At 45.9% G+C, this 40,426-nt stretch carries 36 protein-coding genes; 23 read left to right on the forward strand and 13 right to left on the reverse strand.

Annotated features, from left to right (window positions below):
* The 4 genes from tnpA to A3IK_RS19065 form a co-directional block, all read right to left on the reverse strand.
* Nucleotides 1-186: IS200/IS605 family transposase (gene tnpA, locus A3IK_RS0109550; RefSeq protein ID WP_020559763.1), on the reverse strand; the 186-nt coding region annotated here is incomplete at its 3' end.
* A 923-nt stretch (nucleotides 187-1,109) separates the two neighbouring features.
* Nucleotides 1,110-3,083 (reverse strand): peptidase U32 family protein, encoded by a 1,974-nt coding sequence (locus A3IK_RS0109555; RefSeq protein ID WP_020559764.1) that lies wholly within the window; start codon nucleotides 3,081-3,083, stop codon nucleotides 1,110-1,112.
* 32 nt (nucleotides 3,084-3,115) lie between these two features.
* Nucleotides 3,116-5,401, reverse strand: coding sequence for a coiled-coil domain-containing protein (locus A3IK_RS0109560; RefSeq protein WP_020559765.1), 2,286 nt, complete (start codon nucleotides 5,399-5,401; stop codon nucleotides 3,116-3,118).
* Nucleotides 5,402-5,480: 79 nt separating this feature from the next.
* A complete protein-coding gene (locus A3IK_RS19065; protein WP_162596635.1) occupies nucleotides 5,481-6,026 on the reverse strand; it encodes a GNAT family N-acetyltransferase in 546 nt (181 codons plus the stop codon).
* A 108-nt stretch (nucleotides 6,027-6,134) separates the two neighbouring features.
* On the opposite strand from A3IK_RS19065, the gene A3IK_RS0109570 reads away from it, so the two are divergent.
* The 7 genes from A3IK_RS0109570 (at nucleotide 6,135) to nhaD (ending at nucleotide 14,438) form a co-directional block, all read left to right on the forward strand.
* Nucleotides 6,135-6,908: a FadR/GntR family transcriptional regulator gene (locus A3IK_RS0109570; RefSeq protein WP_020559767.1), complete on the forward strand. Its 774-nt coding sequence runs from the start codon at nucleotides 6,135-6,137 to the stop codon at nucleotides 6,906-6,908.
* A 288-nt stretch (nucleotides 6,909-7,196) separates the two neighbouring features.
* Nucleotides 7,197-8,300: an ABC transporter ATP-binding protein gene (locus tag A3IK_RS0109575; protein ID WP_020559768.1), complete on the forward strand. Its 1,104-nt coding sequence runs from the start codon at nucleotides 7,197-7,199 to the stop codon at nucleotides 8,298-8,300.
* 32 nt (nucleotides 8,301-8,332) lie between these two features.
* Nucleotides 8,333-9,391: an ABC transporter substrate-binding protein gene (locus A3IK_RS0109580; RefSeq protein ID WP_020559769.1), complete on the forward strand. Its 1,059-nt coding sequence runs from the start codon at nucleotides 8,333-8,335 to the stop codon at nucleotides 9,389-9,391.
* Nucleotides 9,392-9,403: 12 nt separating this feature from the next.
* Entirely contained in the window at nucleotides 9,404-10,651 is a 1,248-nt protein-coding gene (locus A3IK_RS0109585; RefSeq protein WP_020559770.1) for an ABC transporter permease, read from the forward strand.
* Between the two features lie 3 nt (nucleotides 10,652-10,654).
* On the forward strand, nucleotides 10,655-11,464 hold the full coding sequence (locus A3IK_RS0109590; RefSeq protein WP_020559771.1) for an ABC transporter permease: 810 nt from the start codon (nucleotides 10,655-10,657) through the stop codon (nucleotides 11,462-11,464).
* A gap of 205 nt (nucleotides 11,465-11,669) precedes the next feature.
* On the forward strand, nucleotides 11,670-12,941 hold the full coding sequence (gene gabT, locus A3IK_RS0109595) for a 4-aminobutyrate--2-oxoglutarate transaminase (RefSeq protein ID WP_020559772.1): 1,272 nt from the start codon (nucleotides 11,670-11,672) through the stop codon (nucleotides 12,939-12,941).
* Nucleotides 12,942-13,208: 267 nt separating this feature from the next.
* A complete protein-coding gene (gene nhaD, locus A3IK_RS0109600) occupies nucleotides 13,209-14,438 on the forward strand; it encodes a sodium:proton antiporter NhaD (protein WP_020559773.1) in 1,230 nt (409 codons plus the stop codon).
* A 63-nt stretch (nucleotides 14,439-14,501) separates the two neighbouring features.
* Here nhaD and A3IK_RS0109605 read toward each other — a convergent pair whose 3' ends face one another.
* The 5 genes from A3IK_RS0109605 to A3IK_RS0109625 all read right to left on the reverse strand — a co-directional run bounded on the left by A3IK_RS0109605 (nucleotide 14,502) and on the right by A3IK_RS0109625 (nucleotide 19,335).
* Nucleotides 14,502-15,404, reverse strand: coding sequence for a diacylglycerol/lipid kinase family protein (locus A3IK_RS0109605; protein WP_020559774.1), 903 nt, complete (start codon nucleotides 15,402-15,404; stop codon nucleotides 14,502-14,504).
* Nucleotides 15,405-15,465: 61 nt separating this feature from the next.
* Nucleotides 15,466-16,260 (reverse strand): metallophosphoesterase family protein, encoded by a 795-nt coding sequence (locus tag A3IK_RS0109610; protein WP_020559775.1) that lies wholly within the window; start codon nucleotides 16,258-16,260, stop codon nucleotides 15,466-15,468.
* Between the two features lie 83 nt (nucleotides 16,261-16,343).
* Entirely contained in the window at nucleotides 16,344-17,057 is a 714-nt protein-coding gene (locus tag A3IK_RS0109615; protein ID WP_020559776.1) for a GNAT family N-acetyltransferase, read from the reverse strand.
* Nucleotides 17,054-17,752 (reverse strand): SGNH/GDSL hydrolase family protein, encoded by a 699-nt coding sequence (locus tag A3IK_RS0109620; protein WP_020559777.1) that lies wholly within the window; start codon nucleotides 17,750-17,752, stop codon nucleotides 17,054-17,056. The genes A3IK_RS0109615 and A3IK_RS0109620 overlap by 4 nt, the downstream gene beginning before the upstream one ends.
* Nucleotides 17,753-17,955: 203 nt before the next feature.
* On the reverse strand, nucleotides 17,956-19,335 hold the full coding sequence (locus A3IK_RS0109625) for a leucyl aminopeptidase family protein (RefSeq protein WP_020559778.1): 1,380 nt from the start codon (nucleotides 19,333-19,335) through the stop codon (nucleotides 17,956-17,958).
* 154 nt (nucleotides 19,336-19,489) lie between these two features.
* Here A3IK_RS0109625 and A3IK_RS19070 point away from each other — a divergent pair, with 154 nt between their 5' ends.
* From A3IK_RS19070 to A3IK_RS0109655, 6 genes are read left to right on the forward strand one after another with little or no spacing between them, the layout of a single operon-like run.
* Nucleotides 19,490-20,200 (forward strand): RDD family protein, encoded by a 711-nt coding sequence (locus tag A3IK_RS19070; protein WP_020559779.1) that lies wholly within the window; start codon nucleotides 19,490-19,492, stop codon nucleotides 20,198-20,200.
* The gene (locus A3IK_RS0109635; RefSeq protein WP_020559780.1) at nucleotides 20,197-21,195 is read left to right on the forward strand and encodes a stage II sporulation protein M; all 999 of its coding nucleotides are present in this window, start codon (nucleotides 20,197-20,199) and stop codon (nucleotides 21,193-21,195) included. Before A3IK_RS19070 ends, A3IK_RS0109635 begins: the two co-directional genes overlap by 4 nt.
* Nucleotides 21,192-22,688, forward strand: a complete 1,497-nt coding sequence (locus A3IK_RS0109640) for a hypothetical protein (protein WP_020559781.1) — start codon at nucleotides 21,192-21,194, stop codon at nucleotides 22,686-22,688. The genes A3IK_RS0109635 and A3IK_RS0109640 overlap by 4 nt, the downstream gene beginning before the upstream one ends.
* A complete protein-coding gene (locus A3IK_RS0109645) occupies nucleotides 22,685-23,923 on the forward strand; it encodes a DUF4350 domain-containing protein (RefSeq protein ID WP_020559782.1) in 1,239 nt (412 codons plus the stop codon). Before A3IK_RS0109640 ends, A3IK_RS0109645 begins: the two co-directional genes overlap by 4 nt.
* Complete coding sequence (locus A3IK_RS0109650) at nucleotides 23,907-24,872, forward strand: AAA family ATPase (RefSeq protein ID WP_020559783.1); 966 nt, start codon at nucleotides 23,907-23,909, stop codon at nucleotides 24,870-24,872. Before A3IK_RS0109645 ends, A3IK_RS0109650 begins: the two co-directional genes overlap by 17 nt.
* The gene (locus tag A3IK_RS0109655; protein WP_020559784.1) at nucleotides 24,869-26,185 is read left to right on the forward strand and encodes a DUF58 domain-containing protein; all 1,317 of its coding nucleotides are present in this window, start codon (nucleotides 24,869-24,871) and stop codon (nucleotides 26,183-26,185) included. The genes A3IK_RS0109650 and A3IK_RS0109655 overlap by 4 nt, the downstream gene beginning before the upstream one ends.
* 13 nt (nucleotides 26,186-26,198) lie before the next feature.
* Here A3IK_RS0109655 and A3IK_RS0109660 read toward each other — a convergent pair whose 3' ends face one another.
* The gene (locus tag A3IK_RS0109660) at nucleotides 26,199-27,302 is read right to left on the reverse strand and encodes an RNA-guided endonuclease InsQ/TnpB family protein (RefSeq protein WP_020559785.1); all 1,104 of its coding nucleotides are present in this window, start codon (nucleotides 27,300-27,302) and stop codon (nucleotides 26,199-26,201) included.
* Nucleotides 27,303-27,424: 122 nt separating this feature from the next.
* On the opposite strand from A3IK_RS0109660, the gene A3IK_RS0109665 reads away from it, so the two are divergent.
* Nucleotides 27,425-27,643: a hypothetical protein gene (locus A3IK_RS0109665; protein ID WP_020559786.1), complete on the forward strand. Its 219-nt coding sequence runs from the start codon at nucleotides 27,425-27,427 to the stop codon at nucleotides 27,641-27,643.
* 197 nt (nucleotides 27,644-27,840) lie between these two features.
* Nucleotides 27,841-28,299 (forward strand): DMT family transporter, encoded by a 459-nt coding sequence (locus A3IK_RS0109670; RefSeq protein ID WP_020559787.1) that lies wholly within the window; start codon nucleotides 27,841-27,843, stop codon nucleotides 28,297-28,299.
* Between the two features lie 18 nt (nucleotides 28,300-28,317).
* Here the strand turns inward: A3IK_RS0109670 and A3IK_RS0109675 are convergent, their stop codons facing one another.
* Nucleotides 28,318-29,217: a helix-turn-helix transcriptional regulator gene (locus tag A3IK_RS0109675; protein ID WP_020559788.1), complete on the reverse strand. Its 900-nt coding sequence runs from the start codon at nucleotides 29,215-29,217 to the stop codon at nucleotides 28,318-28,320.
* The gene (locus A3IK_RS0109680) at nucleotides 29,214-30,062 is read right to left on the reverse strand and encodes a formate dehydrogenase accessory sulfurtransferase FdhD (protein WP_020559789.1); all 849 of its coding nucleotides are present in this window, start codon (nucleotides 30,060-30,062) and stop codon (nucleotides 29,214-29,216) included. The genes A3IK_RS0109675 and A3IK_RS0109680 overlap by 4 nt, the downstream gene beginning before the upstream one ends.
* A 240-nt stretch (nucleotides 30,063-30,302) precedes the next feature.
* Here A3IK_RS0109680 and A3IK_RS20305 point away from each other — a divergent pair, with 240 nt between their 5' ends.
* The 8 genes from A3IK_RS20305 to A3IK_RS21320 all read left to right on the forward strand — a co-directional run bounded on the left by A3IK_RS20305 (nucleotide 30,303) and on the right by A3IK_RS21320 (nucleotide 38,783).
* Nucleotides 30,303-30,779: a DUF3305 domain-containing protein gene (locus A3IK_RS20305; RefSeq protein WP_020559790.1), complete on the forward strand. Its 477-nt coding sequence runs from the start codon at nucleotides 30,303-30,305 to the stop codon at nucleotides 30,777-30,779.
* Nucleotides 30,780-30,782: 3 nt separating this feature from the next.
* Nucleotides 30,783-32,786: a DUF3306 domain-containing protein gene (locus A3IK_RS19080; RefSeq protein WP_020559791.1), complete on the forward strand. Its 2,004-nt coding sequence runs from the start codon at nucleotides 30,783-30,785 to the stop codon at nucleotides 32,784-32,786.
* 137 nt (nucleotides 32,787-32,923) lie between these two features.
* On the forward strand, nucleotides 32,924-33,523 hold the full coding sequence (locus tag A3IK_RS19085; protein ID WP_020559792.1) for a TorD/DmsD family molecular chaperone: 600 nt from the start codon (nucleotides 32,924-32,926) through the stop codon (nucleotides 33,521-33,523).
* Nucleotides 33,524-33,533: 10 nt separating this feature from the next.
* On the forward strand, nucleotides 33,534-33,749 hold the full coding sequence (locus A3IK_RS0109700; RefSeq protein WP_020559793.1) for a hypothetical protein: 216 nt from the start codon (nucleotides 33,534-33,536) through the stop codon (nucleotides 33,747-33,749).
* Between the two features lie 12 nt (nucleotides 33,750-33,761).
* Complete coding sequence (locus A3IK_RS0109705; protein ID WP_020559794.1) at nucleotides 33,762-36,662, forward strand: formate dehydrogenase subunit alpha; 2,901 nt, start codon at nucleotides 33,762-33,764, stop codon at nucleotides 36,660-36,662.
* A 10-nt stretch (nucleotides 36,663-36,672) separates the two neighbouring features.
* A complete protein-coding gene (fdh3B, locus tag A3IK_RS19090) occupies nucleotides 36,673-37,389 on the forward strand; it encodes a formate dehydrogenase FDH3 subunit beta (RefSeq protein ID WP_083915712.1) in 717 nt (238 codons plus the stop codon).
* A 10-nt stretch (nucleotides 37,390-37,399) separates the two neighbouring features.
* Nucleotides 37,400-38,341 carry a formate dehydrogenase subunit gamma gene (locus A3IK_RS19095; protein WP_020559796.1) on the forward strand — a complete coding sequence of 314 codons (942 nt, stop codon included), beginning with the start codon at nucleotides 37,400-37,402 and terminating at the stop codon, nucleotides 38,339-38,341.
* A 208-nt stretch (nucleotides 38,342-38,549) separates the two neighbouring features.
* Nucleotides 38,550-38,783 (forward strand): hypothetical protein, encoded by a 234-nt coding sequence (locus A3IK_RS21320; protein ID WP_162596636.1) that lies wholly within the window; start codon nucleotides 38,550-38,552, stop codon nucleotides 38,781-38,783.
* A 313-nt stretch (nucleotides 38,784-39,096) separates the two neighbouring features.
* Here the strand turns inward: A3IK_RS21320 and A3IK_RS0109720 are convergent, their stop codons facing one another.
* Nucleotides 39,097-39,969, reverse strand: a complete 873-nt coding sequence (locus tag A3IK_RS0109720; protein WP_020559797.1) for a hypothetical protein — start codon at nucleotides 39,967-39,969, stop codon at nucleotides 39,097-39,099.
* Nucleotides 39,970-40,426: the final 457 nt, after the last annotated feature.

The following is a 40,426-nucleotide window of genomic DNA, read 5'->3' on the forward strand; positions in this document are numbered from 1 at the left end:
ATGCACATGATCCTTACTCACCACCCCTTTCACAATCTCTATCTCAAAGGCTTGGCAGGTTTGACGGATCAGCTCCCGTACCCGCAAGCCCACATCGCCCTTTAGAATCGGATAACGATATTTCGTCACAAATACAAAGTGGTACTCGATTCGGTATACTGTATGACTGCCATACCGATACTCCATTTCTCCAGTCCTCTGCTTGACTTCTATTGGGTGAGTATCGCAGATAAATCTGACCGTCTAAAGACGGTGGTTTTAACCTTAGAAGACGGACTAATAAAGCCAAAACCAGCATTATTGTAATTACCTTAGTTTTCATGTTACTTCTGCCCTCATACTAGTATTATTCAAATCACTCATACCATCGTTATGGCTATATTAATAAGTGTTTTTCCTATTTATAATATTTAATTATAAGTAATAAACTATAAAATAATGATCAAGAAATGAAGTAACTCTAAGGAAGTTACCGTCACATTATTTATAACAGGTTCATAAGAAAGTTCACTTTTTTTTAAAAACCTTATAATCAATTACTTAGCCGAAGCTTAACAAGCAGCAGTATATTTCTAATATATACATAATTAACTAATAATTAAATACATTTATTTTTAATTACAATTACTCTTACCTTAATAAAGCCAGCTCATGCCTAATTAATCTAATATTCAGCTATATCGAGCCATCGCGTAGTTCTCAGTCACTTAACGTCACATGTAAAACTACTCATAGAAATTTAAAACCCGCGCGAACTCTTATAATTTACGACCAAGTGTTATGTAATTTTGATGAACGCAATGGCATCCTCACGATGCTCCATTAATCTAACCAGCCGCCCAAGGCCACTAGTAAAGTGTAGCCACACCTAGCGTATTTGATGCGAAGACACCTTTTCCATTATTCATAGACTCAACACTCCAGCTTGAGTTCTAGGATAGTGATTACAACGTCCGTCACCGATATTAGGCTACCGTTACAGGGCGTCACATTATTATAGTAGTATAGTCACTGATGGCCGTTATTATGATCGGCAGCGATACAATAAACTGGCCTATTGAGCGGGGCTACTCCCGTAGACCCACTCTCAAATAGGATGGAATAGACAGCTAAACAGGTCGTTGCTTAAAAAACTGTATTGGAGCGCTATAGGGTATTTCACTCGGTGGTGATGATTTTAAAATGTGTTTTTTCATCTTACCCATGACATGCATTTCACAGGGACGGCATTCAAATTTTAAAGTATAGGTCTCATGACCGGATTTTAATACCATAGGATCAGCGCGTACCTGCCCCATCACACCCTGCACCCCTTTCGCTTGCTTGGGGCATAGATTAAACGAGAAGCGTAGGCAGTGTTTGGTGATCATGAGACTCACCTCGCCGGCTTCCTCATGCGCCTCATACGCAGCCTCAATCACCTCTACCCCATGCTTATGGTAAAACTGCCAAGCTAATGAATTATAGACATTAGCCAGATAGTTTAAGGCTTTATCAGGATAAGGGGCGGGAGGCTCAAGCGCTGCCTTTCTAGTCGGGCGTATCCATGCTGCTAGCCGTGCCAGTTCTAATTTCTCTACCGCCTCACGGCGCAAAGCATTCAAACTAGAGGCCGCGATAAACCACGCTTGGGATACATCGAGACTAATCTCTTGCGGGGTGAACAGCGTATTACCGAATTTAGCTAACTGCTCGCGTAGCGCCCCCCACGCTTTATTGGCATCACGAGCTGGCTCTAGGGTTTGCTCTAGGAGAGCCGTTGCACTAATCCCCTCGGCATCCGTAAGGGTCAATGCTAGTCCGCTGGCAACTTCATGCAATCGCACCCAAATATCGATTTTACGCTCAGCAGAGGGCTTTAATAGTGCGAGTTCCCACGCATGATCGCGATTACGACTCACCTCTGTCCCTACTTTTAAGCCCTGTAAAACACTCAGCTCATTCGGCACCACCCGATAAACCGTTGCATCGGCTTGTTGTTTGAGCATCTGTACCGTATTAGCCTGTAGCCCCACCACTTCACGTTTACGCATAAAATTAAGGCCATCGCCATTGCTCATAGTCTCGGTGGTGGCAATATCTAAACTGTCTTTATTGACCGCAACTACGACCCCTAACGGTACACCGACAAACTTAGGCGAATCAAAGGCACCAATATCCTCTTGCCGTCCAGTTGCAAAATAATCGGTGCTGCCCCTATGAAAGGTCTTATCTGGATTAGGAGTAAAAAAGATCTCGCTTTTGCCTGCACTCGCGGGGGCTAAATCGGAGCGTTTAGCAAAGATTTCATCTAATAATTGACGATAATGAGCAGTGATATTTTTGACATAGGAGACTTCTTTATAACGCCCCTCGATCTTTAAGGAGCGCACGCCTGCATCCAACAATGCCGCCAAATTAGCACTTTGATTATTATCCTTCATGGACAATAAATGCTTTTCAAACGCTACCACCGCTCCGGTTTGATCGGTCAGGGTATAGGGTAAACGACAGGCTTGTGAACAATCGCCACGATTCGCACTGCGTCCCGTTTCAGCGTGGCTAATATAACATTGCCCCGAAAACGCTACACATAAAGCACCATGAATAAAATACTCAATGGTGGCACGATCACCTACTAATTCACTGATCTGCTGTATTTGCGGAATGGTTAATTCCCGTGCCAATACCACTTGAGAAAAACCACTATCCGCCAAAAAACGCGCTTTTTCCGGGGTACGAATATCGCACTGCGTCGAGGCATGTAATTCAATGGGGGGCAAATCTAGCTCTAAAATCCCCATATCCTGCACAATCAGCGCATCCACCCCCGCCTCATAGAGTTCATAGATGAGCTTACGCGCTGGCTCTAACTCGGATTCATGTAAAATGGTATTGAGTGTGGCAAAAATACGCGCATGGTAACGGTGGGCGAACTGAGTCAGTCCAGCAATATCGGCCACACTATTGCAGGCATTATGCCGCGCCCCAAAGCTAGGCCCACCAATATAGACCGCGTCGGCTCCATGCAAAATAGCTTCTCGCCCAATAGCAGCCGTTTTAGCAGGGGCTAGGAGTTCAACTTGATGGGGTAATAAGCTCATAACGATTTAATCACTAATAAAAAGGGTAATATTTAAATAATCTGCATCAGCTTAAGCCCTAAGGTAAAAATCGCTGTGGCAGCGCCTCCGGTAATGAGGCCAATGATTAAGCTATTTTTTTCACCAGAGGCTTGGCGGGTGGCTATCTTATTGACTTTATCTAATTGCCGATCGCGTTGGGTAATCACTAGATCGCGGGCGCGTAAGTGATCATCGCGTTGATTGATCTGACTAAAATAGTCCTGCATACGCCCTTCTTGCTGCTGTATCTGCACAGTAAGGCGCTGTATTTCACTATCTAAATGCCTAATATGGGCTTCTTTGCCCATAATGGTTTCATCGCGCTGCGTCAGCATTTGATCACGGGCTTGTAATTGTAAGGTTTGCTCTTTCAACTTTTGATCGCGCTCATTCAGCGACTCGTCCCGTTTTTGCAATTGACGCTCACGCTCGGCAACTACTAGATCACGCTCGGCAATGGTTTCCTCACGCCGTGCTAGGGTTTGATCGCGCTCTTGAATCACGCTGGTTAATTGGGCGATTTGCTGATTTAACGCTTTTACCGTGTTATCCCGCTCCGTGATCTGAACATCACGCGCCTGCAAAGCTATATCACGCTCTTGCAAGGTTTGCTCACGCTGGCTAAGTGTTGTATCACGCTCGCTTAAGGACTGATCACGTTGCTGGAGTTCAGTTTGTAAACGTTCTAGCTGCCGATCACGTTCTTGAATACTATTATCGCGCTCGGTAATACTGGTATCGCGCGTTATTACTTGGGCATTGACTTGTTGAATGGTGTGCTCGCGCTCAGAAAGCGTGTAGTCACGCATTTGAATGACTTTATCCCGCGCTAGAATATGCCGATCACGCTCGCCTAGTCCCTGCTCTAGACTATGGAGTGCTTGCTCCCGCAGCGTTAAAACCTGATCACGCTCACTTAAGGTCTGCTCGCGTTGTTGAAGCTGCTGATGGAGCTGCTCAATCTGTACATCACGTAGCTGTAACTGACTATCACGCTCAGTTAAGGATTGATCACGTTGCTGGAGCTGGTTATCGCGCTGCTGTACTTGGGTATCGCGCTCTGTCAGTTGTAATAGATGAGCACTAATACTTTGATCACGCGCTGTTAAAACCTCATCACGTTCCTTAAGCTGCTGATCACGCTCGCTAAGTTGTTGATCGCGCTTAGTCAGGGTTTGATCGCGTAGTTTTAAGACCTCATCACGCTCACGCACTTGCTCATCGGCATGCGCTATACGCTGATCACGCCATTGTAAATGCTCATCACGTTCGGAGAGCTGTTTATTACGTACTCCTAACTGCTCTTCTAAGGCCTTAATCGCTTGTAACTGATTAAAGCTTTGGCTATCGCGCTCGGCAATAGCACGCTCACGCTCGGTGAGGGTTTGATCGCGCTCTTTTAAGGTCTGATCCCGTTTCGCAATCTGTTGATCACGTTGTCCGACATTATCATCGCGCTCGGCGAGTTGTTTTTGTTGTGCGGAGAGTCTGGCGTCACGTTCGTTTAATAATTGTTCTTTGCGGGCGAGTATGTCTTCACGGGCTTGAATCTGCTTATCGCGCTCACTCAGGGTTTGATCCCGCACTTGTACCTGTGCTTGTGCTTCGGCTAAACGTCGATTGCGCTCGGCTAATTGCTCATCACGCTCAGCCACCGCTTGATCACGGGTAGATAATTGTAAATCACGCTCTTTTAAGAGCTTTTCTTGCTCTAACGTTTGGCGGGTACGCTCTTGTAGCTGTTGCTCGCGCTCAATGAGTTGCTGGTCTTTTTTCTTGAGTGACTCGTCACGCCCTTGGGTGATTTTATCTTTACTTTGTAGGGCTTGCTCCGAGCGTAATAGTGAGCGGTCTTTTTCATCTAAGGAGCGATCGCGTTGTTGAATGACTAACTCTTTTTCTTGTAAGAGCTTTTCAAAGTGCATTAAAGATTTCTCTAGCTCACGCAGGCGTACTTCGCGCTCATTAATAATGGCATCTTTACTCCCCGTATACTCCTCGCGGCTTTGTAAAGAGGCCAGATATTTATCCATACGAGTAGCAAGCGCTTGGAGGAGTTGCTCCTTCTCTGCTAAGCGCCCGGTGAGTTCTTTTAACGCTTGATCACGCTCATCAATGCGTAGATCACGGGTGCGAATATGCCCATCTTTTTCAGACAACATGCCCGATAGGGTTTGTAGACGCTGCTCTAGGGTACGTAGATTATCCTTCAGTGCAAGCCTGTCCTGTGCCGTTAAAGAGGTGTTGGAGTCTAATTTCTGAATCAAATCCAAGCCTTGCTCATCCAGCTTCAACATAAGTACGTCCTAGTGGGGATCAATCAAAGAGATAGAGGGATTTTGGCATATTTAGTGGAGCGACGCTATGGAGTAGAACTCACTCCTCTACCTGCCATAATTCGACTCGACTCAAGGCTGCACAACACTGTACTTGCCCTTTAATTGTGCCTAATACATTCGGTTGTAATGCCAGCACCTGCCAAGCCTCCGCATAAGGCGCGGGAATGGGATAAGGCGCAGTTAATTCCCAACGCGGTGCGGCTTGAAACCCAAAACGCTGATAATAAGCAGGATCACCAAACACAAACACTAAAGCCACCCCTTGCGCGGTTAATTGCTCCAAACCTGCCTTGATTAATTGGCTGCCAACCCCTTGCTTTTGATAACGTGGTAATACTCCTAAAGGCGCTAATGTCATGGCGGTCACGGCTTCATGCCCCGTCATTCTAGCCCTAGAAAAGACCACATTCCCCACCACTTGATTACCCTCTAGTGCGACTAAACTCATTAAGGGCTGAGCACTATTATCTTGTTGAAAATCAGCTAATAATTGCTGGATTGTTGCCGCCTCACTATTAAAGGCTTGCTGATGTAACAAGGTAATATCCGGCTGATGCTGGGCTAATGCGCTGGTAATTAACATAGGTTTATCCTCACTAGTCATTAGGTCAATACCTCAATTCCTATTATACTAACACCCTTTTTGACTATACTTGCGAGCACTCATGGCATTCGTACTAAAAGGGTATTCATGATCAAGGATCTAGCCGCCTTAGAATCACAGCGTCGGGTAAAACGCGCAGATCAAATTGTTGACGCAGTAAAGCGCTGGATTGTAGTGAAAGATATTCAGCCCGGCGAGCGCCTGCCTAATGAAAAAGCCTTAATGGAGTTATTTGAATGCTCCAAAGGTACTGTGCGTGAAGCCTTAAAATCCCTCGAAGTACAAGGACTCATTACCGTTAAAACCGGCCCTAATGGTGGTGCGGTATTAGCCCAAGTCCCCTATCCCCTTGCCTCTCAGATGCTGCGTAATTACTTACATTTTCAAGCCTTTGAAGGGACTGATATTTACCAATTACGCCGTTTAGTCGAGCCTGAAATTGCGCGTTTAGTCGTTCCCTTATTAACCGAGGCCGATTATGCAGAATTAGAGCGTTTAACAGAACTCTGTGCTATTCCGGCTGAAACCATAGAACAACGTTTAGCACAACGCATCGCTGAACTAGAGTTTCACAATCTCCTAGCAGAACGTTGTCAAAATCCGATCTTGGCTTTTATGGGGCGGTTTTTAAACGATTTACTTAAAGATCTGGTGATCTTTAAAAAAGTACAGTTACCTGAGCAACGAGAATTTTCTAACTCTAATTTGCATTATCATCGTGAATTGATTCAAGCGTTTAAAAGGCGAGATACTAAGGCTGTAGCAGCCTTAATGCATGAGCATATGCAATCGGCACACGATTTTAATTCCGAACTACAATCTCAGCTCTCACGTCAATTGTTGTCACCCGCATCTAATTAAGTAGGTATAGCAAAGTAATCGGGTAGTTCTGGAGCAGTCTTGGCAGCAGGGAAGCCGCCTTGTAGCGTACAGGGAGGTATTCACAGCGACTGCGGAAGAAATACTCGATTACTTTGGCTCAAGTAATTAATGGATTATGGGCAACGATTAATGCTTGCCCTCTCCTATGCTAGATCATTATTATTAATAATATTTATTAGTATAAACTTCCTTGCCAGTTATCCTGAGGTGTGCGATAAATAAAGCCCTTGGAGTCAAGTCCTTGGTTAATCACGGAGGAAGTCAGGCATGCAGTCTCACCCAGCAGACCCCTTGGTACGCTTTACAGGAGTACAAAAAACCTACGATGGTGAACATTTGGTGGTGCGTGACTTAAATCTGTCTATTGGGCGCGGTGAATTTGTCACCTTATTAGGCCCCTCAGGGTCAGGCAAAACCACTTGTTTAATGATGCTAGCGGGGTTTGAAGTTCCCACACAAGGCGATATCTATCTCGGTACACAACGCCTTAATACCTTACCACCCTATCAGCGCAATATTGGGATGGTATTTCAAAACTATGCGCTATTTCCCCATATGACTGTGGAAGAAAACCTGCTCTATCCACTCAAAACGCGCAAAATGCCTAAAGATCAGGCTAAGGCTAAAGTCGAGCGTATTCTGGATATGATACAGCTCACTAAATACGCTAAACGTCGCCCGCAGCAATTGTCGGGTGGGCAACAACAACGGGTTGCACTAGCACGAGCTTTAGTCTTTGAACCGCAATTAGTATTAATGGACGAACCCCTCGGTGCGTTGGATAAACAGTTGCGTGAACATATGCAAATGGAAATTAGACATTTGCATGAGCAACTAGGTTTGACGGTGGTTTTTGTGACTCATGACCAAGATGAAGCACTCACTATGTCGAATCGTGTCGCCGTATTCAACGATGGTGTCATCCAACAAATCGATAGCCCGCAAAATCTATATGAATACCCCGCTAATGCCTTTGTGGCACAATTTATAGGTGAAAACAATACCTTACCTGCTAAAGTAATCAGCCGTGATCAAACCATTTACCGTTTGGAGTTTGGGCAAAATCAAGTCTCTGGTGCATATAACGCGGATACCTTAGCGACCCAAGAGGCGGTCTTATTTTCTATTCGTCCCGAACGGGTACGTATAGGTAAGATGGCACAAACTTTGCCTAATCAATTTAGTACCGTCGTACAAGAGCTGGTTTATCTTGGCGATCATGTACGCCTGCGTTGTGAATTTGCAGGTAATACTAACTTCAATATTAAAGTGCCTGTGAGCGAACTCACTACCCCTATTCAACCACAGGATCACATTATGATGGGCTGGCATGATCAAGATGCTCGTGCCTTAAAGCAGTTACCGCAATAGCTAGCCGCTATCTAACCCTTGAGAGTTTCAATATGAATGCAGTTTTTCGCTCCAATCGCTCCTTAAAATATTTCGCTACCACCTGCTTAGTAGGTCTAGGTCTATTGATTAGCACTCAGGCACAAGCCCTGACGGTTATCTCCTTTGGTGGTGCATCGGGTGATGCGATGAAAAAGGCTTATTACGATCCCTTTATTGCCCAGACTAAAACAGAACTCACGCCGGGGGATTATAATGGTGAATTTGCCAAAATTCGCTCCATGGTGGAAACAGGTAATGTGAGTTGGGACTTGGTCGAAATGGAGTCTCCTGATCTGACCCGTGGCTGTTTTGAAGGGGTTTTTGAGCCGCTCGATTGGGATAAATTAGGCATTAAAGATCAGCTCATGGAAAGCGCTGTTAATAAATGCGGTGCGGGTGTTTTTGTCTGGTCAACGGTTCTGGCCTATGATGGAGAGAAACTCAAAGAAGCGCCTAGTAGTTGGAAAGATTTCTGGGATGTCCAAAAATTCCCCGGCAAGCGTGGGTTACGTAAGGGTGCCAAATATACCCTAGAATTTGCGCTACAAGCCGACGGTGTACCCGCAGAAGAAGTCTATACCGTACTCGCAACACCTGAAGGTGTGGATCGTGCCTTTAAAAAACTAGATGAACTTAAACCCCATATTCAATGGTGGGAAGCAGGTGCTCAACCCCCTCAATGGCTAGTAGCAGGTGATGTGGTCATGTCCTCAGCCTATAGTGGTCGAATTGCCGCTGCTCAAGCCGAGGGGCGTAAATTAGTTATTCTATGGCCGGGTAGTATTTACGATCTCGATTACTGGGCTATTCCCAAAGGTAGCAAAAACATCGAGGCGGCCTATGAGTTTATAAAATTTGCGAGCCAACCCGATACCCAAGCCGCCTACTCCAGCCAAATCCCCTATGGCCCCGTTAATCCAACCGCCATAGAAAAGCTCAGTCCAGAAAAAGCCAAAGAGATGCCGACCTATACAGACAATCTCAAAGGCGCTTTAGCCATGGGTACTGAGTTTTGGGTCGATAATAGCGAGGAATTAGAGCAACGTTTCAATGCATGGGCAGCGAAATAAAAGGAGTTAGCAATGGCGACGCAGACGATGGCACCTCCCCCTACTACGCAGACCTCTCTCAAGACGCAGTTACGCCGTGCAGAGCGGAGGCGTAAGTTGAATGCATTTCTACTCGTCGCCCCGCTGGCCTTATTTTTACTGGTGATCTTTGTTTTCCCTATTGGCAGTATGCTCTGGCGTAGTGTAGACAATAGTGAACTCTCTCAAGCGCTGCCACAAACGGCTCAATTATTAAGCGCATGGGATGGTCAACAGCCCCCCTCGGAGGCGTTTTATGCCTCCTTGGCTCAGGAACTAAAAAGCGCTTTAGCCAATGGTAACATTGGGTCATTAGGGCGGCGGCTCACCTATGAAGACCCCACCCTACGCACCTTAGTCACTCAAACCATACGCAAATTACCCGACACACCAGAAACCACTTGGCAACAAACCTTCAGCACACTGAATCCCCGTTGGGCAGAATTAAGCACTTGGCAAGCCTTAAAAAAGGCCGCTCCTACCACTACAGATCGTTACTTATTGGCCTCATTAGACTTAGAACGTAATGCCCAAGGCGAAATCACCGCTGTTGCCCCAGAAAAACAGGTTTATATTGATGTATTTTTACGTACCCTCGCGATTGCTGGAGCCGTTACCCTCATTTGTTTAATTATGGGTTTTCCGCTCGCCTATTTACTGGCTACTCTGCCCACGGGTACGAGCAATCTACTAATGATCTTCGTCTTACTGCCCTTTTGGACTTCGCTCTTGGTACGTACCGCCGCTTGGATTGTGTTATTGCAATCGGGCGGGATGGTCAACACGAGTTTGATGGGGTTAGGCTTTATTAGCCAACCCTTGGAGTTAGTATTTAATCGTGTCGGGGTATTGATCGCCATGGTGCATATTTTATTACCTTTCATGGTATTACCCTTATATAGCGTCATGAAGGGTATTTCACCGCATTATCAACGCGCGGCGATTTCATTAGGCGCACACCCCTTTAAAGCCTTTTGGCAAGTCTATGCCCCTCAAACGCTAGCGGGCGTGGGAGCAGGCACTATTTTGGTGTTTATTATGGCCTTGGGCTATTACATTACCCCGGCACTTTTGGGTGGCCCTTCGGATCAAATGGTGAGCTACTATGTCGCTTATTATACCAATACCACTAATAACTGGGGTATGGCAGCGGCCTTGGGTAGTCTACTACTCATTATCACTTTAGTGCTGTACATGCTCTATCAACGCCTCGTCAATCAACAAACCCCAAACCGGAGATAGGATATGATACAACCTTATACCTCGCGGCTAGAGCGCATTTGGTTTTGGGCATTTAGGCTTTTCTGCGGGCTGGTATTGATTTTTCTGATGCTGCCCGTATTAGTGATTATTCCTTTATCTTTTAATAGTAGTAGCTTTCTCACCTATCCCTTAAGTGGCTTTTCTTGGCAGTGGTATGAAACTATTTTTAGCCCAGGGCCTTGGCTGGAGTCATTAAAAAATAGCTTGATTGTTGCCCCTTTAGCGACCTTATTGGCAATGATTTTTGGAACCTTAGCGGCGGTGGGATTTAATCGTGCTGAGTTTCCGGGCAAAAATCTGCTCATGGCTTTAATCATTTCCCCCATGGTCGCGCCGTTAGTCATTGTCGCGGTGGGCATGTATTTCTTTTTTGCCCAAGTAGGCTTGCTTAACTCTTATCTTGGCCTTGTGCTAGCGCATGCGGTGCTGGGTGTACCCTTTGTGGTTATTACCGTCAATGCTACTTTACAAGGCTTTGATACCAATCAAATGCGTGCGGGTGCGAGTTTAGGTGCTAATCCGGTACAAGTATTTTTTGATATTGTCCTGCCGCAAATCTTGCCCGGTGTCATTTCGGGCGGACTCTTTGCCTTTGCCACTTCATTTGATGAGGTGGTAGTAGCCTTATTTATTGCCAGCCCCACCGAGCGTACTTTACCGATTCAAATGTTTTCTGGCATTCGGGAAAATATCAGCCCCGCTATTGCTGCTATGGCAACGATTATGATTCTTATGTCGGTCTTACTTTTATTAGTTGTTGAATTACTCCGCCGGCGCAGCGTTCGTATTTAGACATCTAAGCGGCAACCTTTAAGTAGGCATAAAAAGTAAGTGGGTATTTCTTCTGCTCCAGAAATACCCGCTTACTTTCGCCCAAGAATACAGCACACTAGACTGTTTTTATTCCCACCCTGACAATCATTCGCTCATACGAGTATTTATTTTTAACCGCATAACGATCACCATATGGGGTTTAAAATCCTTGGGAGAGCAGCAAATGACTAAAACTAATGCACAATTAATCGAACGTAAGGCTCAAGCCATCGCACGGGGCGTGGGTCTTGCGCATCCCTATTTTATCGAACATGCCGAAAATGCCACCGTACGTGATGTGGAGGGGCGAGAACTCATTGATTTTGGCGGCGGTATTGCCGTACTGAATACCGGACACCTGCATCCCAAAGTTAAACAAGCGGTCATCGATCAACTCAATCATGTCTCACATACGTGTTTTATGGTGTTAGGTTATGAGCCTTATGTTGAGTTATGCGAGCGCGTGAATGCCCTAGTACCTGGTAATTTTGCCAAAAAATCAGCGCTATTTACCACCGGCGCAGAAGCCGTTGAAAATGCAGTGAAAATCGCACGGGCTTATACCAAACGTACAGGGGTTATTGCTTTTGGTGGGGGCTATCACGGGCGCACTATGGCGACATTAGCTTTAACTGGCAAAGTAGCTCCGTATAGTTCGGGGATGGGGATTATGCCCGGCGAAGTATTCCGCGCTTTATATCCTAATGCATTACATGGTATTAGCACCGAGGATGCACTGGCCTCGATTGAGCGTATTTTTAAATTTGACGCTGAACCGCAAAATATTGCCGCTATTATTTTAGAGCCGGTACAAGGCGAAGGGGGCTTTTATGTAGCGCCTAAAGCCTTTATGCAAGCCCTACGTGAACTTTGCGATAAGCACGGTATTGTATTGATTGCGGATGAAGTACAAACCGGCGCAGGCCGCACGGGCACCTTCTTTGCGATGGAGCAAATGGGGGTTGCGGCTGATATTACCACTTTTGCCAAATCGATTGCGGGTGGCTTCCCGATGGCAGGTGTGGTGGGCAAGGCAGAGATTATGGATGCCATTGGGCCGGGCGGTTTAGGGGGTACTTATGGCGGTAATCCCATTGGGTGTGCAGCAGCTCTAGCGGTACTAGACGTATTTGAAGAGGAAAAGCTCTTAGATCGTGCGAAAGCCGTGGGTGAACAGGTTACTAGTCGCCTTAATGCCTTTGCTCAACAATACCCCATTGTAGCTGAAGTGCGTGGTTTAGGTGCCATGATTGCGCTGGAATTGATGAAAGACGGCAAACCCTCCCCCGAATTAACCACCGCTCTGGTAGCAAAAGCACGCGACAAAGGCTTGATTTTATTATCCTGTGGTATCTATGGGAATGTGGTACGGATTTTAGTCCCCCTAACTGTACCAGATGCACAATTACAACGCGGGCTAGATATTATCGGTGAGGCCTTAGCAGAAATTAGCTAAACACCGCACTATTGATAAGTACTTGAGCCAAAGTAATCGAGTATTTCTTCCGTAGTCGCTGTGAATACATCCCTGTACGCTACAAGGCGGCATCCTTGCCGCCAAGACTGCTCCAGAAATACCCGCTTACTTTGGTATACCTAATTAGAGTACTCCTTTCTCACAGGAGTACTACCTAGCTATTAAAAAGCAGGCTATTGCCCTTATAATCCCCCCTTCTTTTACCATTGTTTATTGACCCTTTTAGTATTTGGAGATCGACACCCCATGGATGCCCTACTGCTTGTGCTCATTGCAATAGGCTTTATTAGTATCATCATTGAAGACTTGATTCATGTTAATAAGGCAAAAACCACGTTGTTATTTGGTAGTCTGGTTTGGCTACTTTATTTTATAAGCCGTGCCCCCGAAACAGAAGCGATACAAGAAGCACTCAATGAAAACTTACTAGAAATCGCTACGTTATGGTTATTTCTAGTAGCTGCTATGACTTTCGTAGCTTACTTAAATAATCGTGGCTTAATTTCTAATCTAGTCATGTATGTTTTACCCGCACAATTAAATAAACGTACATTAATGTTTATTACTGCTCATTTTGCTTTTTTATTTTCTGCTATGGCAGATAATGTAACAACTACTCTAGTTTGTATGAGCTTATTATTACCGCTTAACTTATCTAGAAATGATTTACTCCGCTTTGTAGCCGTGATTGTTTTTGGGGTAAACTCTGGTGGTGTCGCTTTAATTACTGGTGATGTGACCACATTAATGATCTTTTTGGCTGGCAAAGTCACTATTCCGAATTTACTCTTATTAAGTGTCCCTGCCTATATTGGTTTAATAGCATTAACCTTTATTATGTCTAGAGGATTAGATGGCGATGTCAATATTGTGCGAGAAATTAAGCCTATTCCTAGAGCCGACATTATTGCCGGCATACAATTCATTCTAACTATTATTAGTATTTTAGCCTTAAATGTCTTTTTCAATGTTCCCCCCCTACTCACCTTCTTAGTCTCATTAGCTATTCTATTTTTAATGATGCAGTTTATTAATGGCGATGAAGATATGATGCGTAATATTCGTATGATTGAGTTTGATACCCTATTATTCTTCTTAGGGGTATTACTCATGGTCGGTATGTTGAAACAATTACATGTCTTAGATCACTTATCAGAGCTTTACACCATACTGCCTATTCCTATTGCTAATTATACCTTAGGATTATTTTCTGCATTAGTGGATAATGTCCCCTTGACGGCTGCGGTATTACATTCTGGCGTAGAAATGGCACGAGGTGATTGGTTTACGATGGTGTATGGTGTAGGTATTGGTGGTTCATTACTCATTATCGGTTCAGCCTCTGGTATTATTGCTATGAGTAAAGCCGGTCATGGTACAGTAACCTTTGTTAGTTATGCTCGTTTCTTTGGGCATTTAATCCTAGCCTATACGATTGGTTTCGCTGCAGCTCTTATGATTGGTAAATTATTTTAACCAGACTCAGCATTAGAGTAATACATAAAAAAAGCCATCTGCAATAATAGGATGGCTTTTTATTTATAAGGGCTTAATTTCTGGTGGTATGACAACCTTTAATCCATTTTTAATATAGTGGTATTTTAAGGGCGTATTTTGCAAAGTTAATTCGCCATCTAATGCTACATAAATACTTCGCTTGCGATAGTGATTATCGATCTCTACAGACTCTAGCATGCGACTATCTACCTTACGTGCTTTTTGTAGGGGATCTAGTCCTCGCACAATAATATTAAACATTAAACGAATCATTTCCCAACGGGTTTCCACTTTAAGAATAATCACATGCAAACCATGTGCGCCCTGCTCTAATTCTTTGCCTAAAGAAGGAAAACTTAATTCACGCTCTCTTAGTCCAATAAAAGCTAAGGGTGTACGTACTTTCTCAGCATTAAAAAATAATCTAGAACTACGTAATCTTACTAACCGGCGAATAGCAGCAAGTACACTAGCCGAGCGATATCCCATATAACGCTCTAAATAATCACGGGTACGCACAAAACGCACATAAGTACCTACTGAACTTGTATTTAAAAACAATCGGTTATTCACGCACCCCACATCTACAGTATCCATAGCTTGACTGTGTAATGCAATGCTTAATGCCTGTTTTACATCCGTAGGAATCCCTAAATAATGAGCAAAATGATTCAGTGTTCCTCCGGGTAATACGGCTAGCGCTGTATTACTACCGGCTAAATGATTAGCCGCTAGCGCTAAAGTACCATCACCACCGCAGATAATCACACGATCCTCACCCGCTGCTATTTCTGCCTTAATTAAATCAGGTAGAGTAGCAGGGGTAATCGGCTGAATAGATACCTCTCGAAAACGCTTTAAAATCGGTAGTAAATGCTTTGCACTACCTGAGTTAAGGTTAATAAATACGGGTATTTTTTTAATAGCAAGCAAAATTTCTGTCATTTTTATCACTAGCTTATTGATTTTAATTTTTTAATTAAGTCCTATTATACTAATACTTACTTTAAACCTGTTGCCAATTATTACTTATTCTTACAAAGTTTTTACTCTGTTTTAATTGAAAAGAATGATTTTGCCATTCCATAAAACTAATCGTCAATTGCTTACGATCACCTGTTATAATATTAAAGCTATTCGGATGACTTTCTAATAAACGATTCGAAAAGGTGGTTCCAGCATGGGAGATAATAATACCTTGCAAGATCTGAGTATAGGCCATATGAATATGACCACTGAGAATAATATCTACCCCTGCTTGATCAAAGGTTTCTATAGCTTGATCACGATTTTCTACCACATCACGGTATTCGGCATTTTCGGGTAGCCAAAAAGGATGATGAGCCACCACTAAGCGTAACTTATTTTCACTGTTAGGCTTGATAGTATCGGCTACAAATTGAATTTGAGCCGGACTGATTTGGCCTCTTGACCAATCAAAATACCATCCTGCTGCTCGTGCGGTATTAATACCGACGACTATATATTGGTTGGTTTGCAATACGGGTTCTAAATTAGGAGTGACAAATTGCTGCCATTTTTCCCAAGGTCTAAAAAATCGCTCCACCATATCGGTAGCGGATATATCATGATTGCCGGGAATAATAAAATAGGGATAAGGGAGCTGCTGTAAAAAAACTTTAGCGGCTTCAAACTCCTCGACTTTGGCGCGTTGGGTTAAATCACCACTAATAATCACCAAATCAGGTTCCACCTGAGCTAATGCTGCCATTAATCCCTGTATGACATCAGGGACTTCGCGACCAAAATGTAAATCTGAAATATGAGCAATCGTGAGCATAATCTTTACTTGCCTAACTAAACCCGCTCAGTAGTATAGCTAAAACGGGTTAGTTCGGCTGATTGCTCTGTTTTAAAGGGTATTTAAGTGGGCATTGCACGCCATTGAGCTAAGCTTTTGATTTGCTGCCCCTTGGCATCAAAATTAGTGGGATTAAGCCAGTGCTCAAAGGCGGATTGGCAAAGAGGCCATTCTTTATCGAGCAGTGAATACCAAGCGGTATCACGGTTAAAACCTTTGATTACCGCCGCCTGACGAAAAATCCCCTCAAAGCTAAAGCCTAAACGTTCCGCCGCGCGTTTAGACGGCTCATTTAAGTCATTACATTTCCACTCATAACGCCGATAGCCTAGCTCAAAACTATAACGCATGAGTAAATACATGGCCTCGGTAGCCATACGGGTATGCTGCAAAAGAGGCGAGTAATAAATATGCCCTACCTCAATTACCCCATTATTAGGGTCAATTCGCAATAAACTGGCGACCCCTAGCGCTTGTTCCGTTGCTAGATCAATAATGGCGAAAAAATAGGGGTCTTCTAGCGAGCACACACTTTCTAGCCAAGTGGTATAACTGGTTAAGCTCTCAAAAGGCCCATAGGGTAAATACGCCCAATCATGTCCATTAGGGGCTAATTGTTGGGCATGCCAGAGGTCGGTGGCATGCTGAGCGGGATTTAAGCGCTCTAAACGACAATAGCGCCCTGCTAATAAGAGTGTTTGAGGACGCGGACAAGGTTTCCAATTCGGCACGGCTTCGCCCAATGGGGGTTCGCTAATATTCGTTAAGCGCGTCATGATAAAATTTGTCCCTGCTTAAGGGTGCTAGCTATAGCAGCCATAAAAGACTCCCGTTCCAAAGGCGTTAGTTTAACAGTGGGATGGGTCAGCACATCTTTCTGCCATAAATAACGGCTAAACATACAGGCAGATAGATAATTGCCTAATTTAGAGGGGTGATGCCCATCGTCCTGATATAAACGATCACCCAACGTCACCGCATGCCGCCGCACATAAGCCCACGCTTCGCCTACGGGTACTAAGTGGGTTTCATAATGTTGCGCCATGCTGCGATAAGCATCGCTTAGGTGCTGCTGCATCACCCAATAATCGGGGCTAATACTAGGATTTCTACGATCACCATAACAGGCTCCCCAAGTCATAAATAACACTGGAACGGCACCGGATGCTTTAATCAGGGAGCAAAACTGCCCCAGTGCCTGCACAAAGTTCTCATAAGGGGCCTGCCCTACTAGAGTCGGCGTTTGGCTTTGCTCTTGTAACACTACATAGTCCCAGCGCCCTTGCCTAATCTTCTCTTGTAACTCTTGATTTTCCCAATGCCATGCCAGATTGCTTCCACCTCTGGTAAAGAACTCAACAAAAACCGAGTCTTGTAACGTGGCTGGTAAGAGTGGCACTAAAGCCGTACGCAAACCCTCGGTATACGAATTACCAATAAATAAGACTCGATACGCCAAACGCTTTTCCATCGTTTACCCCCTGAATGTTATTTTTTTAACTATTTAATTAAGTACTTGAGCCAAAGTAATCGGGTATTTCTGGAGCAGCCTTGGCGGCAAAGATGTATTATTCGGCGCGTCCTTGCGCCTCTCAAGCTGGCGTGAAAAATCGCTCCTGACGATTTTTTCACAGCGGCTGCGGAGGAAATACTCGATTACTTTGCTATACCTGCTTAATCAGGAATCATCGTTTGAAAAGTTTGTTCCAGATAATGATAAACTGCAAATAAACCCATAGCCTCCCCGCCCACTGGACGACCGGGACGTGCGCGTAAATTCCACGCCATCATATCAATATGTAACCACGGAATAGTGTCTGGCACAAACTCATTCAAAAATAAAGCCGCCGTAATCGCCCCACCATAACTATCCCCACTATTTTTTAAATCCGCAAATTGGGTTTTCAGTTGATGCATATACGGTTTATAGAGGGGTAAATTCCACATTAACTCATCCACATCGGCGGAGGCTTGTTGGACTTGTTGTGTGAGTGGGCGACTATTACTGAAAAACACCGGCACCTCAGTCCCTAATGCCACACGGGCAGCACCTGTTAAAGTGGCAAAATCAATCACTAAAGCAGGCTCATGCTCACAGGCAGCCGTTAAGGCATCACATAAGATCAAGCGCCCTTCCGCATCGGTATTATCCACCTCCACCGTTTTACCTGCACGGGTATTAATCACATCCCCCGGACGGAAGGCATCGCCTCCTATGGCATTATCCACCGCAGGCACCAGCACTCTTAAGCAAATCGGTAAATTCATTTGCATAATCAGGCGAGCCAAGGCAATCACATGCGCGGCTCCACCCATATCTTTTTTCATTAAGCGCATAGCTGAGGAGGGCTTCATATCTAACCCGCCTGTATCAAAGCACACGCCCTTGCCGACCAATACGACTTCAGGATTTTTCTTATCGCCCCAATGCAGTTCGAGCACACGGGGTTTATGCTTACTAGCACGCCCTACTTCATACACTGCTGGGTAGCCGTGCTCGATTAAATCATCCCCGACTAATTGCTGGAAGGAGGCATCAAACTCATCCGCCAACGTGTGCATATGCACCGCTAAATGCTCTGGCATCATACGATTGGCGGGCATATTGACTAAATCCCGCACGCTATTAATCGCATTAACAAACGCTACAACCCGCTCATAATGAGCCGATAAATAGAGTTTGCGCTGCTCTGGCTCCTGAGGTTTTTTCGTAATGGCAAACTCATATTGCCCCAAACCCCAGCCGATAGCGGCTAACATTTGGTCGTTTTCACTCCAATTAGCCTCCAGATGATAATGTCCTTCGGGTAATTGAGCGGGTAAACCGGCAATAGACCACAAGGCCGTAGCTGCTGGGTCATACCCCACCAAAGCCGTCCCTAACTTGCCAGATAGTGCTGGAATAATACAAATCTCGCCGGGTTTACCCGTAAATTTATTGAGATCTAACCAGTTATGGACAAAGGTGGGTAAATGCGCCCTTACCTCGGCGAGTGTATCGACAGTAACAGGTAAAATCGGGGTAGAGTTCTCAAGCTTTTCGAGCGTAAACATGTTGTCCTCATTATTGTGGGTTTAAGTGCTAGTAATTTAGTCTGGTTAATCGACACCTTGACCGGATTCTTATTGACATCACTGCACTCGAACATCATTCTGTTGCAAAAAATGCCCAATCATACGTCGACCTGCAACAAAGCGCCATTCTTACATGCAATTAGATACTTTATACACGGTGCATACCCCTGAAGGTATTGCCCTAACACTCACCCCCGCAGGGTTTGTACCACGCTTTATGGCTTGGTTGATTGATTTACTGATCCGGTTTGGCGTGGGTATTACGCTGATCAGCATCTTAGGGCTACTAGGCTATCTCGGTGGGGGCTTAACCTTGATTTTGATCTTCCTATTAGAATGGTGGTATCCAGTGTGGTTTGAATGGCGTCATCAAGGCCAAACCCCCGGCAAGCGCTTATTTGAGCTTTATACCGTACAACGCGATGGGAGTCCGGTTACCTTTTCAGCCTCACTATTGCGTAACTTGATTCGCTTTGTTGATTTTATGCCATTTTTTTATGGTTTTGGGGTGATCAGCTTACTTTTCACACGGCATTTCCAACGCTTAGGCGATTTAGCCGCCGATACATTAGTAGTATATAAGCCACATCTTCATGCTCATCGCGCCCTACCCGCCGTGGAGCCTTTGCCACTGCCCCAACCCTTACTGATTCAAGAGCAACAAACGTTACTACAATTTGCCGAACGTTACCGTACTCTCACCACCGCACGGGCGGATGAACTTGCTCAAATTACCGCAAGCACACTCACTCAAGGACAACCCCCTAGTCTGACCTTACAACGCTATGCCGTATGGATTGCGGGGCAACATACCCTGACGCCTAAACAGGTAGCCAACTCATGAAGCAATTACAATTTATTGAGCATTACCAAACGGTCTGGACTCAATTACAAGCTTGGCTCGATTATTTAGCTTTATCTAAACATAAGCAGCAAGCACAGAGCGCACCTAGTGGGCAATTTGCCGAACTCTATCGTCAAACCTGCCATCATTTAGCCCTAGCACAAGCCCGCCATTATAGTCCGCAGTTATTAGAACGGTTAAATCATTTAGTCGTCGCAGGGCATCAGCAATTCTACCGTGAGCGTGAGCCTATTTGGACTCAGGCTTGGAATTTTTTAGCGCTACAATTTCCCGCTCAAGTGCGTGCGCAATGGCGTGTAGTCGCACTATCGGTAGCCATCTTTTATGGCAGTATGCTGCTCTTTATTTTCCTGACGCAATGGCAACCGGATTTAGTGTATTCCGTGCTGGATCCTATGCAGGTAGCGCAAATGGAGTCCATGTATGATCCCAAATTACATGACCGCTTAGGGCGTGAGCGGGAGGCGGATAGCGATGTGTATATGTTCGGGCACTATATTCGCAATAATACCAGCATTGGGTTTCAGGCTTTTACCAGTGGCTTACTCTTGGGTGTTGGTACACTATTTATCTTGTTATTCAATGGCATAGTTTTAGGCGCAGTCGCCGGGCATCTGACTTATCTGGGTTATAATGATACCTTTTGGGGCTTTGTGGTCGGGCATAGTGCCTTTGAGTTAACCGCTATAGCCCTATCCGGTGCGGCAGGTTTTAAGCTCACTCAGGCGCTACTATTCCCCGGACGTCAAACTAGGCTCTATGCGCTACGTACTAATGGGCGGATTGCGATCCAATTGATGTACGGTGCTGCTTTGTTATTTTTAATGGCGGCCTTTGTGGAAGCCTTTTGGTCTTCTCAAGCACAAACACCACTCAGCATTAAATATACGGTAGGAGCTGTGCTTTGGGTGCTCACTCTTGCTTGGTTAGGCTGGGGGGGACGTAAACATAGTGTGCAGCAGGTGAATCTATGACACCTAAACTCACCATTACCCTACGCGAACGCCTACCTTTTGAGGCGCTTGACTTAGGTTTACGCTTAACGCAGTCATCCCCTCTGATCTGGCAAGGATGGATTTTATTCATACTCTTGGTGGGACTATTTTTTTGGGCGGTATTACCTTCAGAAAAACTCTGGATTGGTTTAATTGTCATCTGGTGGTTTAAGCCCTTATATGACCGTTTTTTATTATACGGTTTGAGTCGAGTGGTGACCGGGCAGCCCCTCACCCTAATACAGTGGTTTAATGCGATACCCTCCCTACTACGTCAGAGCGATTTAAGCGCCGCACTCACATGGAAACGCTTTTCCTTAGTACGCTCTTATGTACAACCTGTGTGGCAATTAGAGGGTCTAAAAGGCTCAGCCGCACGTAAACGCCGCACCCTGTTAGTGAGTCAATTTAATCGTCATGCGGCTCTCTTAACGATTAGTCTCTTCCTAGCTCAACTGTCCATTTTTCTATCTTGTTATGGTTTATTATTGGTATTTGACCCTAGTGATGCGACCTATGAACATATTCGCAATATTTTCACGGGCTATATCGATCGTAAAGAAGAGTATTGGCATCACTTGCTTGATTATGGCTTTTGGCTACTGGGCATTATAGTCATAGAACCTTTTTATGTGGCGGCAGGCTTAACGCTCTATTTGAATCGCCGCATACAACTAGAAGCTTGGGATATTGAACAATCATTACGCACACTAGCACAGCGATTAAGTCAAAAAGCTAACACCTTAACAGTAAGCCTAGGGGTAATTATTATTTTGCTCCTTGGTCATGTACCTACCCCCAACTACGCCGCTGAATCAACCGCAACAGAGCCTATCGCTCAAGAGCGTTTAGCCCCTAGTCAAGCTAAACAGCAAATCGAAGCTATTTTAGATGAGAATGAAGTGCAAAAACGCACTGTGCACCGTTGGGTTGCGAAAAAGCAAGAGAAGGACGAAACGGCTAAGAAAGCATCCGTTTCAGATCAGATGATTACCAGCTTGGCTCAGGTATTTGAAGGCAGTTTATGGGTGTTTATGGTGATTGGTTTAATTCTGGCATTTATTTATCGCGCCACGCTGCTTAAGCTATTAAGACCTTATCAACACAAAGCACCCGCTTTTTCCCCACCAAAGACTTTATTTGGTTTAGCCGTCAGTGCGGAGAGTTTACCTAGTGATATTCCCGCCGCCGCTCAACAGGCTTGGCAACAAGGCCACTATCGTGAAGCATTAAGTTTGCTCTATCGCAGCGCTTTGTATCAGCTGACCCATCAGCAACAAGTACAGATTCAAGCTCATCATACCGAGGGCGATGTATTAGTTCTAGCCCAACCTAAAAGCTCGGATCCGCAACTCGCTTACCTCACGCTATTGACCCATTATTGGCAACAAACCGCCTATGGTCATATCCCTCCTGCCAATGAGGTACTGAATCAATTACTCCATGCACGACAACAAGCCGAGGCCGTATGAAAGATCACCTTCATACCTTATTAATTAGCCTATTAGTAGCTGCGGTCATAGCAGGGGCGGGTTATTGGTTTTTTACTCATTACGAACTCAAGGGCTATGAGGAGCAAATCGGGGCGCAAGGCGAGGCTGCTCACAATAACCTTTACTATTCACGGCTATTTTTAAAGCGCATGGGGATTGCCACTGAGTCTAAAACGCAGTTTACTTTGCCCGATACGCAAACGGTATTAGTGCTAGACAGCGAGCGTTATGTGCTTAGCCAAGATAAAATCCAAGAGCTATGGGCTTGGGTAGAACAAGGGGGACATTTAGTCACCCGCCTACGTAATCGTAATACCTCAAAAGATAAAGAAGAATTTGAAGAAAACACTGAAAAAGATACTGAGGACAGCACCAATAACTCTCAGGATAAACCAGCACCTACTGATAAAAAAAGCAGTCAAAGCCATGACCTATTGCAAGAGCGACTCCAGATTCAAGGCGGACGCTATCAATCAATGAGCACGGATGATCTACCCCTCAAAGCCCAGCTACCCTCCTCTAAACAGGAGTTGGTGGTCGATTTTGATTTATTTCGTGCCATTAAAAGCACTGAGCACGAGTGGGCGCTCAAAAGTCCTAAAGGTGATTATTGGCTAGTGCATAAACGACAGGGTAAGGGCGCAGTAACCGTAGTCAGTGAATTTGATTTTGCTGATAACACTAGCTTAGGTGATGAGGATAATGCGGAGTTTTTTTGGTCGCTGCTGCACCTCCAGCATACTCCTACACAGGTGTGGATTATCCGCGATCAAGATTTCCCTTCGCTTCTCACCTTACTCTGGAATTATGGCACCTTAGTGCTATTTAGTTTCGGTGCTTTATTAGTATTAAGTGCTTGGGCGTGGATGCCGCGTTGGGGAGCACTCATTCCACTACCGCCCCCTACACGCCGCCGTATTATTGAACATCTAAAAGCTAGCAGTCGTTTTCAATGGTTTCAGCAACCACAAGGACGCAGCACGATGATTGAAAGCTTACGCCGCGATACCTTGCAAGTAGCCCAAAAACAACTCCACTCTTGGTTTAATTGGGGAGAGGCAGAACGCTGGCAAGCACTCGGTCATCCCTTACAGCTAGATCTCACTACTATCCAAACCTTATTCCAAGCACCCGAATTAAAAGAGGCTGAGTTAATACAGCTCGCACAGCTCAATCAATATTGGAGACACGCGCAACATGCAAGATCAAATTAATACCGCCAGCCAAGTACTACAACAGATTCGCACACAAATTCAAACCGCCTTAATCGGTCAAGAAACGGTAGTACATGAAACACTATTGGCACTGTTAGCCGGTGGGCATGTATTGATTGAGGGGGTGCCGGGCTTGGGTAAAACCTTATTGGTGCGAGCGTTAGCCCAAACCATTAGCGGGCAGTTTGGGCGCATTCAATTCACCCCAGACCTCATGCCCGCCGATATTACTGGGCATACCCTATTTGATCGGGAAACCCAGCAATTCCAAGTCCGCAAAGGGCCTATTTTTACTAATCTATTATTAGCTGATGAAATCAATCGTGCTCCGGCTAAAACCCAATCTGCCCTATTAGAAGTTATGCAGGAGCAACAGGTTACCCTTGATGGAAAATCCTACCCTGTGCCACTCCCCTTTATGACCTTGGCGACTCAAAATCCACTGGAACAAGAAGGCACCTATCCATTACCTGAGGCACAGCTTGATCGTTTTTTATTAAAAATTCGTATGAGCTACCCCACCTTAGAGGAAGAAAAGGCTCTCACCGCGCTAGTCACCCAAGCCCACTCCAACTCTGGCTTTAATTTGGACTCGGTACAAGCCGTGGTCACTCCGCAGCAGATCATTGAATTGCAGCAAATATGTACTCAGATTGCGGTCGATGAGGCGGTATTAGACTATGCGGTACGCCTTGTACAAGCAACCCGTCAACATGCCGGTATCCGTGTTGGTGCAGGCCCGCGTGGTAGTATTGCCCTAATCCGTGCAGCGCGAACTGAAGCCTTACTACAGGGTCAAGCCTTTGTCACACCGGATCATATTAAAGCCATTACGCTGCCGGTATTACGCCATCGGATTGCCTTACATGCTGAGCTAGAATTGGATGGGGTCAGTAATGATCAAGTACTTACCACCCTACTTGAACAAACCGCAGCACCACGGCAATGATTATTCCTAGTAAACGTCTGCTCTGGCTTAGTGTCGCTTTAGTAGCTCTAGCACTAGCGTTTAGTATTGCCCAAGCAGGCAACACCCTCTTTTTAATCTTAGCTAGCCTAGTTGCGGGTATAGTACTCTTAGATGCGCTCTGGTGTTGGATTAGACCTCATTCTATCCATTTTAAACGGATTCTGCCCCAGACCTTAGTGGTCGGTATGCCACAAGTGGTGCATATTCAGGTGGAGGGTAGTCAGCGCACGGAAACCTTACAACTCTACGATCACGTACCCGCCGACTTTCAAGTGACCGCGCAACACTTACCACTGCAGTTACTATTACCCGCACAACAAAACGCTGAAGTTGGCTATGAAATGACGCCTGTTAAGCGGGGCTTAGCACACTTTACTACTTTACAAGTGCGCACCTTATCGCGCTTAGGCTTATGGTGGCGAGATAGGAAAATAGCCTTAGCGCAAGAGGTCAAGGTTTATCCTAATTACACCGCTTTTGCGCGTTATACTCTGCTCGCTGCCGAACAACAACTCAATCAAATGGGCATTAATCGTCGCCCAAGGCGGGGTGAAGGGCAGGACTTTCATCAATTACGCGACTATCGAGAAGGCGATAGCATTCGCCAAATTGACTGGAAAGCCAGCGCCCGCATTCAAGCCTTAGTCACGCGCGAATACCAAGAAGCCCGCGACCAAGAAGTATTAATCATGGTCGATTGCGGGCATAGGATGACCGCTCATGATCAAACCATTGCACATTTTGATTATGTCTTAAATGCCGTATTGCTCTTAGCACATGTCGCCCTCAAACAAGGCGATGCGGTGGGTCTCGGAACCTTTGGTACTGCCGAACCCCGTTGGATATTACCCAAAAAAGGGCAATATGGTTTACAGCAATTATTAACTCAAACCTATGACTTGCAACCGAGTGAACAAGCCCCTGATTATTATCAAGCCGCTTTAAGCGTGGTAGCACGGCAAAAACGCCGCGCCTTAGTGCTGTGGATTACTAATTTACGTGATGAAGATCAAGGCGATTTATTACCGGCTTTGCAATTAGTGCGTAAGCGCCATCCGGTCGTCATCGCGAGTTTACATGAAACCGCCATTGATGTTCTGCTAGAACAAACTATACACTCACTGCCAGAGGCATTAGACTACGCAGCTGCTGTGCAACATTTACAAACTCGTGCAACACTCATGAAGACGCTGCAAGCCAGTGGTATTGCGGCGTTAGATGTTATGCCCACCGAGTTAGCTGCAAAGCTAGTGAATCACTATTTAGATATTAAACGTAATCAACTTTTTTGACATCCTCCCCGACCTAAAGGACGGGGATTCCTGCTGCCAGACGCTCATGTCCGAGCGCGAGAATGTTCTTAGCTGCATTGACATCTCTATCATGCATTGCTCCACACTCAGGGCAAGACCATTCTCTTATTCGCAAACCTGTCCTACCTTTCGGACTATTGGAGCCTATGCAGCCACAACACGAACAAGCTTGGGTGGTGTACGATTCATTGACTTCTAGATACACACCTGACCGCGCACTCGCTTTGTATTTCAGTTGTGTTTTGAGCATAAACCAGCCTGCATCTAATACGGATTTAGCCATCTTGGTTTTGGCTAGGGCTGAACTACTGACATTGCCAATGATGATTAAGCCGTTGTTTTTAACGACTTGGGTTGTGAATTGGTGAATGGAGTTTAGGCGGCGATTCTTGATTTTAGCATGAATCGCTTTCACCCGTTTTTTCTGTTTAGCCCTTTGAGCTATACCCAGTTTAGATTCCAGCTCTCGATAGAATTGTTTGGACTCTAGCTTTAAGCCATTGCTACAGGTAGCCGTGTCTTTGAGTCCTAGATCAATGCCTACTTGTCCTTGTGCTATCGACTCTGTAACAGGGACTGCTACGACCACATTGAAGTACCAGCGACCTCTAGCATCCTGAGAGAATGAGCCTGAGCGGAACTCGTATTGAGAGAGTCCATAGCTATCCCATACCTTAAAGTAGTGACCCGCATAGCGAACTTGCCCATTCTTCCATACGGCTGCGCCTTTTTTAAAGGGTATCCATCCTAAAGAACGCTTAGAACCACTAGAAATACGCCAGCGCAATTCACTTTTCTTGAATTGCTTGCGGGCTTTCTCGTGGGCTTCCGTCACTTCTTGAACTGTTTGAGAGTGAATGAGAAACCCACGTTCTTTACGCAAAGTGGCTTGAGATTTAGCAAGATCATAGGCGCTCAGGTATACATGAAGCCAACCAACCTCAGGAATCGGTAAATGTGCATAATAGGCCGCTTCTTCATTGGCCGCATTCCACACCTGATTCACCTCAAAGGCCATACGCTCCAGAATAGGCGTGTGCTTATCCTTGACTCGTACTTTTAGCGTTTTGAGAACTGTCACTAGGGGGGATGTCATGTTACTATTCTAACTCAAGTGAACGACCGAATCATCGGTTTGTAACCGATTCGCCTTATATCCCCGCCGTGAACGGACGGGGTTTTACGGCGAAATTGATAATATTGAACAGGAGGCTCAACATGGCAGAATGGCGTACTATTGCAAAAGCAGCGGTATTAGGGGATGGACACATTAGTCAAAAAGAAGTGCAATTATTGCGTGACCTAGTCTTAAAAGATGGTCGTGTGTCTAAAAGCGAATTAGCGTTCCTCAAAGAAATCAAAGCCGAAGCTAAAACAGCGGTAAAAATGCTGGACGAGCTGATTGCTGACTGCGAAAAAGTAGCTACAGGCGACTAAGCTTTGCACTCAAAAAGTAATCGGTTATGGTAAGTTAAGTATATAAAAGTAAGCAGGTATTTCTGGAGCAGTCTTGGCGGCAGGGACGCCGCCTTGTAGCGTACAGGGACGTATTCACAGCGGCTGCGGAGGAAATACTCGGTTACTTTAGCTTAAGTACTTAAATAGCCGATTACTTTTTCCTAAGCTACATCCTAATGAAAATACTGCCTTATGTATTAATTAGTCTCTTAGGTGGCGCTATAGTCCCCCTACAACTGGCTATAGTACATGCCTTTCAGAAAAGTACCGCAGCCTCTCAAATACAATCCACTTTCTACCTCTACATTGGCGGAGCCATCGCCTCACTGATTTTAGCCTATGTCATAAGTGGGGGAATTACTCCTCCCATGGTGGAAAAGGCGACTTGGTGGATGTGGCTTCCTGGTTTTTTAGGTAGCTTTTATATCTTATTTATGTTCATCGCTGCGCCTAAAATTGGCTCTGCTAATACTCTATTATGGGTTTTTCTGGGTCAGATGTATTTTGCTTTACTCCTCAGCAGACTAGGCTTATTCGGATTAGCCATACAACCCATCAATATGTATAAAATCATAGGGTTGCTATTTGTCACCATTGGAGGGGGTATTATGATTTATGGTGAGAGCCAGTCTTGACCTTCTCCCAACCAAACATCAATCCCCTCCCCATAATAACTCACCACTACGCTCTAGATCATAGCCCCGATATCCTAATGCAGCCTTTTGGCTATTATCATTACGTAAACACTTGAGCAAATTTTGAAATAAATGCCGGAACCAGATATTACGTGGCAGTGCAATATCAAACGCCTCCCAACCAAAGGGCATAAAGGCCAAGCCACACTCCATAGCGGCAGCTCGCGCCCCTGGTGCAATATCCGCGTGACGCATAGCAATTAGTGCGGCAGCCTCACGCTCTGAATAGGCGGTTTGACTCACGGATAAGGTATCTACATTTAGCCCATGCTGACTCAATATATCTTGCAGAAAACGCTGTGAACCTGCCCCAGCTTGTCGCCCGACCCAACGTAAGGCTGTGCGGAATAGCTGCTCAGGATCCTGCCCAAACTGGGCATATAGATCGGGGTGCAACATCAAACCTTGTTCACGACGAAACAGGTGTACTAATACCCATTGATTAGCCTGTCGATATTGCTGCAACAAGGCAGGATGGCGTAAATGACTCTCCTCACTCGGCCCCCAATGGAGGCAACAGGCATCCGCACGGCGCATTTGCAATAGCTTCAACCCTGCCCCCGTACCCGTAGGAAAATAACTCACCAAACCATGCGGTGCTATCGAATGGGTATATTGCATTACCACCCGATAAAATAAGGGATCATCACTGCCCACAATGGCTAGCCGGTCGGATAATAAGCCACTATAGGCCGACTCCATAATCCAGCGGTCAATGAGACTGCGCGGAAACAGCCATTTACCCGTGACTTTTGTGGCAGGAATCTGATTATCTTTTACCAGCTCATAGACTTTCTTTTCATTGAGATGTAGGTAATCAGCCACCTGCTTAACACACATATAGCTATCATGGCTCATGATATATCCTTAGCGGGACGCACAGGGGGAATAGCATCTAACACTAAACGCTCGGCTCCATGATAGACCTGAAAATGTTGCCCCTTAGCACGCGCAATCATTAACACCCCTACTTTACGCGCCATTTCCAAGCCCATTTGAGTCACACCTGAGCGCGAGAGCAGAATGGGAATACCCATTTGTGCCACTTTAATCACCATTTCTGAGGTCAGGCGTCCGGTGGTATAGAACAACTTATCCGCACCCTCAATACTATTGAGCCACATATACCCCGCAATAGTATCCACCGCATTATGCCGCCCCACATCCTCCACAAAACTGAGAATTTCTGCCCCCTCACATAGCGCACAACCATGTACCGCCCCCGCACGGCGATAGATTTCATTATGAGTCGTCAAGGTCTGCAAAGTGGCATAGAGCTGTGATTGATATAAGGTTACAGCGGGCAGGCGTAATTGCTCTAGTCTCGCCATGACATCGCCAAACACCGTACCTTGTCCACAGCCGGTTGTTACGGTTTTATGTTCCAGCTTTTCATCTAAATCCGTCACGCCCTGATAAGTAGTTACTGCCGCAGACTCGGTTTCCCAATCCACTTGAATAGCTTTAATCTGACTAATATCACGGATTAAATTTTGATTGCGTAACCACCCTAGTACCAATAGTTCTGGCTGGCTCCCCATGGTCATGAGGGTAATAATTTCACGTTTATCCAGATAGATGGTCAACGGGTATTCGGCAGAAATATAGCCATCGCGTACCTGTCCATACTCATCGACAGCACTAATAGCTAAGGTAGCCTCTCGACTAGCGCGACTGAGGTATAACGCGGGATCATGGGTCATAGTAGCCTCCTGTGGCGATACTATGACTCAGCTAGCAAAAAGCATACCGACACTCAATACACCCTTTATTAAGAAAATAAGCCTAACAAACAGACAAATTGTCACAATCATAGAGAGGCAGACTGACAAAATGACGCACTTACCCTTTAAAGCCAAACTAAGTCTTAATAATGCAAGTTAAGCGCATAGCTATTATAATTCTGTCACCTACTCTCCTACTCCCGCCATTGGAGGAACATTGTGCATAGCAAAACCCTGCCAGAACGATTACCGATAGTCGCTATTTTAGAAAAACGTCCCTCTGTTAGTCGTTGGGCAGATGCCTATTGGACGGCAACCGGAGTGATTGTCGGCGAACGTAGTGAAGCACCCGCTACCTTGCTGCATGCGAGTAATGACATTGAGCAATACATCTATCCGGGTCTACAAGCCAAACTGCACTTAGATGAGTGTGAGAGTTATTACCATAATCTCAAATCGCCTTATCCTAGTGGTTATATTTTGGCTACACTGGCAACGGATGGAACGCCTATTCCCTATTATTTTACGCTCAGCTTTGATGAAGCTAACTCCTATTTACAAGGCAGCGCCCAAGTCTATCCCGTTCCACTACCCGCCGAACTCTATCAGTGGCTAGAAGCTTATGTACTAGAACATTACGCCCCTGAGCCACGTAAAAAGCGCCGCCTCACGGATATTGACGATAAAGGACATTAAGCGATGAGTGATGAAACCTTCTTAAGCCGTTGGGCGCGTCTCAAACGTGAGCGGGTCGAGGTTGAGCCAAGCACTCCAATCGCTACGCCCCCTGCTATCACTGAAGCCTCCGAATCCCCCCTGCCAGCAGCCAAGCCAGAACTGACCGATGCTGATATGCCAACGCTGGAGGAGCTAGATTTTCACTCGGATTACAGCGATTTTTTTTCCCCCAAAGTCAGCACCGAATTGCGTAAGAATGCGCTGCGCCAATTATTTCGCCAGCCCGAATTCAATGTGATTGACGAACTCAATGATTACCGTGAGGATTTTACCTACTTTGAGCCACTCGGTAATGTACTAACCGCCGACCTAAAACACCAACTAGAACGCCATGCCCGCCAGCATTTTGATCGCCTATTAGAAGACCAGCACATGACACCTGAGACTCTCACCCACGCTCGTACCCAAGCCCTCGCGACTTTACAACACCATCCTACCGCTGTAGTGGGTTCGGTAGGCTATCAGTCACAGGGTCGTCTGTTGATGATTGGGGATGCCTCAGTTATTAATCTAGCCGCATCCTTACCCGATACCTTAAAACCGCACATTATACTGACCGATACAGCGGCACCCGCTAGCCAGTTTGCCCAATCAATCACCCTATTAAACGGGCGCGACCTTAGTATTAGCGGATATTTAGGTGCCTTTATGGTGGATATAGGTGATAGAGTCCTAGCGGCGGATCTGATTCTTGACTTACAAACCCCACCCAGCCTACAACGGGATGTCTTGCCCCCCGGATATTTTGCCCCACAACCCGATGAACTTGCTGCAACATTATTAGAGCTACCGGATATGATCGGCGAATTCAGCAAGCCGCGTTATTTCCATTATGACCCTAGTATTTGCGCTCACAGTAGTAGTGGCTTGCCGGGTTGTACACGCTGTATTGATGCGTGTGCGGCAGAGGCGATTATTTCTATAGGTAGCAAGATTGAGGTTAATCCCAATCTATGCCAAGGCGAGGGCGCTTGCGCGGCAACTTGCCCTAGTGGAGCTATTCGTTATCAATACCCTGCCCCTGCGCAAACGGTTGATCAATTACGGGTGATGTTACGAACTTACCGTGAAGCGGGTGGGATTGCGCCTAAAATTCTATTTCATCGCAGTGCTACCGCCCTAGCATTAGACCAGCTCCCTCCTACTCTTTTGCCCTTTCCCGTAGAGGAACTGGCTAGTGCGGGAGTAGAGTTGTGGTTTGTGGCCTTAAGCTTTGGTGCTAGTCAAGTATTGCTCTATGATGAGGCCGCTATCACCACGCTCAGCCGTGAGACTATCCAACAACAACTTAGCATTGCCCACACACAATTACAGGGTTTAGGTTACCCCCGCACCGCCATTCAATTATTACCCATCGGTACACCGCTAGCCGGTATTAGTCCAGCCCCCGTGATGCCTCTATTTACACCTGCAACACAAGGCGGGCTGAATAATAAGCGCCAACAATGGTCTCTAGCGCTGGATTATTTATACCGCTTTGCACCTGCGGCTCAAACACCGATTACCCTACCCGCAGGCTCACCTTTTGGTACTTTAGTGATCAATAAAGAAGCCTGTACGCTGTGCATGGCCTGTGCCACTATTTGTCCACTACAGGCTATTGAGGGGGGGCTAGACCGACCCCAGCTCCGTTTCCATACCGATCACTGTGTACAGTGCGGTTTATGTGCTAAGGGCTGCCCAGAACAAGCTATTCATTTGCAGCCACTTTATATCCCCGACCCTGAGCAACGGCGCTTAGTACAGGTATTACACGAAGAAGCTCCATTTTGCTGTGTTGAGTGTGGTAAACCTTTTGGTAGTAAAAGTACGGTCACGACTATGCTCAGTCGCTTGGCTAAGCACCCTATGTTTCAGAGTCCCCGTGCTTTACGGCGCTTGGAGATGTGTGAAGACTGCCGTGTGATGGATGTGGTACAAGACCCTAGTGCAATGGGTGACACTATGTCACAACCGCCCCACTAAGACAGTTTGCTTAAGACATAATGTCGCATATTTGAGAGAAATAACTCTAAATACTAGACTGATTACCGTTATTAGGCAGTATTTTCCCCCTAATAATGGTACAGGAATTGCTAGTAACCCTGAACGAAGGAGAGGGAATGCAACTAGAAGAACACACAGCCATCGCCCCAGAGCAGCAATACCGCGCTAGTGTTTATCGTTTATTAGCGGCGTTATTGCGTGATATTCCCAGCGAGGCGGTGCTGACCTATGCGCGACAACTAGCAGACCTCAGCGAGGGAGGTGATGCCTTGGCAACCGCATTGGTGGGATTAGGCTTAGCGGCTCGTCATACCGATCCATTGGCCATTGATGATGAGTTTCACGCCTTATTTATTGGTATGGGTCGCGGTGAAATCGTTCCCTATGGCTCCTGGTATTTAACCGGCTTTCTGATGGAAAAGCCTTTGAGCTTATTACGTCAGGAACTCTTTGCACTGGGGTTTGAACGCGATCCAAGCGTCAAAGAACCCGAAGATCATGTCGCCGCCCTGTGCGAGGTCATGGCTATACTTATTGAAACCGACGCAGAATTTGCCCAACAACAGCACTTTTTTAGTCGACATATAGCCGATTGGCAACAACGCTTCTATCAAGACCTAGAACAAGCACCTTCGGCCGCTTTTTATCAGGCTGTTGCCCAACTTGGCAGCGCTTTTATTCAGTTTGAGCAACAGTATTTCAGTATTCAACAGTGAGAGACAGAGCATGAAACCAACTGAACAGATTAACACGCCTCATAATCGTCGCGGATTCCTGCGCGGTACCCTCGCTGCTAGTACAGGTGCTGTATTAGCCGCCGCACTTCCGAGTGCTACGGAAGCAGAACCAGTCGTGACTGCGCCAACACCTGAGCCACAGACTAAACAAGGCTATCGTGAGACGGCACATATTGCTGCCTACTATAAAACTGCTGCAAACTAACAGGAGCCTGCGATGAAACTCACTAAAATTAGCGGGCAAACCGGTACAGTAACGACCGCAACCCCTGCCATTAAATCAGTCACACGCCGTGAATTTCTGCAGACCTCCAGCCTCATGGCAGGTGGTAGTCTATTAGCTACGGGCTTAAGTACTGGCATGATGCGTAAAGCCCAAGCGGCTGATGCTGCCAAACCTGCTGCTGCGAATACTAAAATAGCACGCACCATTTGCTCGCACTGCTCGGTAGGCTGCGGCATTATTGCGGAGGTGCAAAATGGAGTTTGGACTAAACAAGAACCTGCTTTTGATCACCCCTTTAACCTAGGCGGACACTGTGCTAAGGGAGCGGCCATCCGCGAACACGGCCATGGCGAACGCCGTCTGAAATACCCAATGAAACTGGTGGATGGTAAATGGAAAAAACTATCCTGGGATGAGGCGATTAATGAAGTAGGCGATAAGCTCTTACAAATCCGTGAGCAATCCGGCCCCGACTCTGTTTACTGGCTAGGTTCTGCCAAGCACAGTAATGAGCAAGCTTACCTCTATCGTAAAATGGCTTCACTCTGGGGGACGAATAACGTCGACCATCAAGCCCGTATCTGCCACTCCACCACCGTAGCAGGGGTAGCCAATACTTGGGGGTATGGTGCCATGACCAACTCCTACAATGATATACACAATGCCAAAGCTATCTTTATGATTGGTGCCAACTCTGCCGAAGCACATCCGGTAGCGTTGCAACATATTCTCAAAGCGAAAGAAGAAAATCATGCTCCTATGATTGTGGTTGATCCGCGCTTTACCCGCACAGCCGCTCACGCTACCCAATATATTCGTATTCGTCCGGGCACGGATGTGCCGTTTATTTGGGGCATGCTGTATCACATTTTTGCCAATGGTTGGGAAGATAAAGAATTTATCCGTCAGCGCGTCTACGGTATGGAGGAGATTAAAGCCGAGGTCGCTAAATGGACACCTGCTGAGGTCGAAAACGTGACCGGAGCCTCCGAGGCGGTAGTCAAAAGAGCCGCTCAAACCATGGCACAATATCGCCCCGGTACGGTGATATGGTGTATGGGGGGTACTCAGCACACCATAGGTAATAACAATACCCGTGCCTACTGCATCCTACAATTGGCGCTCGGTAATATGGGCGTCTCTGGAGGTGGCACTAATATTTTCCGGGGGCACGATAATGTGCAAGGTGCTACCGACTTTGGTGTCACCTCTGATAGTCTGCCCGGTTACTATGGTATAGAAGAAGGTGCTTGGAAACACTGGGCTAAAGTCTGGGATGTGGATTTTGAGTGGCTTAAAGGACGCTTTGAAGCCGGAAAATATGAAAAGGGCAAAGACAAAGACGGCAATGAAATTGAAATCGGCGTGATGAATACCAAAGGTATTCCGGTTTCACGCTGGATTGATGGGGTATTAGAAGACAAAGCCAATGTAGCGCAAAAAGACAATATTCGCGCCATGATTATGTGGGGTCATGCACCTAATAGCCAAACCCGTGGCACAGAGATGAAAAAGGCTTTCGAGAAACTCGATATGCTGGTCATTGTTGACCCCTTCCCTACCGTTTCTGCGGTCATGTCTGAGCGCAAAGATGGGGTTTATCTCCTACCCGCCACGACCCAATTTGAGACTTATGGCTCAGTTACCGCCTCGAATCGTTCGGTGCAATGGCGTGATCAAGTCATTGAACCGCTATTTGAGTCTAAGCCTGATCACAGCATTATGTATTTGCTCACCAAAAAACTAGGCTTTGACAAGGAAATGTTTAAAAACATTAGCGTCAAGGGTGAGGAGCCGCTGATTGAAGATGTGACACGCGAGTTCAATCGCGGTATGTGGACTGTTGGCTATACTGGACAAAGCCCTGAGCGCTTGAAACAACATCAGCAAAACTGGGGAACCTTCGATTACACCAGCCTACGTGCTAATGGTGGGGCTTGTGATGGTGAGTTTTATGGCTTGCCTTGGCCTTGCTGGGGTACACCTGAGATGAAACATCCGGGAACCGCTAATCTCTATGATACCCGTCTCACCGTCGCTGAAGGTGGTCTAAACTTCCGTGCCAATTTCGGTGTAGAGCGTAATGGTGTCAATCTTTTAGCCGAAGACTCTTGGTCAAAAGGGGCAGAAATTCAAGACGGCTATCCCGAATTTACCGCTGACTTACTGAAAAAGCTGGGCTGGTGGGATGATTTAACCGAGGCAGAAAAAGCAGCGGCTGAAGGCAAAAACTGGAAAAACGACCTTTCCGGTGGTATTCAACGGGTGGTCATTAAGCATGGCTGTGCTCCTTTTGGTAATGCTAAAGCGCGTGCCATTGTGTGGACTTTCCCCGATCCTGTACCCATTCACCGCGAACCGCTTTATACCTCACGCCGTGATTTAATAGAAAAATATCCCACTTATGAAGACCGTAAGTCGTTCTGGCGTTTGCCTACCCGTTATAAATCGGTGCAAACGCCGGATCATGCTAAAGACTATCCGATGATTCTAACCTCCGGGCGCTTGGTAGAGTACGAGGGTGGTGGTGATGAAACCCGCTCGAATCCGTGGCTGGCAGAATTGCAACAACATATGTTTGTCGAGATTAATCCCCGCGATGCGAATAATGCGGGCTTAAAAGAGGGTGATGATGTTTGGGTTGAAGGGGCTGAGGGTGGCAAAATTAAGGTTAAAGCCTTAGTCACTGAACGGGTCGCTCCGGGGGTTGCCTTTACCCCCTTCCACTTCGGTGGAGTATTTCAGGGGAAAGATCTGCGGGATAAATACCCTGAAGGTAGCGATCCCTATGTATTAGGGGAGGCCTGTAATACCGCCTTTACCTATGGTTATGACTCCGTGACTGCCATGCAAGAAACCAAATGCAGTCTATGCCGCATCACTAAAGCTTAAGGAATCTATCATGGCAAGAATGAAATTTTATTGCGATTCAGAACGCTGCATCGAGTGCAATGGTTGTGTTACCGCCTGCAAAAATGCCAATGAGGTTCCGTGGGGCATTAATCGGCGGCGGGTGGTCACTATTAAAGACGGACAGCCGGGCGAGCGCTCGATTTCGGTAGCCTGTATGCATTGCTCCGATGCGCCCTGTCAGGCAGTCTGTCCGGTCAATTGTTTCGTCACCACCCCTGATGGGATTGTGCTGCACAATAAGGACACTTGTATTGGTTGTGGTTATTGCTTCTATGCTTGTCCCTTTGGTGCTCCGCAATTCCCTACTGATGGTGCTTTTTCTTCCCGTGGCAAAATGGATAAATGTACTTTTTGCGCGGGTGGCCCTGAAGAGGCTGATAATAGTCCCGAAGAATTCAGAAAGTATGGCAGCAATCGGATTGCCGAGGGTAAGCTTCCCTTATGTGCCGAAATGTGCTCCACCAAAGCTCTCCTTGCGGGTGATGCCAGTGTCGTGTCTGATATTTACCGCCAACGTGTGGTCAATCGTGCCGCCAGCGCCTTATTAGGGGGCAGTGGCTTACAGCAAACCGGATTCCAGCCTAGTGTTGCGGGCACAGGTGTAACCAGCGTACCACCAGAATCAGGCAAAGCCACCGCCGAGCCAACGGGTATGCCAGCAGACGATGTGCCACCTAGCACTCAAGTTCCTGCACCTTTGCAGTAAGGAGTGAACTATGAATGACGGGTCAGTCAAAAACCCCGGCATTGAGTTTTGGGATGCGGTGCGCGGACATGAGGGTGCAGAGACTGGGCAAGTACGTTCACAAGTCACCAGTATTGATAGCACCACGCTGATCAACCCTATGGGTGAGGAGTGGCGCTTATATCGTATGGATATGCTCATTCCGACCGCCGCTATTGTATTAGGACTCACGCTGTTAGCCATTGTGCTCTTTCGGCTCATACGCGGTGAAATTAAGATTCAAGGCGGCTATTCGGGGCAAAAAATTAAACGCTTTAGCACCTTCCAGCGTTATGTGCATTGGACTACGGCTATTTTATTTATTGTATTAGCCCTGACTGGAGTGATATTGCTGTTTGGACGCTATATAGTTATCCCCGTTTTTGGCGCAGAGATTGGGGGTACACTAACATGGCTATGTAAACGTACCCATGACTTTGCAGGGCCTGCCTTTGGGGTCGCCCTTTTGGTAATGATCATTACCTTTATAAAAGGCAATATGCCCAGCCGCATTGATCTGCAATGGCTCCTTAAAGGGGGTGGTTTATTCGGTAAACATGCCTCTGCGGGGCGCTATAATGCGGGAGAAAAAGCGTGGTACTGGACGATAGCATTGGCTGGGACGTTAGTGGTATTGAGTGGTTTAGTGTTGGATTTCCCTAATTTTGATCAGGGGCGGAATACCATGATGTATTCCCACTGGGTTCACTCTATCGGTGCCGTGATTTTAATAGCCTTTGCTATGGGGCATATTTATATGGGCACCATCGCTATGCAAGGAGCCTTTGAGGCTATGCAAACCGGCTATTGTGATAGCAATTGGGCAAAAGAGCATCATGATCTATGGTATGCCGACATGCAGGAAGCTGGGAAAATTGACGAGCCAACTAATGAACCTGCGGGTACTTTGCAACTAGCGGATAATAAATCCTAGCCAGATTAGAATGATCTAGTAAATAGTTACTCCCTCAACCTGTTTTCTTAATAGGTTGGGGGGATAATTGCCTCCCTAATAATACCGTGCATCCCATTAACGTATTGACACTCAACGTTATCTCCATTAGATTTTCTCAGGCAATTTTGCAAAACCTAATGCTTCAGGACATCGGCCCCCTGAAGGGTTCAAATATCGGCCGCGATAAATGTTTATATGTCAACAATGTAATATTCAAGTCCCCCCTCATATCCCTTTAAATCTCATCCCACTACAAACGCGCAATAAAAAATACCCTGCAAGAGCTAATGTCAACCGAGAGGTTCATAGCGCACCCGCGAACCATAAAAATGACCCCGGCGGCTCTGGTACGGAAATCGTGCAGGAAATTCGAGTGTGTCCAGACTGTTATGCAAAGCTGAAAACTAAACTGAGCAAATAGCTGATTAGTAACACTATTAAATAGAGGTAACTACTCAGGTTATTGTTTTTTGTTGTTAGGGCATTGGCAGTACCTGAGTAGTTTGAGCTACCATCACTAGCTCTTTGTACTTTGATACGGCTCGACCAGACTATCAATAAACTTGCTATAATGAGCAGAAGAAACCAATTCATCTATCTCTTCTTTAGTCAAATGATCTGCGACATCTCCCTAAATGCCAGTCGCGCCATTTCCATGACTTCATCCACTGTTCTTCTTTTATATGTATGCCCCATCTTCTAAGACATCTAACTAACAGTAGATTATACAGATTCTAGGTCTGATTTAACAAATTAAGTAGATAATCATACTCTTCTATTTCTATATCTGTAAGGAGATCTTTCAATTTAACATTCATCGTTATTTGAGTTTCTAGACCATTATACTTATCTATATGCTTAACAAGTTTCGGAGTGAAGCATCTAATTATATCAATAAGACCATTGTCATCTGTAATAAACTCTGACCTAAGGTATCTACCACTCCAGTCACGTCCAATTTGCTCAATTTCAAGCTTGATACTTGCAAATCTAGTTATTAGCATAATATCCGCTAAAACATTTTCAGCATCAAATTTTTTAGGATCACCTTTGAATTTCATTAATTTTTTAGCAGCAGGGTTACCATAAAGGCATGCAAGACCAATAAAAACGACTAGATGCTGCCTACTAAAATTGAAACAATTTGCTTGCTCTATTATTTCTTCAGCGATCTTTAATCGTTGTTTATATGCTACAGGAGAACCAAGTTTGAAATGGTCGTTTAAAGCTTTTAAGAAATCTAAGTAGTGAGATCTTTTTTCTTCGATAGGGTTACCTCGAAGCACCCTAAGAGACCGCAAAATAAAATCATCAGGCTCATATATATGAGCCTTTGTGAAAAAAATTCGCATAGATGCAAGGTCAGACAATATTTTCTTTTCCAACTCTTCATCTGTATCTATTCCACGTGAATCACTGACCTTCTCCATCAATGCAAATAGATATGAAAAGCTGTTGTTAGGCCTATCTAACTCTCTAAGACGGTTAAGGAGAGCAACCTTTCGAGGGTTTTTCTCGAGTGAAGTACTTGTGAGCTTGGTTGCACTTACAACACAAATATCTAGCATATATAAAACCCAAGTTGCGCGAGCTAAAGAAAAATCCATGAGGATCGTTTAAAGTCTATCGACGAAAACAAACCCTTTAAACGAGAACGCCTCATGGAAGAAACGATCATAGCGCTCTATTGTGTCTGTGACGACCTTTTAAAGAGCCTAAAGCGCTGCGAAGAACCCAGCCGTATGAGTGATGCAGAGGTCATCACGAGTGTAGTCGTCAGTGCCCTGTACTTTTCGGGTCATCAAGACAAGGGGTGCGAGTTTCTTAAGGCGCATGGCTATATTCCCCAGATGCTGAGCAAAAGCCGCTTTAACCGACGTGTCCATCATTTGTCGGGNGTGATCAGGCAATTATTTCAATACCTAGGACGGTATTGGCGTGACCATAACCCCTCCAGTCTTTATGTGGTGGATAGTTTCCCGGTAGCCGTGTGTGACAATAAGCGCATTCTGCAGTGCCAACGCTTCCAAGGAGAAGCGTGGCGGGGGTATCAAGCGAGTAAGC

The sequence above is a fragment of the Thiofilum flexile DSM 14609 genome (assembly GCF_000380185.1).
Lineage (GTDB): Bacteria > Pseudomonadota > Gammaproteobacteria > Thiotrichales > Thiotrichaceae > Thiofilum > Thiofilum flexile.

Bases quoted from the DNA above. Each gene is read 5' to 3' on its own strand.
- A3IK_RS0109555 (WP_020559764.1), bottom strand. From the start codon at position 3,083: ATGAGCTTATTACCCCATCAAGTTGAACTCCTAGCCCCTGCTAAAACG.
- A3IK_RS0109620 (WP_020559777.1), bottom strand. From the start codon at position 17,752: ATGGAAAAGCGTTTGGCGTATCGAGTCTTATTTATTGGTAATTCGTAT.
- A3IK_RS19070 (WP_020559779.1), top strand. From the start codon at position 19,490: ATGCAATTAGATACTTTATACACGGTGCATACCCCTGAAGGTATTGCC.
- A3IK_RS0109650 (WP_020559783.1), top strand. From the start codon at position 23,907: ATGCAAGATCAAATTAATACCGCCAGCCAAGTACTACAACAGATTCGC.
- A3IK_RS0109720 (WP_020559797.1), bottom strand. From the start codon at position 39,969: ATGGATTTTTCTTTAGCTCGCGCAACTTGGGTTTTATATATGCTAGAT.
- A3IK_RS0109575 (WP_020559768.1), top strand. From the start codon at position 7,197: ATGCAGTCTCACCCAGCAGACCCCTTGGTACGCTTTACAGGAGTACAA.
- A3IK_RS0109640 (WP_020559781.1), top strand. From the start codon at position 21,192: ATGACACCTAAACTCACCATTACCCTACGCGAACGCCTACCTTTTGAG.
- gabT (WP_020559772.1), top strand. From the start codon at position 11,670: ATGACTAAAACTAATGCACAATTAATCGAACGTAAGGCTCAAGCCATC.
- A3IK_RS21320 (WP_162596636.1), top strand. From the start codon at position 38,550: ATGTTTATATGTCAACAATGTAATATTCAAGTCCCCCCTCATATCCCT.
- A3IK_RS0109605 (WP_020559774.1), bottom strand. From the start codon at position 15,404: ATGACAGAAATTTTGCTTGCTATTAAAAAAATACCCGTATTTATTAAC.
- nhaD (WP_020559773.1), top strand. From the start codon at position 13,209: ATGGATGCCCTACTGCTTGTGCTCATTGCAATAGGCTTTATTAGTATC.
- A3IK_RS0109580 (WP_020559769.1), top strand. From the start codon at position 8,333: ATGAATGCAGTTTTTCGCTCCAATCGCTCCTTAAAATATTTCGCTACC.
- A3IK_RS19065 (WP_162596635.1), bottom strand. From the start codon at position 6,026: ATGTTAATTACCAGCGCATTAGCCCAGCATCAGCCGGATATTACCTTG.
- A3IK_RS0109615 (WP_020559776.1), bottom strand. From the start codon at position 17,057: ATGACGCGCTTAACGAATATTAGCGAACCCCCATTGGGCGAAGCCGTG.
- A3IK_RS0109625 (WP_020559778.1), bottom strand. From the start codon at position 19,335: ATGTTTACGCTCGAAAAGCTTGAGAACTCTACCCCGATTTTACCTGTT.
- A3IK_RS0109705 (WP_020559794.1), top strand. From the start codon at position 33,762: ATGAAACTCACTAAAATTAGCGGGCAAACCGGTACAGTAACGACCGCA.
- A3IK_RS0109675 (WP_020559788.1), bottom strand. From the start codon at position 29,217: ATGAGCCATGATAGCTATATGTGTGTTAAGCAGGTGGCTGATTACCTA.
- A3IK_RS0109670 (WP_020559787.1), top strand. From the start codon at position 27,841: ATGAAAATACTGCCTTATGTATTAATTAGTCTCTTAGGTGGCGCTATA.
- A3IK_RS0109655 (WP_020559784.1), top strand. From the start codon at position 24,869: ATGATTATTCCTAGTAAACGTCTGCTCTGGCTTAGTGTCGCTTTAGTA.
- A3IK_RS0109665 (WP_020559786.1), top strand. From the start codon at position 27,425: ATGGCAGAATGGCGTACTATTGCAAAAGCAGCGGTATTAGGGGATGGA.
- A3IK_RS0109635 (WP_020559780.1), top strand. From the start codon at position 20,197: ATGAAGCAATTACAATTTATTGAGCATTACCAAACGGTCTGGACTCAA.
- A3IK_RS0109585 (WP_020559770.1), top strand. From the start codon at position 9,404: ATGGCGACGCAGACGATGGCACCTCCCCCTACTACGCAGACCTCTCTC.
- A3IK_RS0109590 (WP_020559771.1), top strand. From the start codon at position 10,655: ATGATACAACCTTATACCTCGCGGCTAGAGCGCATTTGGTTTTGGGCA.
- fdh3B (WP_083915712.1), top strand. From the start codon at position 36,673: ATGGCAAGAATGAAATTTTATTGCGATTCAGAACGCTGCATCGAGTGC.
- A3IK_RS19085 (WP_020559792.1), top strand. From the start codon at position 32,924: ATGCAACTAGAAGAACACACAGCCATCGCCCCAGAGCAGCAATACCGC.
- A3IK_RS0109680 (WP_020559789.1), bottom strand. From the start codon at position 30,062: ATGACCCATGATCCCGCGTTATACCTCAGTCGCGCTAGTCGAGAGGCT.
- A3IK_RS0109610 (WP_020559775.1), bottom strand. From the start codon at position 16,260: ATGCTCACGATTGCTCATATTTCAGATTTACATTTTGGTCGCGAAGTC.
- A3IK_RS0109645 (WP_020559782.1), top strand. From the start codon at position 22,685: ATGAAAGATCACCTTCATACCTTATTAATTAGCCTATTAGTAGCTGCG.
- A3IK_RS0109700 (WP_020559793.1), top strand. From the start codon at position 33,534: ATGAAACCAACTGAACAGATTAACACGCCTCATAATCGTCGCGGATTC.
- A3IK_RS19095 (WP_020559796.1), top strand. From the start codon at position 37,400: ATGAATGACGGGTCAGTCAAAAACCCCGGCATTGAGTTTTGGGATGCG.
- A3IK_RS0109660 (WP_020559785.1), bottom strand. From the start codon at position 27,302: ATGACATCCCCCCTAGTGACAGTTCTCAAAACGCTAAAAGTACGAGTC.
- A3IK_RS0109560 (WP_020559765.1), bottom strand. From the start codon at position 5,401: ATGTTGAAGCTGGATGAGCAAGGCTTGGATTTGATTCAGAAATTAGAC.
- A3IK_RS19080 (WP_020559791.1), top strand. From the start codon at position 30,783: ATGAGTGATGAAACCTTCTTAAGCCGTTGGGCGCGTCTCAAACGTGAG.
- A3IK_RS0109570 (WP_020559767.1), top strand. From the start codon at position 6,135: ATGATCAAGGATCTAGCCGCCTTAGAATCACAGCGTCGGGTAAAACGC.